This window comes from Mucilaginibacter arboris, assembly GCF_009754915.1.
In the GTDB taxonomy this organism is placed as follows: domain Bacteria; phylum Bacteroidota; class Bacteroidia; order Sphingobacteriales; family Sphingobacteriaceae; genus Mucilaginibacter_A; species Mucilaginibacter_A arboris.
The window spans coordinates 115,343-167,617 of record NZ_WPIK01000011.1; the positions used below are offsets into that span (position 1 = coordinate 115,343).

General features: G+C 39.9%; 44 protein-coding genes and 1 pseudogene (1 of these 45 running past the window's edge). 33 read left to right on the forward strand and 12 right to left on the reverse strand.

Going from position 1 to position 52,275, the window contains the following annotated elements; genetic code table 11:
• Together GO621_RS13225 and GO621_RS13230 are read left to right on the forward strand one after the other, a co-directional pair.
• Window positions 1-60, forward strand: the end of a protein-coding gene (locus GO621_RS13225; protein WP_157567797.1) for a (Fe-S)-binding protein. It extends 669 nt beyond the left edge of the window; the window shows 60 of its 729 coding nt (coding positions 670-729); the start codon falls outside the window, past its left edge; the stop codon is at window positions 58-60.
• A gap of 96 nt (window positions 61-156) precedes the next feature.
• Entirely contained in the window at window positions 157-1,095 is a 939-nt protein-coding gene (locus GO621_RS13230) for an RpnC/YadD family protein (RefSeq protein ID WP_157567799.1), read from the forward strand.
• A gap of 211 nt (window positions 1,096-1,306) precedes the next feature.
• Here GO621_RS13230 and GO621_RS18870 read toward each other — a convergent pair whose 3' ends face one another.
• From GO621_RS18870 to GO621_RS13240, 3 genes are read right to left on the reverse strand one after another with little or no spacing between them, the layout of a single operon-like run.
• Complete coding sequence (locus tag GO621_RS18870) at window positions 1,307-1,516, reverse strand: hypothetical protein (RefSeq protein WP_198170239.1); 210 nt, start codon at window positions 1,514-1,516, stop codon at window positions 1,307-1,309.
• A gap of 7 nt (window positions 1,517-1,523) precedes the next feature.
• Window positions 1,524-1,787 (reverse strand): hypothetical protein, encoded by a 264-nt coding sequence (locus tag GO621_RS18875; protein WP_198170240.1) that lies wholly within the window; start codon window positions 1,785-1,787, stop codon window positions 1,524-1,526.
• A gap of 4 nt (window positions 1,788-1,791) precedes the next feature.
• Window positions 1,792-1,959: a hypothetical protein gene (locus tag GO621_RS13240; protein ID WP_157567801.1), complete on the reverse strand. Its 168-nt coding sequence runs from the start codon at window positions 1,957-1,959 to the stop codon at window positions 1,792-1,794.
• A gap of 151 nt (window positions 1,960-2,110) precedes the next feature.
• On the opposite strand from GO621_RS13240, the gene thrS reads away from it, so the two are divergent.
• From thrS to GO621_RS13280, 8 genes are all read left to right on the forward strand, one after another.
• Window positions 2,111-4,036 (forward strand): threonine--tRNA ligase, encoded by a 1,926-nt coding sequence (gene thrS / locus GO621_RS13245; protein WP_157567803.1) that lies wholly within the window; start codon window positions 2,111-2,113, stop codon window positions 4,034-4,036.
• A 1-nt stretch (window position 4,037) separates the two neighbouring features.
• The gene (gene infC, locus GO621_RS13250; protein WP_157567805.1) at window positions 4,038-4,607 is read left to right on the forward strand and encodes a translation initiation factor IF-3; all 570 of its coding nucleotides are present in this window, start codon (window positions 4,038-4,040) and stop codon (window positions 4,605-4,607) included.
• A gap of 18 nt (window positions 4,608-4,625) precedes the next feature.
• Window positions 4,626-4,826, forward strand: coding sequence for a 50S ribosomal protein L35 (gene rpmI / locus GO621_RS13255; protein ID WP_157567807.1), 201 nt, complete (start codon window positions 4,626-4,628; stop codon window positions 4,824-4,826).
• Between the two features lie 73 nt (window positions 4,827-4,899).
• Entirely contained in the window at window positions 4,900-5,244 is a 345-nt protein-coding gene (rplT, locus tag GO621_RS13260) for a 50S ribosomal protein L20 (protein WP_157567809.1), read from the forward strand.
• Window positions 5,245-5,369: 125 nt separating this feature from the next.
• Window positions 5,370-6,005 (forward strand): peroxiredoxin, encoded by a 636-nt coding sequence (locus GO621_RS13265; RefSeq protein WP_157567811.1) that lies wholly within the window; start codon window positions 5,370-5,372, stop codon window positions 6,003-6,005.
• 127 nt (window positions 6,006-6,132) lie between these two features.
• Window positions 6,133-6,330, forward strand: a complete 198-nt coding sequence (locus GO621_RS13270; protein WP_157567813.1) for a cold-shock protein — start codon at window positions 6,133-6,135, stop codon at window positions 6,328-6,330.
• Between the two features lie 129 nt (window positions 6,331-6,459).
• Window positions 6,460-7,443: a 3-dehydro-L-gulonate 2-dehydrogenase gene (gene yiaK / locus GO621_RS13275; RefSeq protein ID WP_157567815.1), complete on the forward strand. Its 984-nt coding sequence runs from the start codon at window positions 6,460-6,462 to the stop codon at window positions 7,441-7,443.
• Window positions 7,444-7,507: 64 nt separating this feature from the next.
• Complete coding sequence (locus GO621_RS13280; RefSeq protein ID WP_157567817.1) at window positions 7,508-8,077, forward strand: CAP domain-containing protein; 570 nt, start codon at window positions 7,508-7,510, stop codon at window positions 8,075-8,077.
• Window positions 8,078-8,111: 34 nt separating this feature from the next.
• Here GO621_RS13280 and GO621_RS13285 read toward each other — a convergent pair whose 3' ends face one another.
• Window positions 8,112-9,266: an iron-containing alcohol dehydrogenase gene (locus tag GO621_RS13285; protein ID WP_157567819.1), complete on the reverse strand. Its 1,155-nt coding sequence runs from the start codon at window positions 9,264-9,266 to the stop codon at window positions 8,112-8,114.
• A gap of 161 nt (window positions 9,267-9,427) precedes the next feature.
• On the opposite strand from GO621_RS13285, the gene GO621_RS13290 reads away from it, so the two are divergent.
• The 5 genes from GO621_RS13290 to GO621_RS13310 all read left to right on the forward strand — a co-directional run bounded on the left by GO621_RS13290 (window position 9,428) and on the right by GO621_RS13310 (window position 16,802).
• Entirely contained in the window at window positions 9,428-10,696 is a 1,269-nt protein-coding gene (locus tag GO621_RS13290; protein ID WP_157567821.1) for an MFS transporter, read from the forward strand.
• 45 nt (window positions 10,697-10,741) lie between these two features.
• Window positions 10,742-11,656 carry an oxygen-dependent coproporphyrinogen oxidase gene (hemF, locus tag GO621_RS13295; RefSeq protein ID WP_157567823.1) on the forward strand — a complete coding sequence of 305 codons (915 nt, stop codon included), beginning with the start codon at window positions 10,742-10,744 and terminating at the stop codon, window positions 11,654-11,656.
• A 183-nt stretch (window positions 11,657-11,839) separates the two neighbouring features.
• Window positions 11,840-14,506, forward strand: coding sequence for a DNA gyrase subunit A (gyrA, locus tag GO621_RS13300; protein ID WP_157567825.1), 2,667 nt, complete (start codon window positions 11,840-11,842; stop codon window positions 14,504-14,506).
• Complete coding sequence (locus tag GO621_RS13305; RefSeq protein ID WP_157567827.1) at window positions 14,507-15,625, forward strand: tetratricopeptide repeat protein; 1,119 nt, start codon at window positions 14,507-14,509, stop codon at window positions 15,623-15,625.
• 7 nt (window positions 15,626-15,632) lie between these two features.
• A complete protein-coding gene (locus GO621_RS13310; protein WP_157567829.1) occupies window positions 15,633-16,802 on the forward strand; it encodes a tetratricopeptide repeat protein in 1,170 nt (389 codons plus the stop codon).
• Window positions 16,803-17,546: 744 nt separating this feature from the next.
• Here GO621_RS13310 and GO621_RS13315 read toward each other — a convergent pair.
• Both GO621_RS13315 and GO621_RS19420 read right to left on the reverse strand, forming a co-directional pair.
• Entirely contained in the window at window positions 17,547-18,107 is a 561-nt protein-coding gene (locus GO621_RS13315; RefSeq protein WP_198170241.1) for an IS5 family transposase, read from the reverse strand.
• A complete protein-coding gene (locus GO621_RS19420) occupies window positions 18,077-18,301 on the reverse strand; it encodes a transposase (RefSeq protein WP_198170242.1) in 225 nt (74 codons plus the stop codon). The genes GO621_RS13315 and GO621_RS19420 overlap by 31 nt, the downstream gene beginning before the upstream one ends.
• 382 nt (window positions 18,302-18,683) lie before the next feature.
• On the opposite strand from GO621_RS19420, the gene coxB reads away from it, so the two are divergent.
• The 11 genes from coxB to GO621_RS13370 all read left to right on the forward strand — a co-directional run bounded on the left by coxB (window position 18,684) and on the right by GO621_RS13370 (window position 29,426).
• A complete protein-coding gene (gene coxB / locus GO621_RS13320; protein ID WP_157567831.1) occupies window positions 18,684-19,637 on the forward strand; it encodes a cytochrome c oxidase subunit II in 954 nt (317 codons plus the stop codon).
• Window positions 19,637-21,316, forward strand: a complete 1,680-nt coding sequence (gene ctaD, locus GO621_RS13325; RefSeq protein WP_157567833.1) for a cytochrome c oxidase subunit I — start codon at window positions 19,637-19,639, stop codon at window positions 21,314-21,316. The genes coxB and ctaD overlap by 1 nt, the downstream gene beginning before the upstream one ends.
• Window positions 21,306-21,857 (forward strand): cytochrome c oxidase subunit 3, encoded by a 552-nt coding sequence (locus tag GO621_RS13330; RefSeq protein WP_157567835.1) that lies wholly within the window; start codon window positions 21,306-21,308, stop codon window positions 21,855-21,857. Before ctaD ends, GO621_RS13330 begins: the two co-directional genes overlap by 11 nt.
• 8 nt (window positions 21,858-21,865) lie before the next feature.
• Window positions 21,866-22,687, forward strand: a complete 822-nt coding sequence (locus tag GO621_RS13335; RefSeq protein ID WP_198170243.1) for a cytochrome c oxidase assembly protein — start codon at window positions 21,866-21,868, stop codon at window positions 22,685-22,687.
• Window positions 22,680-22,904 (forward strand): hypothetical protein, encoded by a 225-nt coding sequence (locus GO621_RS13340; protein ID WP_157567850.1) that lies wholly within the window; start codon window positions 22,680-22,682, stop codon window positions 22,902-22,904. Before GO621_RS13335 ends, GO621_RS13340 begins: the two co-directional genes overlap by 8 nt.
• The gene (locus GO621_RS13345) at window positions 22,897-23,403 is read left to right on the forward strand and encodes a QcrA and Rieske domain-containing protein (protein WP_157567852.1); all 507 of its coding nucleotides are present in this window, start codon (window positions 22,897-22,899) and stop codon (window positions 23,401-23,403) included. Before GO621_RS13340 ends, GO621_RS13345 begins: the two co-directional genes overlap by 8 nt.
• A 9-nt stretch (window positions 23,404-23,412) precedes the next feature.
• The gene (locus tag GO621_RS13350; RefSeq protein ID WP_157567854.1) at window positions 23,413-24,804 is read left to right on the forward strand and encodes a cytochrome b N-terminal domain-containing protein; all 1,392 of its coding nucleotides are present in this window, start codon (window positions 23,413-23,415) and stop codon (window positions 24,802-24,804) included.
• Window positions 24,805-24,984: 180 nt separating this feature from the next.
• Window positions 24,985-25,713, forward strand: coding sequence for an SDR family NAD(P)-dependent oxidoreductase (locus tag GO621_RS13355; RefSeq protein ID WP_157567856.1), 729 nt, complete (start codon window positions 24,985-24,987; stop codon window positions 25,711-25,713).
• A gap of 19 nt (window positions 25,714-25,732) precedes the next feature.
• Window positions 25,733-26,932 (forward strand): family 1 glycosylhydrolase, encoded by a 1,200-nt coding sequence (locus GO621_RS13360; protein ID WP_157567858.1) that lies wholly within the window; start codon window positions 25,733-25,735, stop codon window positions 26,930-26,932.
• 303 nt (window positions 26,933-27,235) lie between these two features.
• Window positions 27,236-28,849, forward strand: a complete 1,614-nt coding sequence (locus GO621_RS13365) for a catalase (protein WP_157567860.1) — start codon at window positions 27,236-27,238, stop codon at window positions 28,847-28,849.
• Window positions 28,850-28,952: 103 nt separating this feature from the next.
• Entirely contained in the window at window positions 28,953-29,426 is a 474-nt protein-coding gene (locus GO621_RS13370; protein WP_157567862.1) for an ankyrin repeat domain-containing protein, read from the forward strand.
• Between the two features lie 236 nt (window positions 29,427-29,662).
• On the opposite strand, the gene GO621_RS13375 is transcribed toward GO621_RS13370, so the two are convergent.
• From GO621_RS13375 to GO621_RS13400, 6 genes are all read right to left on the reverse strand, one after another.
• Window positions 29,663-31,069, reverse strand: a complete 1,407-nt coding sequence (locus GO621_RS13375) for an efflux transporter outer membrane subunit (protein WP_157567864.1) — start codon at window positions 31,067-31,069, stop codon at window positions 29,663-29,665.
• A 42-nt stretch (window positions 31,070-31,111) separates the two neighbouring features.
• Entirely contained in the window at window positions 31,112-34,270 is a 3,159-nt protein-coding gene (locus tag GO621_RS13380) for an efflux RND transporter permease subunit (protein ID WP_157567866.1), read from the reverse strand.
• 18 nt (window positions 34,271-34,288) lie between these two features.
• Entirely contained in the window at window positions 34,289-35,476 is a 1,188-nt protein-coding gene (locus GO621_RS13385) for an efflux RND transporter periplasmic adaptor subunit (protein WP_157567868.1), read from the reverse strand.
• Between the two features lie 60 nt (window positions 35,477-35,536).
• The gene (locus GO621_RS13390) at window positions 35,537-36,124 is read right to left on the reverse strand and encodes a TetR/AcrR family transcriptional regulator (protein ID WP_157567870.1); all 588 of its coding nucleotides are present in this window, start codon (window positions 36,122-36,124) and stop codon (window positions 35,537-35,539) included.
• A 152-nt stretch (window positions 36,125-36,276) separates the two neighbouring features.
• Window positions 36,277-38,910, reverse strand: coding sequence for a glycosyl hydrolase 115 family protein (locus GO621_RS13395; protein WP_157567872.1), 2,634 nt, complete (start codon window positions 38,908-38,910; stop codon window positions 36,277-36,279).
• Window positions 38,911-38,934: 24 nt separating this feature from the next.
• Window positions 38,935-40,026 carry an endo-1,4-beta-xylanase gene (locus GO621_RS13400; RefSeq protein WP_157567874.1) on the reverse strand — a complete coding sequence of 364 codons (1,092 nt, stop codon included), beginning with the start codon at window positions 40,024-40,026 and terminating at the stop codon, window positions 38,935-38,937.
• Window positions 40,027-40,619: 593 nt separating this feature from the next.
• Between GO621_RS13400 and GO621_RS13405 the strand changes: the two genes are divergently transcribed.
• The 7 genes and pseudogenes from GO621_RS13405 to GO621_RS13435 all read left to right on the forward strand — a co-directional run bounded on the left by GO621_RS13405 (window position 40,620) and on the right by GO621_RS13435 (window position 52,115).
• Window positions 40,620-40,814 (forward strand): hypothetical protein, encoded by a 195-nt coding sequence (locus GO621_RS13405; protein ID WP_157567876.1) that lies wholly within the window; start codon window positions 40,620-40,622, stop codon window positions 40,812-40,814.
• A gap of 38 nt (window positions 40,815-40,852) precedes the next feature.
• A pseudogene (locus GO621_RS13410) lies at window positions 40,853-43,780 on the forward strand (SusC/RagA family TonB-linked outer membrane protein); the annotation flags it as partial.
• Window positions 43,781-43,802: 22 nt separating this feature from the next.
• Window positions 43,803-45,614 (forward strand): RagB/SusD family nutrient uptake outer membrane protein, encoded by a 1,812-nt coding sequence (locus tag GO621_RS13415; RefSeq protein ID WP_157567880.1) that lies wholly within the window; start codon window positions 43,803-43,805, stop codon window positions 45,612-45,614.
• A 73-nt stretch (window positions 45,615-45,687) separates the two neighbouring features.
• Complete coding sequence (locus GO621_RS13420) at window positions 45,688-47,346, forward strand: endo-1,4-beta-xylanase (RefSeq protein WP_157567882.1); 1,659 nt, start codon at window positions 45,688-45,690, stop codon at window positions 47,344-47,346.
• Window positions 47,347-47,607: 261 nt separating this feature from the next.
• Complete coding sequence (locus tag GO621_RS13425) at window positions 47,608-48,993, forward strand: glucuronyl esterase domain-containing protein (protein WP_198170244.1); 1,386 nt, start codon at window positions 47,608-47,610, stop codon at window positions 48,991-48,993.
• Window positions 48,994-49,299: 306 nt separating this feature from the next.
• Window positions 49,300-51,261 (forward strand): sialate O-acetylesterase, encoded by a 1,962-nt coding sequence (locus tag GO621_RS13430; protein WP_157567884.1) that lies wholly within the window; start codon window positions 49,300-49,302, stop codon window positions 51,259-51,261.
• A gap of 38 nt (window positions 51,262-51,299) precedes the next feature.
• The gene (locus GO621_RS13435) at window positions 51,300-52,115 is read left to right on the forward strand and encodes a polysaccharide deacetylase family protein (protein ID WP_157567886.1); all 816 of its coding nucleotides are present in this window, start codon (window positions 51,300-51,302) and stop codon (window positions 52,113-52,115) included.
• Window positions 52,116-52,275 lie beyond the last annotated feature (160 nt).

Below are 52,275 nucleotides of genomic sequence, written 5' to 3' on the forward strand. Positions count from 1 at the left end.
TTACCGCTCAAAACAGTACACCTGGCTGATGTTCTGGCTGGTGGCTGGGGGAATGTTTGAGGTAGATTTTTAGGTGATAAAAGAAGTATGGGCATAAATTAAGGTATAGCAATTCACCAATAATCCGGGTACATTAGAAGCTTTTAAATTTTTAGCATGAACCGTAATGATATCCTTTGGAAAGCTGCCTTAGAAGATTTATTTGATGATTTTTTAAAATTCTTTTATCGTGATGCAGAACAAATATTCGACCTCGAAAAAGGGTTTGAATACCTCGACAAAGAGCTTGAACAGTTGTTTCCGCCAGAACAAAACCAATATGCCCCGCGCTATGTGGATAAACTGGTTAAAGTATTTACGCAGAACGGGAAGGAAGAATGGATACTGATACACGTGGAGGTACAGGGCTATACCGATCAGGATTTTGCAAAGAGGATGTTCCAGTATTATTACCGCATTCTGGACAGGTATGATAAACCAATTACCGCATTTGCTATTTTTGCCGATACCACCAAAAAGTTCCATCCTCGTTTCTATGAAAGGGAATACCTTGGGACAAAGGTACATTACAGCTATAATACTTATAAAATCCTCGACCAGGACGAAGCGGCACTGGAGGCAAGCAATAACCCTTTTGCCCTGGCTGTACTCTCGGCAAAATTGGTGCTCACCAGCAAGAAACAGGAAGATCAGCAACTATTTGATCAGGCATACGCTTTGGCCAAACGACTGCTTATTAAACAAATGCCAAAGTACAAAATACGGCAAGTGATGAATTTTTTGCGTTATTACCTGCATTTTGAAAACAAGGAGATGTTTACTAAATTTGAACAAGAGATCAGTAATTTAACAGACAAAAGCATCACAATGGGCATCGAAGAATTTTTATTGGACAGGGCTGAAAAGATAGGCATCGAAAAAGGTATCGAAAAGGGCATCGAAACAGGCATCGAAAAAGGCATTGAAAAAGGCATCGAAAAAGGTAAACAGCAAGAAGCCATTGCTATTGCCCGCGAATTAAAAAAAGAGGGATTAGCTATTGAGTTTATTGCAAAAATCACCAAACTTCCTGTAAATGAAATTGAAAAGATTTAAGCATTATAAAAGTTAAAAAAATAGGGCATCGAAGAATTTTTATTGGACAGAGGAGCAGAAACAGGAAAATCTGTATCGTGAAATAGAGTACAACTCTGAACGAATGAAAATGCACTCTTTGTAAGAAGTAAAAGCTTGTTTAAATTTTAGGGATTAGGGATAAAGTTTAGTTGATAAAAGAAGTATTAAATTGATAATTTACCTTTAAAAATTAAAAATCTTCCCGCAACTTTTTAATTTCCTCCAATGCTAAAACATCTATTTGATCTTTTGGCCGGTTAACTGTTTTTTTATTTTCAATTAACTGATTAAGATGAAGAAATGGAACTTTTACTTCATCAATATCAGCAATCGAAGCCATTTCCAAACATTCATCGAAACTGTAGCCTTCCAAACCTTTCATATCAGTCAAAATATCCAAGATTAAATTATTGTTTAAACAAAAACTCCGTCCAACCGGGTACAAACTGCATATACTCCAGTATTGGATAATCACCCATTTTGCAGCTTATAAACGCATTACGTAATTGTTTTCTATTTTCCGGAGTGTCCTTTAGCCAAATGTCCATGTCGCCTGTAAATCTTTGATAACCGTGCATATTAATAGCGAAACCACCAATCATAATGTATTTTACATCATAATCTTGCAAAGCTTTCCAAAAATTTAATATTTCTTCATCAAAAATGTCCACAGGTTTACTTGTTGTTAATAAATGGTTTATGAACGATAGAAGCCCGGTCCATAGTTTGCTGGATTTTGTATAAACGGGTCAGCATTTCAAAACGTTCTTTATAACTCAATTTTAAATTTGCTTTTAAACGTTCCAATTCCACGGAATCCAATTCTTGTTTAGGTTTTTCCATACCATCAAATATAAGTTTTACTATCAATACTTCTTTTACCGGCATAATTTCTTCTTACCAAAATCTCCTCCAAAATCCTACTTTTGCAAAAATCACTTTGTAGGTGATGGATACTGTTTTTATCACATAAAAATTTAAATCATAGTTGTAGATGATTAACTTAACACTTCCCGACGGCTCTGTCCGCCAGTACGACAAAGGCATTACGGCCATGCAGGTTGCCCGTTCCATTTCAGAAGGTTTGACCCGAAATGTTTTAGCTGCCGAAATTGACGGCAAAGTTTGGGATGCTAGCCGCCCGATTGAAGAAGATGCAAAAATTAGATTATTAACCTGGAACGATGCAGAAGGAAAAGCTACCTTCTGGCATTCCTCAGCGCATTTAATGGCCGAAGCTTTAGAAGCTTTGTATCCGGGCGTTAAACTTGGGATCGGCCCGGCTATAGAAACTGGTTTTTATTATGATGTTGATTTTGGCGATCAGCCGTTTTCTTCTGATGATTTTAAAAAGATCGAAGATAAAATGGCAGAACTGGCCAAAACCAAATCAGAATATATCCGCAAACCGGTTTCAAAAGCAGATGCTATTGAATATTTTACCGAAAAAGGTGACGAATACAAGCTGGATTTAATCAAAGATTTGCCGGATGGTTCCATTACCTTTTATTCGCAGGGAAATTTTACGGATTTATGCCGCGGCCCACATATACCCAATACTTCTTTTATCAAGGCAATTAAGTTAATGAGCGTTGCCGGCGCTTACTGGCGCGGCGATGAAACACGTAAACAACTGACACGCATTTATGGTGTTACCTATCCGAAACAAAGCGAGCTGACAGATTATTTGCACTTTTTAGAAGAAGCCAAAAAACGCGACCACCGCAAGTTGGGCAAAGAGCTGGAACTGTTTGCATTTTCAGAAAAAGTAGGAATGGGTTTGCCTTTGTGGTTGCCAAAAGGTGCAGCCTTGCGCGAAAAATTAGTAAGGTTTTTACAAAAAGCACAGGAAGAAGCCGGTTATGATCAAGTAGTTACACCGCATATCGGACATAAAAACTTATATGTAACATCCGGCCATTACGAAAAATATGGCGCTGATTCTTTTCAGCCGATAAAAACACCACAGGAAGGAGAGGAGTTTTTTCTGAAGCCAATGAACTGTCCGCACCACTGCGAAATTTACAAAACGAAACCCCGTTCTTATAAAGATCTTCCGGTCCGTTTTGCAGAATTTGGCACCGTTTACCGGTACGAACAAAGCGGCGAATTGCATGGTTTAACCCGCGTTCGTGGCTTTACGCAGGATGACGCGCATTTATTTTGTCGCCCGGACCAGGTAAAAGAAGAGTTTAAAAAGGTAATTGATATAGTACTTTATGTGTTTAAATCATTAGGTTTTGCTGATTATACGGCTCAAATTTCTTTGCGCGATCCGGAAAACAAAACCAAATATATCGGCTCGGAAGAAAACTGGTTGTTAGCAGAAGCAGCCATTATTGAAGCAGCGCACGAAAAAGGTTTGCCAACAGTAACCGTATTTGGCGAAGCGGCTTTTTACGGTCCTAAACTCGACTTTATGGTAAAAGATGCCTTGGGCAGAAAATGGCAGCTGGGAACCATCCAGGTAGATTACAATTTACCGGAACGTTTTGAGCTGGAATATACCGGAAGTGATAATCAGAAGCATCGCCCGGTGATGATCCACCGTGCGCCTTTTGGTTCGTTAGAAAGGTTTGTGGCTGTGTTAATTGAGCATTGCGCGGGTAATTTTCCGCTGTGGCTTACCCCTGAACAATATTCTATTTTACCCATATCGGAAAAATATGAAGAATATGCAAAAAAACTTTCAGAAACATTAAAAAAACACGATATTCGCGGTCTTATTGACCTGAGGGACGAAAAGATCGGAAGAAAAATTCGGGACGCTGAAGTAAAAAAGATACCATACATGCTTATCGTTGGGGAAAAGGAAGCAGCAGAAGGAACAGTTTCGGTAAGAAAACACGGTGAAGGCGATTTAGGCAGTATGACTACAGAAGAATTTAAATCATTAATAGAAAAAGAAATAACCATATAACTTGGCATTAAACAAACCAAATTTCAGCAGGGGCCCACGGCCTCCTTTTAAAAAGAAAGAAGCTGAACATAGTATCAATCAGTTCATCAGAGTTCCTGAAATTCGTTTAGTTGGAGATAACGTAGAACCCGGAATTTACAATACCAAAGTTGCTTTGGCAATGGCCGAAGAACAGGAGTTGGACCTGGTAGAAATTTCTCCGAACGCAACGCCTCCTGTTTGTAAAATTATAGACTATAACAAGTTTATTTACGAACAGAAGAAAAAGCTGAAAGAGATTAAGAGCAATGCCAAGCAAACTGTTATTAAAGAAATCCGTTTTGGCCCGAACACTGACGACCATGATTTTGAATTTAAGCTAAAACACGCTCAGAAATTCTTAGAAGCTGGCGAAAAAGTGAGGGCGTACGTACACTTTAAAGGAAGGGCAATTGTTTATAAAGAACAGGGCGAGATTTTATTGCTCCGTTTTGCCCAAGCCGTAGAAGAAGTTGGAAAAGTGGAACAGTTACCAAAATTAGAAGGGAAACGGATGTTCCTTACATTAGCACCTAAAGCAGCAAAAAAATAAATAGTTTAAAAAAAGATTATGCCAAAAATGAAAACCAATTCCAGTGCTAAAAAGCGTTTTAAGCTTACTGGAACCGGTAAAATTGCCAGAAAAAATGCTTTCAAAAGCCACATCTTAACCAAGATGTCAACCAAACGCAAACGTGTACTTGGTCACACCAGTTTAGTTTCTGCTGCGGACATGGGCAACGTTAAACGTATGTTAGCAATAGGAAAATAACTCATTATTTAACCAGGTATTCGGGTTTACAAGTTTTCTTTACTGAAACACCCACTACCAAAAACTCAAAAAAATGCCACGTTCAGTAAACGCAGTAGCGTCCCGCAGACGCAGAAAAAAAATAATGAACCTCGCCAAAGGTTATTGGGGTTCACGCAGCAAGGTTTATACCGTTGCTAAAAATACAGTTGAAAAAGGTTTACAGTATGCTTACCGCGACCGTAAAACCAAAAAAAGAGAGTTCAGAGGATTGTGGATCCAGCGTATCAACGCGGGTGTACGTCAGCACGGCATATCTTATTCTCAATTAATGGGGAAATTAAACAGTGCAAAAATCACTTTAAACCGTAAGGTTTTAGCTGATTTAGCCATGAACCATCCGGAAGCTTTTAAAGCTGTTGTTGATTCTGTAAAATAAAAAATGCTGCTTTAGCTTGAAAAGGGAACCTGAACAGGTTCCCTTTTTTTATTGACAATAATTTGCAGAACAAACATTTCTCTACTAACTTAGTATAGTATTTATAAACATTAAAATTTAAATTTATGAGTTTAAGACTGGGCGATAAAGCACCAAATTTCAAGGCAAAAACATCTGTCGGAGAAATTGATTTTTATACCTATTTAGGCGATAGCTGGGGAGTTTTATTTTCGCACCCTGGAGATTATACACCGGTTTGTACGACAGAGTTAGGAAAAACAGCATCTTTAAAAGATGAGTTTGAAAAACGCAATGTAAAAGTAATTGCATTAAGCGTTGACTCTGTAGAACAGCATAAAGGCTGGATCAATGATATTAACGAAACACAGGACGTGGAAGTTACTTTTCCGATCATTGCTGATGAAAACAGAGAAATATCAGAAGCTTATGATATGATCCATCCGAATGCTTCTGTTAATGCAACCATCCGTTCGCTTTTTATCATCGACCCAAACAAAATTGTAAAACTGATTATCAGTTATCCTGCATCCACCGGAAGAAATTTTCAGGAAATATTAAGAGTGATTGATTCGCTGCAATTAACGGCTTACCACAGCGTTGCTACACCCGCTGATTGGAAAGAAGGCGAAGATGTAGTGGTTTTACCAGCTATCAAAACAGAAGATATTCCTGATAAATTTCCTAAAGGTTTTACAGAAGTGAAACCTTATTTGAGAATGACGCCGCAACCCAATAAGTAGTAGGTTATTGTTTTTTGAGATGCTGTTTTTATGGGCATAAAAACAGCATCTTTTTTTGTTTTAATTATTTTTATTTTTCAGTATAGTTTTTTTAAATTAAACCACTAATTTAATTCTAATAAATGTTATGAAAACTGGAAAAGTAAAGTGGTTTAACACTCAAAAAGGTTATGGTTTTATCGTTACCGATGATGGTAAAGATCTGTTTGTACACTTCAAAGACGTTCAGGGAGGTGTAAATGCCATAAAAGATAACGACAACGTACAATATGATGTTGAAGAAGGAAGAAAAGGATTACAGGCAGTAAACGTAAAAAAAATCTGATATAAAACATATACTCATCGAAATTTAAAGCCTTTCATCATTTGAAGGGCTTTTTTTATGTCCTGAATTTTCATTTTTTCTTTGCTGATTTCTTTTTGAACAATCTATTTGCAAGAACGTTAAAAACAGATGCGTGTATTTTACAACGATTTACAACAGCAGTTTGAAAGGATACTGTTAAAACATTCTTTTTCTGCAACAAAAGCAGCTTTATGTTCAAAAATTTTTGCGGCTAATAGTTTAGACGGTGTTTATTCGCATGGCCTCAACCGTTTTCCTGTTTTTGTTGACCTGGTAAAAAATGGTTTAGTTAAACCGGAAGCAGAACCCGAAGTTTTAAGCGAAACCGGAACTTTGGCGCATTTGGACGGACATTTAGCGCCAGGGATGTACAATGCTTCTTTTGCAATGGAAAAAGCAGTGGACCTGGCAAAAACTAACGGAATAGGCTGTGTCAGCATCAAAAATACAAACCATTGGATGCGTGGCGGCACTTATGGCTGGCAGGCAGCAGATGCTGGTTGTATCGGTATTTGTTTTACCAACACCATTGCCAATGTTCCGCCCTGGGGAGGAAAAGAACCTCGTTTAGGCAACAATCCGATTGTAATTGCGGTGCCAAAAGCAGCAGGACATATGGTCCTGGATATGGCAGTTTCCCAATATTCGTACGGCAAGTTACAGGAACACGAACTGAATAAACAACCGCTTCCGTTTCCCGGAGGTTATGATGAGGAAGGAAATTTAACAACCGATGCAGCAGCCATCCGTAAAACTGAAAGGGCTTTACCCATTGGCTTATGGAAAGGTTCCGGATTATCATTGATGCTGGACATCGTACTTACGGCTTTAACCGGAGGAAAATCAACCAAAGAAATTACGGCTGCCGGAAAAGAATCTGGCGTATCACAAACTTTTATTGCTATTTATCAGCCTGACCTTCACCAAAATCTCATCGAACAAATTATTTCTTTTACTAAATCCAGCGAAGCGGATGAAAACGGAGGAAAAATTTGGTATCCGGGAGAAAAAACACTGATCACCAGAAATAAAAATACAGCAGAAGGTATTCCGGTAAATGAAGAAATTTGGCGAGCTGTCTGTCAACTTTAATTAGCCTGTACCTTTAAACTTTCTTTTGCGTTTACTATCCAATAATTCAAAAAACTGGATTAAAATGCGCTTAAAAATAAACCACTTAAAATTCCTGCTTGTTGTTCCTTTATTTTTAAGTGTATCTTTTATAAAAGAAGATGCTTCTTTTACCAGCAAAGATTTTAGTTTTAAAGCTGAGGTCCTCAGCCAGATCAATCAAATCCGTGCCCGTGGTTGCAATTGCGGTACAACTTACATGCCTCCGGTAGCGCCTGTTGTTTGGAACGATCGTTTGGCAACTGCCGCTGCTGCCCATGCAATGGATATGGCCAATCACAATTACTTTAGTCATGAAAGCCAGAATGGCGATCATATTCGCGACCGGTTTGAGAAAGCAGGTTACGGAACTGCCGGTTTTCAGCGTTACATAATAGGCGAAAATATTGCCGCCGGACAACAATCCATCGAACAAGTGAACCAGGAATTATTTAAAAGCGAGAAGCATTGTAAAAACCTGATGAACCCGGCATTTAAAGAAATAGGCGCTTATGTTTACAATTACTATTGGGTAGAAGATTTTGGCGGAAGGTATCCTTTTGGTACAAAAGACCTTGCTTTGGTTAAACAGCAGGATAACCATACCAATTTTTAGGCGATAAAAACAGCATCACCAAAATCTCTAACCTTTACCACATGAGTTCCAAAAGCGCTTCGTAGTCTTTATCGGCCATTTTATAATTGTTCACCGTTATTTTATTTAACTGAAAGCTTTGTAAAATTTGCTGTTTTTCTGTTGGACCGATACCTGCCTGAGAAAGCCTTACCGGAACCCCGATATACTGGTAAAAATCCTCCAGCTTTTTTACAAATCCGTTTGCAGTAGCATCGTAATCAAAACTTTCGGAAGCAAAAATATGCTTCGCCAAAAACCTGATCCGGTTTAAATATCGGTATTGATGATACTTCAGCCAGGCACATAAAACAATAGCTAAAGATGCGCCGTGCCCAATCTCGTAACGCATATCCAAAGCAAAAGCAATACTCGAAATACTTTTATCCGTATAATTTCTTCCATTGCTCAATGTATCATTCAAGGCCAAAGTTGCCATCCACATCAAGTTGGCCCGTAACTGGTAATCCTGCAAATTCTGCATCACTTCTTTACCGTTTTGGATAGCCAGGCGCACCAAATCAGCCGTAAAATAATCGGTTAAAGGCGCATCACCTTCGTTCAGAAACTGCTGAATGGCATAAGCAATCATGGTAGAAACGCCAAAAGCAGTTTGCCTGGCCGGAACGGTAACAGAATAATAAGGGTCGAGAAAGGCAGCTTTTGGATAAAATAAAGGCGAGCTGAACTCTTTTTTGATTCCGGTTTCCGGATCGCTCAAAACAGAATTATTGTTCATGGCCGAACCGGTAGAAGCAATGGTTAAAATATTTAAAACCGGAAGTGCTTTTTGCGGCGGTGCTTCTTTTAGCATATAAAAATCCCAAACGGAATGGTTGCTGTAATAACCAATAGCCGCAGCTTTGGCCACATCAATGGCCGAACAGCCGCCAATAGCAATAATTACTTCTGCCAGGTAAGCCTTTGCTTTTTTAACAGCTTCATCGGCATCCAGGTAACTGGCGCTTGCTTTTACACCTTCATGGGTAATATGTTCCAGGCCGGCCATATTCATTAAAGAAACTACGCGGGCGTATAAACCGTTTTTTTTAGCAGAACTTTCCCCGATAACCACTAAAGCTTTTTTCCAGGAAATTTCTCCGGGAAGCTGGTCTGCAACTTCCCGTCCGAAAATTACTTTTGTAGGATTATACTGAACAAAATTTTCCATCAGGCTAAGATAATCCGAATTTTGAATAATTACAGATTGCTTTTACAGCGCAAATTACAAATGCTTCTTTTATCATACTTTTAATTGTAAAGGCTTTTGCTTTTCATCCTTTGAAATTAAATATATTTACAACCTTTATAATTCCACAAATCATAATTTAAATGACTGCTTTAGATTCTGCAAACAAAAAGAACATCGTTTTTTTAGTCATTGTTGCTGCCTTAGGTTATTTTGTTGATATCTATGACCTGGTGATTTTTTCTATCGTCAGGCTGCAAAGTTTTAAAGATATAGGCGTAAAGCCGGAAAACATGCGGCTAAACGGAGAATTTGTACTGAACATGCAAATGGGTGGCTTATTATTAGGTGGGATTTTATGGGGGATTATTGGCGATAAATTTGGCCGGATTAAAGTGTTGTTTGGTTCGATTTTACTGTATTCGATAGCTAATTTTCTTAACGGATTAGTGCATTCTATTGAAATGTACGGTTTGGTGCGTTTTGCTGCCGGTATTGGCCTGGCTGGAGAGTTAGGCGCAGGGATTACTTTAGTAAGCGAAACCATCAGCAAAAAAAATCGTGGTTATGGTACCATGATGGTAGCGGTAGTTGGTTTATTTGGTGCAGCAGTTGCAGCAACAGTAGCCAAACATTATACCTGGCAAATGGCTTATTTTGTTGGTGGCGGATTAGGCTTTTTATTGTTGTTGCTGAGAGCGGGAACATTTGAAAGCGGTATGTTTAAAGAAGCAAAACATGCAAATGTAAGCAGAGGAAACATGCTGATGCTTTTTACCAGCCGCAAAAGGTTTTTTAAATACTTGTATTGCATTTTAATTGGTGCACCGCTTTGGTACGTGGTTGGTATTTTAGTTACGCAAGCGCCTGAAATAGGAAAAGCACTGCATGCAACCACTGTTTTAAGCGCTGGTACAGGCATTTTATATACTTATTTTGGTATTGCTGCCGGCGATTTGGTAGCAGGATTATTAGCCCAATTTACAAAATCACGAAAGCTAACGATGATGGTTTTTCATGTTCTTTCGCTTATCAGTGTTTTTGTTTATCTGCAAAGTACAAATATCAGTGCACAGCAATTTATTTGGCTTTGCTTGTTTATGGGTTTTAGCTGCGGTTACTGGGCAACGTTTGTAACTATTGCTTCCGAACAATTTGGCACCAATATCAGGGCAACGGTTACTACTACGGTACCCAACTTTGTAAGAGGCGCATTAATACCAATTACTTATGGTTTTGAAAAATTAGTGGCAAATTACGGGATTATCACCAGCGCCCGGGCCATGATGGTTTTGCTTGTTGTAATTGCATTTTTCTCTATCAATCAGCTAAAAGAAAGCTTTGGGAAAGACCTGGATTATATGGAAGATGACCAGCATGAGCCAAACTCAACTACTGCCATAAACGTATAAACAGGATTAAAGAATAAGATATTTAACCTCAAAAATAGTGTTGTGATGATTACGAAAGAACAGATTGCAGAAGAATATCAATCGATCCAGGACGAGATTTGCGAGGCATTAACACAATTGGATGGCAAAGCACATTTTGAGCAGGAAATATGGCAGCGGGAAGGCGGCGGCGGTGGCCGTACCAGAATTATCCAGAACGGAAACCTGATTGAGAAAGGCGGCGTAAATTTTTCTGCAGTGCATGGCCAGCTTTCAGATGGTTTAAAAAAGGTATTGAATGTAGATCAGGATGATTTTTTTGCAACGGGTGTTTCTATCGTAATCCATCCAAACCATCCCTGGGTCCCCATCATCCACATGAATATCCGTTATTTTGAAATGCCTTCTTCTGTTTTTGGCGATAAACCAGTTCGTTGGTTTGGCGGCGGAATTGATTTAACGCCTCATTATGTGATAGAAGAAGATGCACGGTTTTTCCACCGGCAGCTTAAAAACTGCTGCGATACTTATCACCGCGAATTTTATCCCCGTTTTAAAACCTGGGCCGATGAATACTTCTTTATTAAACACCGGCACGAAACACGTGGCATCGGTGGTATTTTTTATGATCGGCTGGCAGCTAATGATGAACTGAGCTGGGTTGATATTTTTGAGTTTTCTAAAAGTGTTGGCCGTACTTTTATTCCGGTTTATTCTGAACTGGTTAACCGCAACCGAAATAAAACCTACAACGAGGAGGAGCAAAACTGGCAGTACCAGCGCCGCGGCCGTTATGCAGAATTTAATTTAGTTTACGATGCCGGTACTAAATTCGGACTGGAAACGAATGGCCGTGTAGAATCGATCCTGATGAGCCTGCCGCCGCAAGCACGCTGGATGTATAACCACCAACCAGCCCCGGGCAGTAAAGAGGAGAAAACCCTGGACTTTTTGCATAAAGGTATTGATTGGGCAAGTTAGAACAATGCTTCTTTTACCGGCATAAAAAAAGGTGTGGTAAAAGAAGCATTTATCGTACAAATCCTGGGATCATTATCCGTATTTTTCGCTCTTTTTACGGTTTAAATTCTTAATTTCGCGTGTTAAATCGCGGTAATGGCAGGGCTTGCCTATTACCATTTTTTAAGAACCTAAAATGTAACAATGGCCGAAGAAACAGGTAATGAACAGCAACATCCGGAAGACAGGATAATTCCGATTAATATTGAAGATGAAATGAGATCAGCCTACATCGATTATTCGATGTCGGTTATTGTTTCCAGGGCTTTGCCCGATGTTCGGGACGGTTTAAAGCCCGTACACCGCCGTGTACTTTTTGGCATGCTCGATCTGGGTTTAAATGCCACCAAACCTTATAAAAAATCAGCCCGTATTGTTGGTGAAGTAATGGGAAAGTATCATCCGCATGGTGACTCTTCTGTTTATGATACTATGGTACGTATGGCGCAGGACTGGAGTTTACGTTATCCGTTAGTAGACGGACAAGGAAATTACGGTTCTGTTGATGGCGATAGCCCGGCAGCAATGCGTTATACAGAAGCGCGCCTTCGACGTATTGCCGAAGAAATGCTGGCCGATATTAACAAAGACACCATCGATTACCAGCTTAACTTTGATGATTCGATAGAAGAACCTACTGTTCTACCGGCGCGCATACCAAATTTACTGGTAAACGGGGCATCTGGTATTGCGGTAGGAATGGCTACGAATATGGCACCCCACAATTTAAGGGAGGTAATAGATGCCACAGTAGCTTATATTGATAACCGCGACATCGAGATCAGCGAGTTGATGCAGCACGTTAAAGCGCCTGATTTTCCTACAGGCGGTATTATTTACGGTGTAGAAGGTATCCGCGAAGCGTTAGAAACAGGCCGTGGCCGTGTAGTTTTAAGGGCGAGAGCTGAAATTGAAACGCATGGGCATGACCGCGAAAGGATTATTGTAAGCGAAATACCTTATCAGGTTAACAAATCGATCATGATCAAAGCCACGGCTGATCTGATCAATGATAAAAAAATTGAAGGGATTTCTGATATCCGCGATGAATCTAACCGCGAAGGCATTCGCATTGTTTACGAGATCAAAAAAGATGCTAATGCAGCTATCGTACTAAACAACCTTTATAAATACACTTCCCTGCAAACTTCTTTTAGCGTTAATAATATTGCACTGGTAAAAGGAAGGCCAATGCAGTTGAACCTGAAAGACCTGATACATTATTTTGTGGAGCACAGGCATGAAGTTGTAATTCGCCGTACCCGTTTTGAATTGGCAGATGCACAAAAACGTGCACATATTTTAGAAGGTTTACTGATTGCATTAGACCATTTGGATGAAGTAATCCGGTTAATCAGAAATTCTGGAACACCAGATGAAGCCCGCGAAGGTTTGATCACTCAGTTTGAATTGAGCGACATACAGGCACGTGCAATTCTGGATATGACGCTACGCCGTTTAACCGGACTGGAGCGCGATAAAATTAAGGCGGAATATGCGGAATTAATGAAGCAGATTGATTACCTGAAATCGATTTTGGCAGATGAAAGTTTACGGATGCAGATCATTAAAGATGAACTGGCTGAAGTAAAAGAAAAATACGGTGATAAACGGAAAACCGAGATCATGCATTCTTCCGCAGAAATGATGACGGAAGATTTCATCGAAAACGAAGACGTAGTTATTACTATTTCCCGCGAAGGTTATATTAAACGTACACCATTAACAGAATATCGTACACAGGGCAGAGGCGGAAAAGGTTCTATCGGCAGCAACAGTCGCGATGCTGATTTTATCGAACATTTATTAATTGCTTCTAACCATAACTACATGTTGTTTTTTACAGAAGCAGGCCGCTGTTTCTGGCTGCGTGTTTTTGAAATTCCGGAAGGGACACGGACTTCCAAAGGCCGTGCCATTCAGAACATTATCAATATTCCGAAGGAAGAAAACATCAAAGCATATATTAAAATCATCAACCTGAAAGACAAGGAATACTTAGAGAACAATTTTATAATTATGTGTACCAAAAAAGGTATCATTAAAAAAACTTCTCTCGAAGCTTATTCCCGTGTTCGTTCAAATGGTATCAATGCCATCAACATTAATGATGGCGACCAGTTATTAGAAGCAAGGTTAACTACCGGAAGCAGTGAAATTTTAATGGCTTTGCGTTCCGGCCGTGCGATAAGGTTTAACGAAAAAACAGTTAGGCCGATGGGTAGGACAGCAACTGGTGTAAGAGGGATTTCGCTGGATACCGACAATGATGAAGTAGTTGGCATGATTGCCATTAACAGCTCTGAAACCACCGTTCTGGTTGTTTCTGAAAATGGATATGGCAAACGGACGGATATTGAAGATTACCGTGTTACCAACAGGGGAGGAAAAGGTGTCAGGACATTGAACATTACAGAAAAAACAGGCTTACTGGTAGCCATAAAAGATGTTACGGATAAAGATGACCTGATGATTATCAACCGTTCGGGCATTATCATCCGGATTGCTGTAAGTGGTTTACGTTCAATGGGAAGGGCAACACAAGGCGTTCGGCTAATTTCTTTAAAAGAAGGAGATGCCATTGCATCTGTTGCAACAATTGAAAAGGAAGAAGAAGTTGCTGCCGAAATTGAAGAAGCCGTTGAACATCTTTTAGATGCTGAAAACCCAATGACAAACCAGGAACATCCGATCGACAATGAAGATGACGAAGATGAACCGGACATTGAACCGGAAGAAGATGAAGATGGTTTGGATGACGGCGCTGATTTGGACGACGACGAAACGGAAGAAAATCAACCCGAAAAGTAAATGTTGAAGATGGCGCGAAAGCTTCTTTTATCAATACTTTTTTTAGTTAAAGCCACATCCTTCGCTTTTTCGCAATCCGAAGAACTGAAGGATGTGTTTAATAACCTGGCTTTCTATGATCAGAAACACGATTTAAAATACCTCGGCGAAGCTAAAAAAGCAATTGATAAAACGATACAAACGCGGGCAGACTCGGCAAAAATGTACAAAAGCGTTTACAAAGCAGTAGTTTATTCGACTATTGCTTATGCAGATTCGCTAAATACTTTGAAAATGCCGGATAACTTCCTCAGCACTACTAACATTTATGCTGATACTCTTTTTAAGAAGAAAAAAGTTTACAACTACTCGCCGGAGATTACTTACATCAAAAGAAACTTAGCCAACGCGTATATCAGAAGAGGTTTTAATGATCTGCAGCGCAATAATTATCGTTCTGCAGTAGATAATTTTGAAAAAGCCCAGGCTATTTTCCCCACAGCCGAACATCTTGAAGTTTATATGGCTTACGCCGTAAACCGGATGGGAGAGCTGAACAAAGCTGCTGCCTATTATGATAATTTGTTACAAAACGGTAAAGCAGGGGCAGAGGTTGTTTTAACAGCAGAAAAAATTTATAAAATACTTGGCGATACTACAAAAGCATTAAACGCCATAAAAACAGCCAGGGCAATTTATCCTGACAATAAAAAACTGCTCTTTGAAGAGGCCAATATTTATAATAACAAAAAGGATTACGTTGCGTTAAGAGGCTTAATTGAGGGTTTGGTTAAAGCAGAACCTGAAAATTATGATATTAATTTTCTTGCTGCTGTTTGTTATGACCATTTAAACCAAACAAATAAGGCAGAAATTTTTTATAAAAAAGCAATTCAGTTAAACCGGAAAAGCTATGACCCTTTTTTTAATTTAGGTGTTCTATATATGAAAAGGGGGGCGGCAGAACCGGCTAAATCTGCAGAAGATTTTGACCTTGCCCGTAACTATCTCGAAAAAGCGAATGAAATGAACCCCAATGACCCGCAGTTTTTACAAACCTTAAAGTTACTTTACGATAAAACTGGTAATTTGGCCCAAGCTAACAGAATAAGCACTCAACTAAATCAGATTATAAATTAATTTAACCATGAAAACAAAGTATGTAATAGCAAGTGTATTTACACTTGTAGTTTCTACAACTGCCATGGCGCAGAAATCAGAACTTGCAACAGCAAAAACCGAATACGACAAATACACAGTTGTTAGGACCGGTAAAATTGCACAAACAAGTTTAGGCACAGCAAAAGAATCTATAGACAAAGCTGCTGCAAACGACAAAACAGCACAATTACCACAAACTTATGCCTTAAAAGCAGCTATTTATGGCTCTTTGGCTAATGATACTACGCAGCAATCAAGAGAGAATTTAATAACTACTGCCCAAGATGCTTATAAAAAAGCACAGGATGCAGACACAAAAGGCGAAAACAAAAAACTGATCGATGATGCTAAAATACAAATTGCCAATTATCAGTTAAATAAAGGGGTGAAGGATTACCAGAGCGGAAAATATGACTTAGCTTATACTGCTTTTGACAATTACCGCCAGTCTTTTCCCGAAGATACCAACGCTATTTTATATACTGGTTTAGCAGCAGCTAATGCTAAGAACAATGATGCAGCCATCAGCAATTACAAAAAATTGGTTACTACCAAATATTCTAAAAGTTTAGGGGTTTACCAGGATTTAGTTACGCTATACCTGCAGAAAAAAGATACGGCTTCTGCCATTAAAGTGATGGATGAAGCAACTAAAAAGTATCCTAAAAATGCAGAATTGGCAAAACGCGAAATTGAATTAAATATCCAGGCAGGAAACAAAAAAGAAGTAACCCAAAAGCTTGAAACAGCTATTGCAAATGATCCGAAAAACAAAGCTTTGTATTATTATGCTGGTTTAACTTATTCTTCAGCAAAAGATTATGCTAAAGCCCAAGAGTATTACCAAAAAGCCTTAGATATTGATCCTAATTATTTTGAAGCAAACCTGAATATGGGTTTTGTGATTATGAGCCCGGCAATTGATATTTTTAATAGCGCCAATAAACTTCCGGCTAACAAACAAAAAGAATATCTGGCAGCAATTGCAAAATCAAATGCAATGTTTACAAAGGCTGAACCGTATATTTTAAAAGCAACAGAAGTTAACCCAACATCAGTTGATGCATTAAACAATTTGAAAACAGTTTATATCGGCAAAAAAGAAGATGCCAAAGCAGCAGCTGTTCAAAAAAGGATTGATGCACTTAAAAAATAACGGTTGAGATAATTTTTTTTTGACAACAAAAGAGCTGGCTGATAAAGCCGGCCCTTGTTGTTTACGATCGAAATCTAAAATGTGAAAATTTACTTAAAAGCTGTTTAAACTATATTCTAATTATTAGCGATGCTTCTTTTATCGCCTAAAAATCATCAAGGCTTGTGTGAATGATAAATTCATCTCCCAGCTTCATCTAATGGATGCCATGCTTCTTTGATGCGTGTAAATTTTATTTTTTATATTCTGTATCCAAAAAAGGATAGAAATTGCCTGAATTTCAAGTGAAAAATTTTAAAGCAGGTTGCATACTCTTATATCGCCTGCGCCATAAACTGAAATTTGAAGAAAAAGAATAGGGATAAAATTAAAACTCAAATAAGTATAACTATTGAGAATATCCTTACTTTTATATAAAGAAGTTGTTTAAACTTTTTTTTCTGGCCCTCTTTTTTTGGGGTTCGATGCTTCTTTTATCGCCTATAAATGTTGGTCGTCAGGTTTTGTTTTTAGAGGCCGGTGCTTTTTTTATCACCTAAAAATGTTAACCATTGTTTTTTTGATCGATTAAATACAAACACCAGTTTTTACCCGGTTAATCACTAAAGACCTATAAGGTTTTGAAAACATTATAGGTCTTTAGTGATTAAATGTAAACACCAATTTTACCCGGTAAAAGAAGCATGGGCACCAAACCTGAGTATGCCTAAGGATCAAATTTAAATTGCAACCATTAGAAACTGTTTAAATTTTGTTGAGTAATAATTTTATGGAGGCCAAATAAATCATTGCCTGGCTGGACTGGAGCAGGAACTCGAAGTCTTTGCTTAGCCGTCTAAAGTTTTCCAGCCAGGAAAAAGTCCTTTCCACAACCCATCGTTTCGGGCTTACCTTTCCTTTGGCTTCGTCTTTTATTTTAGGTGATATAATTATTTCATAACCGAATTCCTTCTTCGTGTTACCGATCAGTTCTCCTTTATAGCCACCATCTGCATAGATGACTTTTATTCCATGTTGGTTTTCCCTCAAGTCTTTAATAACTAAGTACGCAGCCTTACTGTCATGAAAGTTTGCAGGATGGACGATATTATTTACAATGTTCCCCATTGTATCTACTGTTATATGGCGCTTGCGCCCTTTGATCTTCTTGTTTCCGTCAGTGCCACTAAAACCACCTTTGCGCGTTGTTTTAACAGACTGGCTATCTATAATTACGGCCGAGCACTGGCTATTGCGCTTATCCTTTCTGCGGACATCTTCCCTTAACATATCGTTTATGTGCAATAAATCATCGTTGTCCGCCATTTTGAAAAATAGTAATAGACCAGTTCCCATTTAGGATAGCAGGAAGGTAACAGCCTCCACTGACAGCCGGTCTTTAAAACATAAAACACAGCGTCAATATCCTCCCGCAAGGTATGTTTCCTAATCCGCTTTGTACCTGTTAAATATTTTTCTATCTTTTGCCACTGGGCATCACTTAAATTTTGAGATTTCATGGTTTGTTGTCGTAACTCAAACCAAGGATTTTTATCAGACTTTTCGTAATGCCCTTTATAGCTTTTTTAACATCACATTTTTAAACAGTTTCTTACTTTTATATAAAATAAATATCGTTAGTATAAAAACTATTTTCCCTAAATGATTGTTTTTTTTAAATATATCTGTACTTCTGTTAAGTTTTCAAGCCGATGCTACATTATAATTTTTACTTCCCTGCAAGCCTGTTTAAATTTTGTTCAGGATGATTGACATGCTTCTTTTATCACCTAAAAATTTGCATTTGCCATTTGTTTTTTATACCGAACAGTGTCAAATTCAAATTTTATAGTGCTAAAAGAAGCATCAGTTTTTTTGATACGAATTTAAACAGGTCCTGAAATGGCAAAAGATCTTCTTTTATTCACAGCACAATCCATATTTGATGCTGCTTCTCCTCAAGCGGAAAAAATCCGTTCATTAACCATAGGTTTTATTTGGGCATCTTCAGCTATGATGTTACTGGTGGCATTGCTTGCCATATATATTCCTATAAAATATCGTGCTAAAAACAGTATATCTGAACCCAAACAAATTACTGGCAATCGCAGGCTTGAAATATTAATGGTTGGTGTGCCGATGGTATTAGTGATTGTATTTTTTTTCTGGTCTTTAACTACTATGAGTGCTGTATTACCTGCAAGAGGCACAGCAATTCCTGATTTAACCATTACGGGACATCAGTGGTGGTGGGAAGCACGTTACTCAAAATCAAAAGTTATTGCTGCAAACGAAATTCACTTACCGGTTGGAAGAAGGTTGCTACTACAGTTGAATTCTACAGATGTAATACACGATTGGTGGGTTCCTGCTTTAGGTGGAAAGATGGACATGATACCCGGAATAAATAATTATTTGTGGGTAACCATAAATAAACCGGGAATTTACGAAGGCGCATGCAGTGAATTCTGCGGGCAGCAGCATGCCTGGATGCGTATCCGGGTAGTAGCGCAACTACCAACTGATTATCAGCACTGGCTGGATGCAAACCAGGCAGATGAAAAGCAGCCAAATGATTCTTTGGTTACAGCAGGCCAGGCATTGTTTACTTACGCTTCTTGTAGTAGTTGCCATAGCATAAACGGTACCGGGGCTGCCGGTTTGCAAGGCCCAAACCTTACCCATTTTGGCAGCCGGAAAACAATGCTTGCAGGAATGTTAGACAATACGCCTGAAAATTTATACAGGTGGCTGACTGATCCCCAAAAAGTAAAACCAGGGGCACATATGCCACGTTTTATTTTCGGGCAGGACAGTATCCGTGCACTTACTGCTTACCTTGCACAACTAAAGTAATGGAAGAGAATTACTTACAAGTACCCGAACCCGAGCAAGCTTTGCCTGATTTAAGTATTAGCAGTAGTCAGGGCGTTTTGCAATGGATATCTTCTGTGGATCATAAACAGATCGGCATCATGTACCTGTGGTTATCCGTATTGTTTCTTGTTATCGGCGGACTTGAAGTTTTAGTGGTACGCCTACAGTTAGCTGTTCCTAACAACCACTTACTTTCGCCTGAAGCGTATAATCAACTGTTTACAATGCACGGCACAACCATGATATTTTTTGTGCTTACACCTGCAATATTTGGTTTTGCTACCTACCTGCTGCCATTAATGATCGGGGCTAATGATATGGCTTTTCCAAGGCTGAACGCCTTTAGCTTTTGGGCTACTTTTTTTGGAGGAATATTACTTTATTTTAGTTTTTTGGCAGGAGGAGCGCCCGATGCAGGGTGGTTTAATTATGCGCCGCTCAATCAATACAATTATTCATCTTCTCCGGGTATTGATTACTACTGCTTCGGTTTGTTGCTTTCAGGAATCGGAACAGTTTCGGCTTCTGTAAACTTTGTTGTTACCATTTTGAAATTCAGGATTGGATCGATGAGCCTCAAACAAATGCCTCTTTTTGTTTGGATGATCCTGATTAATTCTTTTTTAGTGCTTGCTGCTTTTCCTTCACTCAATGCTGCGCTGATTATGCTTTTGCTCGACAGGCAGCTTCACGCGCACTTTTTCAGTTCAGCCAGCGGTGGATCTGCCATTTTATGGCAGCATCTGTTCTGGCTTTTTGGCCACCCTGAGGTATATATCCTTATCCTGCCCATCTTCGGGATCTTCTCGGAGGTATTTCCGGTATATAGCCGCAAACCTATATTTGGTTATGCATTTGTAATAGGGTCTGGAGTGGCCATTGCTTTACTGGCATTTGGCGTTTGGGTGCATCACATGTTTGCCACTGGTTTAGGCAATACAGTCAATAATTTTTTTGCCGCCAGCAGTTTGTTAATCGGCGTTCCTACAGGTGTCAAGATATTTAACTGGCTTGCTACCATGTACGGAGGTGCCATTCGTTTCAAAGTTTCGATGCTTTTTGCTATTGCTTTTCTGGTCGAGTTTACCATCGGTGGTTTAAGCGGTGTGTCTTTTGCCATCGTACCTATTGATTGGCAGCTCACAGATACTTACTATGTAGTAGCGCATTTACATTATGTTTTTATAGGAGGAAGCCTTTTCGGGCTGTTTTCAGGCTTGTTCTACTGGTTTCCAAAAATCAGCGGAAAAATGCTTGATGAACAGTTGAGCCGCTGGTTTTTCTGGCTGTTTGTAGCCGGATTTAACCTTACCTTTCTGGTACAGCATGCACTTGGCGCAATGGGAATGCCACGGCGAGTATACACTTACCCAAACCTACCGGGCTGGGCAATTCTAAACCTCATTTCAACAGTCGGTGGTTTTTTAATGGCTATCGCGGTTGGCTTGTTAATTTATATTATAGTAAAAGGAATCAGAAGTGGGGATAAAGCTGCTGCTGATCCATGGGATGCAAATACGCTGGAGTGGATGACTTCTTCACCCCCTGAATTAAAAAATTTCGATCGAGTTATGCCTGTAAAAAGTACAAGGCCTTACCGTGATTATAAAAGGCCGGAAGACGCTGACTGGAAAAAGCCAAATAAATATGGGAAATAAATTAATGATGAAGCTGGTAATCGGCACAGAAGCGATGTTTTTTGTATCGCTGATCATGGCTTTCGTTTATTTTTCTTTTGGAACTGGTTTTAAAACCCAGTTGTTGCATCATCTGGATATTAAAACTACAGGTGTATTTAGTATCATGCTTTTTTCAAGCAGTTTTACTTACTGGAGGGCCGAAGTGAATTACAGAAAAAATGATATCAAACGTTTAAAGTTCTGGTTAATATTTACTTTAATCTTAGGTATTATTTTTCTATTAGGACAAGCCAGGGAATATAGCAAGCTACTGCACGAAAACGTCAGCATCAGCAGTAGTTCTTTTGGCACTAGTTTTTTTACCCTTACTGGTTTTCATGGCTTACATGTTTTTATAGGCCTGATTGTTATCGGTATCATTACTTGCCTGGCTTTTGCGGGTGATTATAACAATTCAGCATCTTCAATAATCAGTACCGTAGGCATGTACTGGCATTTTGTGGATATCGTTTGGGCTTTTGTATTTCTTTTGGTTTATGTTACACCTCATTTTATATAGCTATGGAGATGAAACCGATTATTTACCAATGGCACTTCAACCTTTTTGTTGTACTGTTTTTAGCGGGTTTAATATTATTATATTATAGAATTTCCGGTTTCAAACGAACAAATAATAACCTTTGCTTCACTTTAGCCATTCTTCTGTTCCTGCTTGCCGAGTGCTCACCTTTGCATTTTTTAGGCATGCACTATTATTTCTTTGCACACATGATATCGCATATTGTACTTCTGCTGATGTGCGGCCCGCTATTAGTTCTCAGCATACCTGATAAATGTCTTGATCCTTTTGAAAATGGGATATCTGCATTCTCAAAAATATTAAGTAAATATAGCTGGATAGCTTGGTTGACCGGCGTTCTGGTCATGTGGTTTTGGCACATTCCTGCCATTTTTGATGCTTCGTTTGTTGCTATGAACAAAGTAACAAGTATAGTTCCGCTTATACATGCTGGCAGTATGCTTTTTGCCGGTGCTGTTTTTAGCTGGCCAATTTTGGGCCCAGACAAAAAGCTGCACGTTCACCCGCTTGCTGGTATTGTCTATCTTTTCACTGCCTGCGTAAGCTGTTCTTTACTTGGGCTGCTTATTACTTTCGCACCTCTTACTACCTATCATCATTATGATAATGGATTGTCGGGAATGGCTGGGAGCAATCCCTGGAACATTTCCCAAATTACCGATCAACAGGCAGCCGGACTAATTATGTGGGTTCCCTGCTGCTTTGTCTATCTAACTGGTTGTATTTATTTGTTACAGCGATGGTTTGCCAATACCAGTTATTCAAATGAAAAAAGTATTGATCTTAAAACCACTGTACATCATGAATGAAATAGCGAATCAGCAAACCAAAATAACACCCGAAGCAGATTGGGAAAAGGCAAAACCAGAAGTGTTGCCAAAACCTACTTACTGGCCGTTTTTTCTGGTAATGGGGCTTACGTTTATGTTTTGGGGAATGCTTACTACATGGGTAATCCTGACAGCCGGTATCTTGATTTTTATAACGGCATTGGCAGGCTGGATAAATATATTAAGACATGAATAAAGAATCAACAGACGAAAAGCGGAGGGGCTTTTTAGTCAAACTTAGTCTTGGTTTAGGTGCTTTGGCCGCGGTAATAGCCGGAGTGCCGGTTTTTAGTGCTTTGTTTGCACCTTTGATCGAAAAAACCCCAAAGTTTTGGCGTAAAGTTGGCGAACTGGATGGCTTTGATATCGGTGCCACAAAACTCGTTACCTTCGAAAACGCAGATGCAGAAAAATGGTCTGGCATTACTTCGCATACGGCGGCCTGGCTCAGGCGCGATGCAGTAGATAAGTTTACTGCATTTTCGGCTAATTGCACCCATTTAGGTTGCCCGGTAAGGTGGGAGGCAGAAGCAAGTTTGTTTATGTGCCCTTGCCACGGCGGTGTTTATTATAAAGATGGCTCGGTTGCAGCAGGCCCTCCGCCAAAAGCTTTAGTGCAGTATCCAACAAGAATTTCTAACAATACTGTTGAAATACAAACTTCTCCCATACCTATTACCAGCATCAGCGCTTAACAGTTCGGTATGAAAACATTAAAAAAGATTTGGTATTGGATTGATGACCGCAGCGGCTTTACAGAAATATTTTCGCCGCTTTTAAAGCATCTGGTACCGCCAGGCGCTAAATGGAGCTATGTATTTGGCAGTGCCACGTTGTTTTGCCTGGTGTTACAAGTCGTAACCGGGGTTGCCTTGTCCTTACTTTATCAACCATCATCGGCTGAGGCTTATCAATCTTTACAGTTTATTACCCACCGGGCAGCATTTGGAAATATATTGCGCGGGATGCATTATTTCGGTGCTTCGATGATGATTATTATGGTGAGTATCCACATGATCCGGGTATATCTTACTGCAGCCTACAAATATCCGCGCGAAATGGCATGGATCAGCGGTGTATTACTATTTTTCCTTACAATCGCCATGGGGTTTACAGGCCAGTTATTACGCTGGGATTCTAACGGCGTATGGTCTTCTGTCGTAGCAGCAGAACAATTAGGAAGATTGCCCTTCATCGGTAAATTTGCCGCACGCTTATTACTTGGCGGAAATACGATTAACGGACATAGTTTGAGCAGGTTTTACTCTTATCATGTATTCATTATTCCGGCAATCATTTTCTTATTTGTTGGATATCATCTCATGCTGGTTATCCGGAACGGGATTTCAGAACCGCCAAAAGTGGGAAGGTTAGTTGATCCAAAAACTTATCGCAAATGGTACCAGGATATGCTGAAGGACAAAGGCATTCCTTTTTGGCCTTATGCCGCCTGGCGTGATGTTGTTTTTGGGGTCGGAACCATTATTACAATTATAATTCTTGCAATTGTTTTTGGTCCGCCTGAATTAACCACGCCACCAAATCCGGCGCACTTGAATACTACGCCCACACCGGATTGGTACATGCTTTCCATTTTTTCTTTGTTTGCCTTGATGCCTGCCAGGATTGAATCCTACATGATCATTATCGGGCCAATGCTTACAATCCTGATTTTGCTGGCATTGCCTTTTGTAAGCAACAAAGGCGAACGTCATCCCATCAGGCGGCCTTGGGCGGTTTTTGGCTCAGCATGCGTGATCATATTTGTTTTTACACTGTTTCTACTTGGAGAAAAAGCACCCTGGTCGCCACGCTTTGAAGCCAAACCATTAACAACAGCAAATATACAATCCTCCGATACCGAAATTAATGCGGGTGCGGCCTTGTTCTATAACAAAGGATGTTTATACTGTCATAAGATCAATAATCAGGGCGGAATAAAAGGGCCAGACCTTTCTCAAATAGCGCAGCGGCTGTCTAAAGGGGATATGATTATCCGGATTGTAAATGGCGGGGGCAACATGCCTGCTTACGGCGGGATACTTAATAAAAAAGAACTAACGGAGGTAGTTGTATTTTTACAAAGCAGAAAATAGAACCCAGTGGCGAGAGTAGGTTAAGAATATCACAATTGCATCAGCATAAAGCCAATGCTTCTTTTACCTTATAAAAATTGGTATTTGTTCCTATTAATCAATTAAGATCAAACACTTACATTTTTTTACTGATAAAAGAAGCATCGAAACTATATCAAAAACACTTAAAAATAAACAACAATGAGATTTAGTAATAAAATTTGCCTGGTAACCGGCGGAGGTTCCGGAATTGGCCGTGCCACCTGTATCCAAATGGGAAAAGAGGGTGGGACCGTAATTGTAATCGACCGCGACAGCAAAAGCGGGAACGATACCGTAGGTACCATCACCAAGAATGGTGGCTCGGCCATGTTTGTTATGGTAGATGTTGGCGTGCCCGAACAAATTGAAAAATGTGTACAAACGGTGGTAGATAAATACAATAGGGTAGATGTAGTTGTTAACGACGCTGCAATGATGACCTTTAAAAAAATTGTTGACTTATCTATCGAAGACTGGGACAAGGTGCAGGGTGTGAACCTCCGTTCGGTGTTTGTATTCTGCAAATTCTGCCTTCCGCACATGAAAAACGGTGCCGTGGTAAATGTAAGCTCGGTTCATGCTTTTCAAACAAAGCCAACCGTTTTGCCTTATGCTGCCAGTAAAGGAGGAATAGAAGCATTTACCAGGGGGTTAAGCCGCGAGTATAAAGCAGAACAGGCACGCTTTAATTGCGTTGCGCCTGGCGCTGTCAACACGCCGATGTTATGGGCAAACCCGGAAGTTAAAGACGGGGATGAAAAAATTACAGGTGAAGTTGGCCAGCCCGAAGACCTTGCCGCAGCTATTTGTTTTATGGCATCAGACGAAGCAAAATTTATTAACGGCACTACTTTGGTAGCCGATGGTGGCCGGCTTGACATTTTATAAATTTTAGAAACATTACCCCATGAACAAATTTATTTTTGCCACTGGCATCGAAAACAGCTATCCAACCATAATAGTAAACGGGAAAAAAGTACGCATAGATGAAATGAAAAAAACCGGTCATTACGGTCGCTGGAAGGAAGATTTTGGCCTGGTAAAAGAGATGGGGATTGAGTTTTTGCGTTATGGGCCTCCGTATTATTCCACTCACTTAGGTGCCGGAAAATATGATTGGAGTATTGCAGATGAAACTTTAAAAGAACTAAATAACCTATCCATAAAACCTATTATTGATCTTTGTCATTTTGGCGTGCCGGATTGGATCGGTGATTTTCAAAATACCGACTGGCCTGTCCACTTCGGCGAATACGCCAAAGCATTTGCGCAACGTTATCCAGACCATTTATTTTATACGCCAATTAACGAAATTTTTGTTTGTGCCATGTTCTCCGCTCAGTATGGCTGGTGGAATGAGTGTTTAAGCAGCGACAAAGCTTTTGTAACTGCATTGAAAAACCTATGCAAAGCAAATGTACTGGCTATGAACGCTATTTCAGAGGTTCAGCCTAAAGCTACTTTTATTCAGAGCGAATCATCAGAATATTTTCACGTGGAAGAACCGGATTGCCGTGAAACAGCTGATTTTCTGAATCAGAAACGCTTCCTTTCATTAGATCTTTCTTACGGCCATTCGGTAAGTGTTGATATGTACTTGTACCTTTTGGCTAACGGAATGACTGCCAAGGAATACAAGTGGTTTATGGACAATAAGGTAATCAGGACCAAGTGTATTATGGGGAATGATTATTATGCAAGTAACGAACACATGGTACATGCAGACGGTAGCACTTCTGCTTCCGGAGAAATCTTTGGATATTATGTGATTACTCAACAGTATTATGACCGTTACCGGCTTCCGGTCATGCATACCGAAACCAACATTAGCAAACCCGGCTCAGTGGATTGGTTAAAAAAGGAATGGGCAAACATTTACCGTTTTAAACAGGATGGTTTTCCAATCGTGGGTTTTACCTGGTTTAGCCTGCTTGATCAGGTGGATTGGGATTCTGCACTGCGTAACGATGCCGGTAACGTTAATCCGTTGGGCTTGTATGACCTTGACCGAAATATCCGGCCGGTAGGAAAAGCTTACAAACATTTAATTGCACTATGGAGGCCTGTACTGAAAAAAGAAAATTTTGGTTTGAAAATGTATTTATAGAAGGTACTTTCTATCTTGATCCGGCCCTTAGTTTTATTATACATCAAAATATTTCTTGCCCGCAAGCTTAGATTATACCTTTAAATTCAAACTGATAATATATTTAGATAATATTATACTTAACATAATAATTATTATAAGACGCTTAATATGTGTTAAAAGTATAGGAATTACTGATTAAGGATGATTAATAATTATAGGTTTTATCTATACTGGATAGATAATAAATATCAGTATAAGAGCTTATTGAATAGTTTTTTAAACTACAGTGTAATAAATTTGTAGTAACTAAAAAACTAAGCTATGATTGATCCGAAAAAAAATCCGTTGGCAAGCGCTGCTGCCACAGATTCCTCCGAAGAAAACAATCTTCTGACTACCAGGCAAGGTCATCCGGTTTATGATAACCAGAACTTACGGACCATTGGTAACCGCGGTCCGGCAACTTTAGAAAATTATCATTTTCTGGAAAAAATTTCTCATTTCGACCGAGAGCGTATTCCAGAACGTGTTGTACATGCACGCGGTGCCGGTGCCCATGGCATTTTTGAAGCTTATGGAACAGTTGGAAATGAACCAATTGCAAAATATACCCGCGCTAAATTTTTGCAGGAAAAAGGCAAAGAAACGCCTTTATTTGTCCGCTTTTCCAGTGTGATCCATGGTGGGCATTCGCCGGAAACCTTGCGCGACCCACGTGGTTTTGCCGTAAAAATGTACACCGAAGAAGGCAATTGGGATTTGGTTGGAAACAACTTAAAAGTATTTTTTATACGTGATGCCATGAAATTCCCTGATCTGGTACATGCTTTTAAACCAGATCCTGTTACTAACCGCCAGGATGGAGAACGTATTTTTGATTTTATCAGCAATACGCCTGAAGCCATGCAAATGATTACTTTCCTGTTTTCCCCTTGGGGGATCCCGGCAAATTACCGGCAGATGCAAGGTTCTGGTGTAAATACCTATAAATGGGTTAATGAAGCTGGCGTAGCAGTTTTGGTAAAATACCATTGGGAACCATTGCAGGGCATCAAAAATTTAACGCAGGAAATGGCGGAAGAAATCCAGGGCAAAAACTTTAACCATGCTACCCAGGATTTGTACGATGCCATTGAAAAAGGTGAATTTCCGCAATGGGAACTAAATGTTCAGATTTTAAGTGACGACGAACACCCGGAACTGGATTTCGATCCTTTGGATGATACTAAGATCTGGCCGAAAGAACAGTTTCCATGGTTGCCGGTTGGCAAAATGACCTTGAACCGTAATCCTGTAAATTATTTTGCTGAAGTAGAGCAAGCTGCATTTGGAACAGGTGTTCTGGTTGACGGACTGGAGTTTTCTGACGATAAAATGCTGCAAGGCCGAACCTTTTCTTATTCTGATACACAACGTTACCGGGTTGGAACAAACTATCTGCAATTGCCAATTAATGCGCCCCGACAAAAAGCAGTGACCAACCAACGCGACGGACAAATGGCTTACCATCAGGATTTATCAACTGGTATTAATGCCCATGTTAATTACGAACCATCAACTTTAGGTGGCGTAAAAGAAGCACCAAAATCTGGTAAAGACTATACGCCACTGTACAATGCGAAATTGGTAAGGGAAAAAATCAGCCGGCAGAATAACTTTAGCCAGGCGGGAGAAACGTACCGGAATTTTGAAGATTGGGAAAGAGAAGACCTGATTAAAAACCTGGTGAGTACCCTCGCTCCTGTTAAACAACATATTCAGGATAAAATGATCGAACTTTTCACGCAATGTGACGCCGATTATGGACAACGTGTTGCAGCAGGTTTAAAGCAATTTAAAGGTACTGATCATGCCGGAAGCCCTATTGGTTCTGCGCACACAGACGAAGCTGTAAAACAGGCCGAAGAAGAATCTACAGAAGCCAGGCCCTATTAATAGGGTTGGTCCTTTTGATAACGATACTGTTTTTAGCACACTAAAAACAGTATCGTTTTTTTATAACCAGTTTATATTTACCCTAAACCCTATTTTTTTATTCATGAATATCAACACGCAACTTCTTGATGCTGCCCGTACCGGAAATATTGCCGTGCTAAAAGATTTAATCCGGCAAGATGCAGACGTAAATTTTCAGGACGAAAGAGGCTACACACCTTTAATCATCGCCTGTTACAATGAGCAGTTAGAAGCAGCAAAGGTTTTGCTGGAAGCTAAAGCTGATGTAAACGCCCAGGATTTTGGCGGAAATACAGCCTTAATGGGCGTGTGTTTTAAAGGTTACCCCGAAATAGCCGAATTATTGATTGCAAACGGGGCAGATTTGAATTTACAGCACGGAAACGGTGGTACAGCTTTGATGTTCGCTACTATGTTTGGCAGAAATAAACTGGTAAAAATAGTATTGGAACATGGCGCAGACAAAGAAATTAGGGAAAGCCGCGGGTTAACAGCAGCAGACCTGGCCGTACAGCAAGGCAATGTGGAGGCTTTAGAAATTTTTGAGCAGTATTGATTTATACAAAATATTGGTAAGCGTTTAGAGGCAATGCTTCTTTTATCACCCAAAAATTGGTGTTTGGTAAAACTGTTAACCATTTTTAGGTGATAAAAGAAGTATCAGAATTATTGACAATATGTTTTTTCAAACCGGTTTTTAAATTTAACCTCATCCGGCCAAGCTCTGTTTCAACATAAAATTTAGTATGTAAAAACAGTATTATTTCCTGTAAAACCCTAATTTAATCCTGCTTATTTCCAGCCTCCGCCCAAAGCACGGTATAAATTTACGCCTGCCTGCAACTGCTGCAACCGGTCATTAATTGAACTTAATTGTGCCGCTAATAAACTTTGCTCAGAGGTTAAAACATCTGTATAATTGGTGGCAGAGCTGTAACGCAATAACTCTTCTGTATAATCCACTGCTTTTTGCAAAGCGTCCAGCTGTTTGCTGCGTGTTTCCTGTTTTTCTACTGCTGTTTGATAAGCATATAAAGCATTTGAAACCTCCTGCCCTGCCGTTAACAATTGCAGCTGAAAATTATTTAAAGCTTCCTGCTGCTGTGCCTTCGCTGTAATCAATCGTGCTTTATTGATGCCCTGATTAAAGATAGGTTGCGTTAAGCCACCGGCTAAATTGTAAAAAATAGAATTATCAAAAAAGTTTTTCAGTTGTAAGGAAGATAAACCGCCAGAAGCCGTAACCGTTAAAGCCGGATAAAAATAAGTCCGGGCCAGATTGGTATTTTCAAAAGCGCTCCGAAAATTATATTCTGCCTGCTGCACATCCGGCCGGTTTACCAATAATTGCAACGGAACCCCGGTTTGCAAGTCAGCAATTGGCCGCTGGTCGGCCAGCTTTTCCCTGCGTATCGGCCCTGGTGCCCTGGCCAGCAAAATGTTTAAAGCGTTTTCTGCTTCGCGGATACTTTGCTTCAAATCCGGAATAGAAACTTCGGCCGCATAACGGTTTGCTTCGCTTTGTACCACAGCCGCTCCGGTAACCACGGCGCCTTCTTTCAGCACCTTCATCGTTTCTACATCTTTAATCCGGATTTGTAACGTTTGCTCGGTAATTTCAAGCTGCCTGTCTAAAGCCAGTAAATTGAAATAACTGTTGGCAATATCAGCGATCAGTTGCGTTTGAACGGCTCTTTTTGCAGCATCAGTACTTAAATAACCGGCCAATGCAGCACGCTTTGCACTTCGCAGTTTCCCCCAAATATCTGCTTCCCAGGAAGTGTTTAATGCTGCCTGATAGCTGGTTGTTAAGGTGTTAATGGAAATGCCCGCTGGATAATTTAAGCTTGCCAGGGATGATTTGCTTCTGGTAACACCGGCAGAAGCATCTAAAGTTGGCAAAAAAGCAGCTTTGCTTTGTCGTAAAGTGGCTTCCGCTGCAACCATTTGCTGAATGGCCGTCTGCAGGTTCAGGTTTCTGTTCAACCCCTCCTCTATCAATCCGGTTAAAATAGTATCAGCAAATAACGACTGCCATTTTTTGTTTGCTAAAGTTGCAGTATCTGTTGTGAGCTGATCGCGGAACAGGTTTTTGGTATTGAGATCTGGCGCTTTGTAAGACTTTGTGATCTTGCAGGATGCCAGTACACTTATCAATCCGAAAAAGAAAACAAGCTGTTTTTTATATAGGAAATTCATTTTATACTTTTTGAAAATTGTTGATCTGTTCTTTGCTGTTGATCAGTATTTAGCCGCTTCTTCTAATTGTTCATCTGTTTCTTCAGGTTCTGGCCGAGGTACACCGCTGATTTTTTCCTGCAAATGCTGAAAAATAATGAACAGTACCGGGATAAAAAACACGCCAAAAACAGTACCGACAAGCATACCGCCAACCGCACCGGTCCCGATAGATTTATTACCCAAAGCACCGGCGCCGGTAGAAAAAATCAATGGCATCAAGCCAAAAACAAAGGCGAAGGAAGTCATCAAAATTGGGCGTAAACGAGCTTCTGCACCTTCAATGGCAGCTTGCAACAAATCCATACCAGCCCGTCTTCTTTCCAAAGCAAACTCCACAATCAGGATAGCATTTTTAGCAAGCAAACCAATCAGCATGATCAGGGAGATCTGTAAATAAATATTACTGTCGATGCCCATCAGCGTGGCAAAAAAGTAAGTCCCGAACAAACCGATCGGCAGTGAAAGCAACACGGCAAAAGGTAAAATATAGCTTTCGTACTGCGCACTCAATAAAAAATAAACGAACACCAGACATAAAATAAAGATGTAGGATGATTGGCTTCCGGAAGTTAGTTCTTCCCGGGTTAAACCCGAAAACTCGTAACCGTAACCCGAAGGAAGTTTTTCGGCTGCTACTTTTTGAATGGCTGCAATAGCATCGCCAGAACTAAAATTAGCATTGGGCGCACCGGTAACAGAAATGGAAGAAAAAAGGTTAAACCTGGAAATAGATTCTGGCCCGAATACTCTTTTTAGCGTTATAAATTCGGTGATCGGTGCCATCGCCCCGGCTGCATTACGCACAAAGATTTTGTTTAAGCCCTGTTCGTTTGCCCGGTACTGATAATCTGCCTGCACCATTACACGGTATTGCTTACCAAACTGGTTAAAGTTGGAGGCGTATAAACCGCCGTAATAACCTTGCATGGTACTTAAAACAGAACTAACCGAAACGCCTGCTTCCTTACATTTGGCTACGTTTACATTGATTTGATACTGCGGAAAATTAGGGTTAAAAGAAGTAGTGGCATATTGGATGGCTGGTTGTTTGCCTAATTCTGCTAAAAAATCTGTACTGACTTTATAAAATTCATCCGTGGTATGCCCGCCTTTATCCTGCAACTGAAATTCAAAGCCACTACTTGCACCAAAACCCTGAATGGTTGGCGGAGAGATAAAGAAAATACTTGCCGTACGTATGCCACTGGTTTTAATAAATAGTTTTTTGATTACGCTTTGGATATCTTCATCCGGGCGCTCGTCCCAGGGTTTCAATTTCATGATAACCATGGCATAAGCACTGCCAGAACCGGCAACAAAATTCTGGCCGACAATACGTAAAGTATGGGCAACGGAAGGAATAGTATGTGCAATACTGTCTATTTGTTTAGCTACTACAGTTGTACGTTCCATAGAAGAAGCCGGTGGCAAACTGATATTTGCAAAAACAGTTCCCTGATCTTCACTGGGTACAAAGCTGGATGGCGTGGTTTTCATCAGGTAAAATAACCCGCCTGCAAACAGCGCAATACCTAATAGTGCAAGCCATTTTTTACCAGCCAAAAAGTTGACCGAACGCTTATATTTGTGCGTTACAGTATCAAAAGCTGTATTAAAACTGGTATAGAAACGGTTTAAAAGTCCTGTTTTTTCATGTTCCTGATCATGCGGTTTCAACAATAAAGCACATAAAGCCGGACTAAGCGTTAATGCGTTGATAGCTGATAAAATAATGGCAACTGCCAGCGTTACACCAAATTGCTTGTAAAAAACACCGGTAGAACCGCTGATAAAAGTTACCGGGATAAAAACAGCGGCCATTACCAGGGTGATTGAAACAATTGCCCCTGATATTTCACTCATGGCATCAATACTGGCTTTTCTGGCAGATTTATAGCCTTTATCCAGCTTGGCGTGTACGGCTTCTACCACCACAATGGCATCATCCACCACTATTCCGATAGCCAGCACCAAAGCAAAAAGTGTAAGTAAATTGATGGTGAAGCCGAACAGGTTTAAAAAGAAGAACGTACCTACAATGGCAACCGGAACTGCAATTGCCGGAATTAAAGTGGAACGAAAATCCTGTAAGAAAATAAAAACTACAATAAAAACCAGAATAAAAGCTTCGATCAACGTATGGACAACCTTTTCAATAGAAGCACTTAGAAACTGGTTTGCATCCACCAAATAGGTATATTTTACACCTTCCGGAAATGTTTTGGAAGCTGCTTCAATAATTTTTTTAGATTCTGCAATCACATCCCGTGCATTAGAACCTGCTGTTTGACTTATTGCTACACCAACTGCCGGTAAACCATCCGTTTGGATATTGTTGGAATAATTTAATGCACCCAATTCTACACGGGCTACATCTTTTAGCCGTAAAATTTGCGATTTACCTGCAGATTTAATCACGATGTTTTCAAACTGCGTAACGGTAACCAGTTTACCCGTGTATTTGATCACATATTGGAAAGACTGATCGCTGTTTTCTCCGAATTTACCCGGTGCTGCTTCAATATTTTGTTCGGCCAAGGCATCACTGATATCGCTGGGAACTAAGCTATATTGTTCCATTAAATCCGGTTTTAGCCAGATGCGCATGGAGTAATCTTTAGAACCAAAAACATTCGCATTTCCTACGCCGGTAACGCGTTGTATCTGCGGAACAAGATTAATCTTAGCGTAATTCTGTAAGAAAGTCTGGTCGTAAGCTTTGTTATCACTGTATAAAGAGAAAATCAGTAAATTACTGCTTTGGCTTTTAGATACCGTAACACCTGCTGTTGTAACTTCTGCAGGTAAAAGGCTGGTTGCACGCGACACCCGGTTTTGTACGTTTACAGAGGCAAGATCGGGATTGGTCCCTACTTTGAAAAAAATATTGATACTGGCACCTCCGTCATTGGTTGCGGTAGATGTCATGTAAGTCATGTTTTCCACACCGTTAATCTGTTCCTCCAATGGAATGATCACACTTTTAAGCACTACATCTGCATTGGCACCGTTATAACTGGCAGAAACTTGTACTGTAGGCGGTGCAATATCGGGATATTGCGAAATCGGCAGGGCAAGCAATCCCAATAAACCCAGAATAACCAGGAGAATGGAAATTACGGTAGAAAGTACCGGCCGTTCTATAAATCGTTTAAGCATTTTTTGAGTTTTGTAGGATTATTTTAAATCCTGATAGATACTATTTTCATCAGCTTCTTTTGGCTTGACCTGTGTGCCTTCTTTTAAAGTTCCGGCACCTTCAAGTATAATTTTATCACCTTTAGATAAACCGGTTTGTACTACATAAAACTGTCCGGGTGTGTTCTGCATCACTTCAATGGCCACACTTTTAACCTTGTTGCCTTTATCCAGCACATTTACAAATCGCTTGTCCTGTAATTCATAAGTTGCACTTTGCGGAACCAAAATGGCAGAATCGAGCGTTAAGGGAATACGTACCGTTGCACTGCTTCCACTACGGATCAGGCCTTTTGGGTTGATAAAAACAGCACGTGTATCAGCAGAACCTGTTGCCGAATTAATTAATCCGTTTACTGTTTCTATTTTCCCTTCGTAAGCATATTTGCTCCCGTCTGATAGTAGCAAAGATACTTTTGGCATACTTTGAATTTTTTCTTCAAACGTATTGCCCTTGCTGTTCCGGGTAAAGTTGAGCAGCTGTTTCTCGTTCACAGAAAAATAAGCAAATACGTTACCTGTATTGTAAACCGTGGTAAGCGGATCTGTGGTGGTGCCGCTAACCAAACTTCCTAATTTATAAGGAAGAGAACCAATTATGCCGGAAACCGGACTGCTGATACGCGTATAACCTAAATTGATGCGCGCATTAGATAAAGTTGCTTTTGCCTGTGACAGCAAAGCTTGTTTGGATTGTAAAGTATATTGTGCCGATTCCAATTCATAATGACTGATGATATTTTTATCTACCAATGGCTTTACTTTCTCAACCTCCATTTTTGCCGAACTTACATCAGCTTGTGCGGTTAAAATCCCGGCCTCGGCGGTGCGTACATCCTCTTCATATTGTGGTGCGCTGATGCTGAAAAGCAACTGCCCTTTTTTAACAATTGAACCTTCATCAACATAAATCTTTTCTACATAACCATCAATTTTAGGCCTGATCTCTATGTTTTGCTGTCCCTGGATACTGGCCGGAAAATCAGTATTTAAAACAGCCTTTCGCGGACTTAATTCCAATACTGTATAATCTTTTGGCTGATCTGCAGCGGCGGCCATACTGTTTTTATCGCCCTTATTTTTGCAGGAAGCGGCCAGCAGGAAAACAGCAACCAGAAAAATGAATTGTTTATGGAATACCAACTGGTATAGCTTTGGGTTTTTCATGTAATTTTATTGGTGGAAATTTGGAATTCGTTTGTAAATGCTTCTTTTATCGGGTAAAAATCAAGAGTAAATGGTTTGCAGGATAACTGCCTTGCGTTCGTGCATCAACGCTAAATAGTCATCATTATTTAAATTAAAAATGTTTTTGTTGAGCGAAGCAGCTATAAGCGGATAAGCCATTAAAGCAAATAAGTTCATCACAAAATGCCTCGGGTCCATTTTTTTTATGTTTCCAGCCTTCATTTCTTCTTCTATCTGGTTCAAAAAAAACTGCATTTTTTGTTGTTCGCTAACCATAGGCACAGCTTTGCTGTTGCTGTTCAGTTCTGTAATTACAAATATTTCGCGGTATGGGTACAGAATGGCTTCCTGCAAAAAAACAGCTATCAGCTTTTCAATTTTTTCTTTAAAAAGTTCTCCCGATTCAAAGATCTCATCCATTCGCGCCCGTATAGTTAGCATCGCTTCTTCAAAAACCTGTTTAAATAAAATATCTCGCGAACGGAAATAATAATGCAGTAATGTTCTGTTGATCCCGGCAGCATCCGCAATTTCCTGCGTGGTAGCATGTAGCTTACCTTCCGCAAAAAAAATACGTTTAGCGGTATCTTTAATTAATTGCTCAGTTTTATTATCGCGCACACTCATTTTTAGTGTTTAACATTTTTGTTAAACAAAAGTATTAATAAAAGTTTTAAACCGGGCTTAAATCTGATTTTTATGATTCAGGTATTACAAAAAAGGCTTCTGCACTCAATACTGTGCAGAAGCCTTGCTTCTTTTATCGGTTAAAAATTGAGCTATTTTACCCTCCAATTTTCCGGCGGGCCTAAATAGCTTGGTTTTACTCCGCCAAAATCTAAAACTAATTTTTGTACAACAACTGCCGGGTCCACCATCCAGTATTTAAGCACATGCTTACCCGGCTGTGAAATATGGTGTTTGGTAACCAGCTTCCGCACATTATCACTTACAGCAGCTGCCCACTCCCGGCTATCTACTTTAGTAGCAATATTAACCAATTGTGGCTGTTCATTATCAATAGATACTGCATAATACAAGCCATCTTTGTTACGAAAGTCTAATGTAGGCGATACAAAAGTAGTAACTGCTACAGTGCCGGTATCTTTTAAACTGACATCGTACTCTAAACATGGCATATTTGATCCAGGTTTAACCCGCAGAGCGGTAACAGGCCATGGCGTTACTCCTGACAACGTGTTTCCATAATCAGGTATTACCTTCCATCCAATATTAGCCCCATTTTTGGCCCTGCTAAAATGCTCTGCTTCAATAGCTATATAGCCATCTTTGTCAGAAGAAGTCCCGTTTACCTTTTCCGTGTGCCCGTTGCTCGTTGCAGGCAATAAAGTGGTGTTTTTTGCACTATCGGGATTAAGCCTGGTAACAGAAGGCATTTTGTTTATCCGCGGTTCCTGCCAGTAAGTATAACCAATATGCGTTTGGTCCATCATGTGGCTCCATTTACCGTTGGCAAGCGTATCGTTATAATAATTCGATATCTGCTGATCTTTATCAAACAGTGCTTTAACCTTATCGGCTGCTGCATTAGCGGCAGTAGCATTATGAATTGTTGCATAATACTTATTCTTGGCAGCTTCTAAATACATTTCGTTTAAGTTGGCACACGCTAAAACAGGATGTAAAACCAGTTCGTAATAAGCATCTTTATAAGCAGCAGGGATTTTTTTGTCCAGCTGTTCTGCCTGATCTTTCAGCTTATTATAATCAGCAACAACAGTTTCAAATTCATGATAGTTAGTTAAGCTGTACGTGTTTTGATCTAACAATTCCGGCTTCCTCCGACCATTATATTTGCTGTATTTCGAAATAATAGCTGCTATTTCTGTTGCATACTGCGGCCCGAATTGTTTTGCCGCCCAGTCTTTTGTGTATTCCTGCAATTGGTCTGCCCCTATTTTTTTAGGGTTCCAGGCGTAATCCAGGAAAAAAGAAATCGGGAATTCCATTGGTTTTAAATCGCCCACATTTACAATCCAAACCTGGTTGGCACCGTATTCGTTTGCCAGGTGCATCTGCTCCCAAGTTTTGCTGATCGGGTTGGTGTTGAGCCATTTATAATTTCTCGGTCCGCCAACATAATCAAAGTGATAATAAATGCCATAACCTCCGCTCCTTTTGGCTTCGCCGGGTTTTGGTAATTTCCTGATATTTCCCCAATTATCATCGCATAAAAGAAGCGTTACATCGTCCGGAACGCGCATGCCTTTATCGTAATAATCCTGCACTTCTTTGTACAAAGCCCACATTTGCGGCGTTTGCTCCGGTTTTTTGCCGGTAACATCAGCAATAATTTTGCGTTGGTCGGCAACAATTTGTTCCAACAGTTTAATGTTGCTGCCTTCTTCCATCGGCATATCGCCATCGCCGCGCATACCAACGGTAACTATCGTTTCTGCATTTCCCATGTTCTGGATCCCTTTTTTCCAGAAATCACGCAAGACTTCGCCGTTATGCTGGTAGTTCCACTCCCCTTTTCCGTAACGCTTCCACTCCGTTTGCGCACGGTCCATCGGTTCGTGGTGCGAGGTTCCCATCACCACGCCATAATCATCAGCCGTTTTACGGTTAAGCGGATCATCATCATTAAAAGCATTTCCCCACATGGCCGGCCACAAATAATTGCCTTTTAAACGAAGTATCAGCTCGAACATGTGCGCATACATTTCGTGGTTCACGCCGCCAAACTTTGCTTTCGTCCAACCGGAAAAAGCAGGCGCTTCATCGTTAATAAAAATACCGCGATATTTTACAGCAGGCGTTCCTTGTGTGTGCCGTCCGGCAATGACGTACAATTCTTTCTGTTTTTTTACCGGAACATCGGCCCAATAATACCAGGGCGAAACACCGATCTGGCCGGAAACATCATAAATGCCGAAAATAGTCCCGCGTTTATCGCTTCCTGCAATTACCAAAGCATGGTCAACGCCCGGCATTGGTTTTTCTACCACTTGTATTAAAAAAGTTTCCCATTTACCTTTTATTCCGGCTACATTCAGTTTTTTCTGCTGGATTAAACCATCAATTACCGGGCTTTTTCCGATCGTCCCAATCAGTACTACTTCTTTTACCGATGGTTTTTTAGTGGAGAAATCAGGTTGAGCACCTGTTACGGCAGCAACATCTTTTTGCAGGTCTTTTGCTGCGCGGATGACACCTGGAAAATCAGTTTCACTAACGTTAATAGCGGCGGATTTTCCTGCTGCGGAAAGCGTAAAAGAACCGGTTACTTTTTTAGAGGAAACATAAAGGTCATCACCGATATTGGCATAAGCATTTTGATTGATGATAAAAAACAGCAACACTAAAAATATGCCGGTAAAAGAAGCATGGCTTATAAAAGCTACGCGCTTTTGGTTTGCAGGAGAATGTTGTTGAAAAGATTTTTTCATGAAAAAGATTTTATGAGAAGTGGCTTATTTAAAATTGACAACGCTCCAGTAAGCTTTTTTAGGCTGCTCATTCTGGTCGAACAATAAAGGATAGTTTTTTCTTCCGGCAACCGGGTATTCGTCCAGCCAGGTGTATTTGTCAGAAACATTCCAGAAAGTAACGCCTGTAATTACACTTTTATAATCCCGAAAAATTTTAAAAACCTCCGCATATTTGTTTATCTGCTTTTGTTCAGCTTCAGGAGTGTAAGCATCTGATTCTCCCGGCCTTAAACTGCGTTTATCTTTTTCCCAGGGATAGATGGAAACATCCAGTTCTGTGATCTGGACTTTCAAGCCTAAAGAAGAAAACTTTTTAATGGTTTCGATCAATTCCTGCCCGGTCGGTTCATAAACAGACCAGTGTGCCTGTAAACCAACTGCATTGATTGGTACTTTTGCATCAACCAATCTTTTTAAAAGCTTATAAACCCTTTCCCTTTTTTCCGGACGTTCGGTGTTGTAATCGTTGTAAAATAAAATGGCTTTCGGGTCTGCTTCGTGTGCATACTCAAAAGCTTTAAAAATGAAATCTTCCCCGCAGATCTTATACCACATTGAATTGCGCAAAAATTTAGACGGGTCATCATCAATTGCTTCATTTACCACATCCCAGGCATAAATTTTACCTTTGTAACGGTTAACAACGGTGGTGATATGGTCTTTCAAGCGTTTCAGCAATACTTCTTTTACCACCTCTTTTCCTTCGGCATCCTTAAAAATCCAGTTGGGCGTTTGTTCGTGCCAGCACAAATTATGTCCGCGCACCTTTAAACCATGTTTTTGGGCGAAACTGACGATAGAATCTGCGTCCCGCCAGTTATACCGGTTTTCTTCAGGATGGATCGGTCCCATTTTCATCGCATTTTCCGGTGTCAGGCTGTTAAACTGTGATAAGATAAATTCGCCTTCTTTGCCCTGAACTGATCTGGCCGATACGGCAACCCCGATTGGGAAATAATTTTTGTAGTAATCCTTTAAGCCTTTCTGCTGGTTTTGGGCATGGCAAAAAACAGTGCTGCCGAGCAACAGAGTACCTAACATTAAGGGTTTTGGTAGAAATAATCGTATACTCATGTTATAAATTGGTTTTGATGGTCAGGATAAACGTCTTTTATTTTTTAGTGATAAAAGAAGCATTGGCGAAATAAATGCTTTATGCAACCGATTACGTTTGATATAGATTAAATTACCATTGCATTAGTATTGTAAAAAATAAGAAACCCTTTTTAATTACTGTCCACTTTGCAAAAAAATTAGGTTTATATAACTGATTTTCAATAGTATAATTGATTAAGAATAGCTTTTAAAAAGAGGCTTAAGTTAAATTTCAACAAATTTAATTTTTTTTTTGCAATCGATTGCAATTAAAAAATCTTTTCATACTTTTAGCCAACCAATATTAATAACCGTATAAGTACATTTTAAAGCAGTATTTTTTGTGATTGTGTTTCTTTTATAAGTAACATCAATTATATTAAAGCCTAAATAAACATAAATTGAATGAAGAAAATCTTACTCAATTCAAGTGGCGCCAGTCCGCCTTTGGTAAAGCCTTTCAATATCTTAGCATATATTGTAGAAAATCAGCATCAATCCAATTATTATACATACTATTTGTAAATGTTGTAAGGTATTAAAGCCTTGTAACTATTATTTAACTTACTATTATGAAAAAAACAAATACTAAAACGCTTCTGTCGTTCCATCGCCAGGGAAGTATTTTAAGTAAAAAAGCAGTCCTTGCCCTGCTTTTAATCCTGCAAACTTTTTTATGGCAAACAGCAGTTTTCGCCCAAAACAGAACCATCAGAGGTAAAATAACCGACGAAAAAGGTTTAGGCCTGCCCGGTGTGCTTCAGTAACTGTAAGAGGCACTACTTCCGGTGTATCAACAGATGCAGAAGGTAATTATACCATATCTGCCGCTCCTGGTAATACGCTGGTGATTTCTTTTATCGGCTATATTAGTAAAAATGTTGTTGTTGGAAACAACACAACTTTAAATGTACAGTTAGGCCCTGGCAGCAATGCTTTAACTGAAGTTGTGGTAGTTGGTTACGGTACACAGAAACGATCTGATGTAACGGGCGCAATATCTTCTATAAGTGGTGCAGACCTTGCACAAGTACCAGCATCACCTAACGTGATCGACCAGTTGAAAGGCCGTATAGCGGGCTTGGACATCACCTCAAACAGTACCACTCCAGGTGCAACCGGTCAAATCCGTTTACGCGGTGAACGTTCGTTTGCTTCTACGCAGGGCAATGCCGACAGTCAGAACCAGCCTTTATTTGTAATAGATGGCGTGCCTTTTATCGGTGGCAGCTTTAATGATATTAATCAAGATGATATTGCCAGCATTGATGTATTAAAGGATGCTTCAGCCACAGCAATTTATGGTTCAAGGGCATCTGGCGGTGTAATTATCATTACCACTAAAAGAGGTAAAGCGGGGCGTACTCAAGTAACTTACAGTGCTAATTATGGTACAAGTAAAATTACTACCGAGTATCCATTTATGAACGGCACCCAGTATGCTGCTTTAAAAGAGCAATCTATTGTAGGTAATCCATCTCAAACAACAGCTTATCCGTTTACAAGTGCAGAACTTGCCGGCTTGGCAAATGGTACAAGTACTGACTGGCAAAAATTTCTCTACAGAAGAGGATTTATTACGGACAACCAGTTAAGTATTTCCGGCGGTGATGAAAAAACACAATTTGCAATCAGTGGCGGTTATCATTATGAAAAAGGTATTCAATATACCCAGAATTTCGACCGTGGTTCTTTGCGTGCAAACTTAGACCATACCATTAGTAAAACTTTTAAAGTAGGTTTATCTTCTTTCCAAAGTTTAGAACATACTAATGGTGTAAGCGGATTGCTGTATAATGCCGCTTCTTTAAGCCCGCTTACCTCTGCGTATAATGCTGATGGCAGTGTAAATTTATTGCCAATGGTTGGTTCTGTAGATGCAACCAAAGTGAATCCTTTAACTTTACAGAATAATCAATATATTCAAGCACTTAACAGAAGAATATATTCTAATAACCTGATATATGGTGAGGCAAATATTTTTGATGGATTCAAATATCATTTAAATGCTAGTTTGGCTTATGGTCAAAACCAAGGCAATAACTACTCTCCGGTAGGTACTATTCAAAACACTAATACTTCAAATGCTGCTACAAGTGAATCTGTAAGCAATAGTGAAAACTATACCTGGTTGTTGGAAAATATTATCACTTATGATAAAACTTTTAATCAAAAGCACCATATCACTTTCACTGGTTTATATAGTACTGAGAAAGACCATAGCCAAAATACTGGAATTAGCGGCTTGGGCTTACCTGCTGATTACCTGCAAAGCTATAATCTATTCTATGCTAATTCTGTATCCGTTAGTAACAGTCAGTTTGGTTACTCCGAAAGAGGTCTGATATCTTACATGGCTCGTGCGTTTTACGGCTTTAATGATAAATATTTATTAACAGCTACAGTCCGCCGAGATGGTTCATCTGTACTTGCAGCAGGACATCAGTACCTAACTTATCCTGCATTTGCATTAGGCTGGAATATTGCCCACGAAGATTTCATGAAAAAACTGACCTTTGTTAACAATTTAAAATTAAGGGCCGGTTACGGTACAACGGCTGATCAAAACGTAGCCCCTTATACAATTTTGGGTAATTTAAGTTCAAATGCGTATAACTTTGGTACAAGCGGCCAAAATGGTTATTTAGTAACCAACCTGCCTAACCCCAATCTTAAATTTGAGCATACCAATAACATTGATTTAGGGCTTGATTTCGGTGTACTAAATAACCGTATAACCGGTACTGTTGATGTGTATAGTCAAAGAACTTATGATGTATTACAGTCAGAAGCTTTACCAGCAAGTAACGGTGCACAGGTAACAACCGTTAACGCCGGTAGTTCAAAAGGCAAGGGTTTGGAAATAGCATTGTCTAGTGTTAACATCAAAGGCACAAATGGAGGCTTTAACTGGACGACTAATTTTAATATCGCTTTTAACCGTAACGCTATTACAGCATTGCATGACAATTTACAACAAGATATTAGTAACGGATGGTTTGTAGGCCAGCCATTTAACGTAATTTATGATTATAAAAAGATCGGTATTTGGCAACAAAACGAAGCTGTATTAGCTGCTTCTTATGGATCAAGACCTGGTCAAATCAAAATCCAGGATGTAAATAACGATGGCAAGATTGATGCTAATGATCGCCAGATTTTAGGTACTTATCAGCCCCAGTTTACTTCAGGATTAACCAATACATTTAGCTTCAAGGGCGTTGACTTATCATTTGTGGCTTTTGCCCGTATGGGTCAAAAAGTAGCGGTTACAGGTATAACTGCTGATGCTACGGGCTCTGCTTATCCTTTCTTTAACCAGGGCCGCGTAAATCAGATTAATGTTAATTACTGGACACCTACCAACCCAACCAATGATTATCCGCAACCAGATGCAAGTTCAAGCAGTGTTGTCAATGGTTCAACCTTGCAATACCGTGATGGTTCATTCATCAAAATGCGCAGTATCAACTTAGGCTATACCATTCCTACTAAATACATTAAAGGAGCTTTCAGTTCATTACGAATTTATGCAACTTGTAACAATCCATTTATCGTTTACTCTCCTTTAGTTAAAAGTGGCTTAGGTATCGACCCTGAAGGTAATGGTTATGGTAATCAGCTTGCAGGAGCTTCCGGTTTCTCGGCCAATGCTTTAGGCCGTGCCATTACTGTTGGCTTAGCTAACCCACCGGCACGTACTTATTCCATTGGTGTAAATGCAAGGTTCTAATTATATAAAAATAATAACAGATATGAAATCATATAAAAAAATAGCGATTTTACTTACAGCAGCAATAGGCATACTTGGCGCATCGAGCTGTAAAAAACTACTGGAACAAGACCCTAAAGCCAGTATTACGCCTCAGTTCTTTACTACATCAGGTGGTGTACTTGGTGGTATTACTGGTGTGTATTCTGATATGCGCAATTTATGGGGTACAGAAGGTTTTCTTTATTATACAAATTCAGGCGTAGATGAAACATTGGTAGGTGGCGGATCCAGTACTGGAGGTTTAGCTTTTGGTACTTATTCAAACTATGTAAACAATATTGGTGATGTTTATAATGGCTTATATGGCATCTTTGGTATTGCTTATCAGGATATCAATACGTTAAACGGGGTGTTGCAATATGGGCCTACTGCTTTTGCTGACGTGCCAACCAGAACAGCATATTTAGCACAGGCCAAATTTTTAAGAGGGTTTTATTACTTCCATTTGTTGGAAACTTTTGGCTCTATTCCGTTACATACCAACTTTATCACTACACCTACTCTGTCTGATACGAGGGCACCGCTGGCTGATATTTATGCACAAATCATTAAAGATTTAACCGAGGCATCAACAGAGCTACAAAATAAACCAGGTGAAACTATTGCATCAACTGGTGCAGCTTCGCCTTTTGGAGGACACTCAGCTACTAAAGCATCAGCTTTATACTTACTGTCTAAAGTTTACTTAACACGAGGCTGGTCAGCCGCTGCCCAATCAACTGATTTTCAGATGGCGCTAACAACTGCTCAAACTTTGATTACAAATAAGGGAACTTATGGTGTCGGTTTATACGCTAGTTATGCAGATGCTTATTTAGAGGCTAATGATGCGACTAATACCGAAGACTTGTTTGCAATTGAACATAGTACTGATCCTAAATATGGGAATTATACTGCTTCACCTTCCAGCGGCGCAGTTAATGGATGGGCTTGGTTTTACCGCCCTAATTATCCAACTGTAAATCCCAGCTATCCTTCAGGCAGTACTGGCGGTTCAGTAATGACTCGTGATTTAGCTAACGGACGGCCTTTTTTTCGTGTTCGGCCAAATGCTGACTATATAGAAAATGTAGCTTTTGCTGATAAAACTAATGATTATCGTTACTGGAATACTTTCCAGACTACATGGATATCCAATACTGCAAACATTACCACGCCAAGAGGAACACTTACAGTTGGTGCAGATACAGCTATCTGGATGCCGCCTTACGATCCGGGTGCAACTAAGAGAGCTGCCTTTAAAGGTATAGTGTTTTTACGTCCGAGCCTTATTGCCACAGCAACCGGTACTAATGCTAATCCTTATACCACTTCGTTCTTTCCTTCCTGTAAAAAGTTTGATGATCCGCTACGTCCTAACGTAAATGATGCTTCTCAACGGCCTAATGTGTTATTCCGTTTTTCTGAAGTTTATTTGATTGCTGCCGAAGCTGCTTTTAAAATGGGCGATAACACTACTGCTGCTGCCATGCTTAACGTGTTAAGAACACGTGCTGCAGCCCGTCCATCAACTGCACCAGCCGCTCCAACTAATGCTGTTACTAATATGCAGATCACGGCGGCACAGGTTACGCTTGATTTTATACTAGATGAACGTACACGTGAATTATATGGCGAATCATTGAGATGGTGGGATTTAACCCGTACCCAATCGTTGGTACGCCGTGTGCAACAGTATAATGCTGAAGCAGGGCCTAACATAAAGGATTTTGAAGTGCTTCGTCCAATACCACAAACAGAAATCGACTTGGTTACTGTAGGGCCAAAAATAACTCAAAATCCTGGTTTCTAAGTTGATTGATATATAAATCCAAACACGCTGTGCTTAATTATAGCACGGCTTGTTTAAAAAGATAAATAAAAAGATGAAAAAGCATTTACAAAAAGCAGGTTTAGCCATACTGGCTATTACTGCTCTGTTAAGCTCTTCGTGCAAGAAGAATGCAGAGATTAACACTCTATCTACGGGTAATTTTACAGATACGACTGGTACATTAAAAGCGTTAACCGCTTCCAGTTTTCCTAACATGGGTATGGCTGTTACTTACTCAAGCATGTCAACCATTCCGGCATATTTAGCAACCGTAAAAAGGGAATGTAACAATGTTACTTTTGGTAATGAATTGAAAGAAGGTTCTATTGTAAGCAGTACCGGTGTATATAATTATACAACAGCAGATGCTTTGTATGCTTTATGTACCAGTAATGGGTTGAGTGTTTTCGGCCATAACCTGGTTTGGCATTCGCAACAGAGCGCTACTTATTTAAATTCACTTATAGCGCCAACTACAACCGCACCTGTAACCACAAACCTAATCACCAATGGTGATTTTGAAGCAGGCCCGGATGCAACTACCGGCGATATCTTTACCGGATGGCAGGATTTAAACCACTCAGTAGGTACTTTTTCGGCTGCTACAGGATCGGCTGCCTATTCCGGAAACAGGGCTTTACAAGCTACTGTTACAACAGCCGGACAAAATTACAATATGCAAATTATTAACCGTATGCCTATACCTGTTACCAAAGGAAACGTTTATACTGTTTCTTTTTGGATCAAAGGCAGTACTGCAACTACTATACAATTTGAAATCCGTAGTTCCGACGGAACAGTTAACTATCAAGGCGGCAAAGCAGTTACTACTGGTTGGACCCAAATCACTTATTCTTATACAGCCACAGGTACTACTATGCAGCTTGCGTTTGATTTAGGTGCCACAGCAGCTACCTATTATATTGATCTGGCAAGTATAGTAGGTGCTACCACAACAACTACAACACTAACGCCTACACAGCAAACAGCTGCTATTACTACAGAAATGACCCGTTATATTACTACAACTTTGCAACGTTACCCTAATATTAAAGCATGGGATGTAGTAAATGAACCATTACTTGATAATGGCCAGGTTCGTACAAATACTAATTTTACCATTTCTGCCCCTACCAGTCAGTTTTTATATGCACAATATTTAGGTAATAAATACAGTAGCAGCTACATTACAACAGCATTTAAAGCAGCCAGGGCAGCAGCTCCAAACGATGTTTTATTTATTAATGATTACAACTTGGAATATGCTACTGTAAAAGTTGACTCAATGGTAGCTATGGTAACTGCGTTAAACAAATATGGAGCTACTATAGATGGCATCGGTACGCAAATGCACATTAGCTTAGGGCAAAATCTTAATAACATTGATTATATGTTTAAAAAACTTGCTTCCACAGGTTTAAAGGTCAGGATTTCTGAACTTGACATTGTAATTAATGGCGCAAAAGCAAATCCTTTTACACCTACACCTACCTTATTAGCTTATCAGGCAAATATGTATCAGTATGTAATAAACTCTTATATTAAAAATGTTCCGGCTGCTCAGCGTTACGGTGTAACTGTTTGGGGAGTTTCTGATACGGACAGTTGGTTAAATACTGCTTCTTCTCCTGATGCACCTTTATTATTTGATGCAAAATATGCTAAAAAACCTGCTTATGCTGGTTTTAAAGCTGGCTTATCAGGTATGTAATAATTTAATTATGATAAGATTAGTTAAAGTATAAAAGTAAAGGCTGCCAAATCGGTAGCCTTTACTTTTTAATCAAACGTTATCAATTTATATAACATTATATAACAGTTCAAATCTTAAAGAAGTACTTGCATGCTTCTTTTATCGACAAAAAATTGAGCTATCTATACTTTTCTAAACATAGGATTGCTCCTTATAGATTTGGAAGATAAAAGAAGCATTACATGTTATATAACAACTTAAGAGCTTAAAGATAAAATCATGAAAAAAATAACTTGTGCTTTTTTTATCCCTGCTTTAACATTAGGCCTTGCTTTGGGCCAGGGTGTACCGAAAAAACAAAACAACCCCACCCCTCCCCAAAACCTAACCGCCGAGCAAGACCACCAGTTGATGATGGATAAACTAAATATCAAAGCATTAAGGCCGGGAGCAGACGGAAACAATCCTAATGCACCAAATGCAGCGAACTATGATGAGGCCAAGGCAAACCCTTATCCAAACCTTCCGGAAGCATTGGTGCTCAAAGACGGGAAGAAAGTTACCACAGCAAAAGAATGGTGGAATAAAAGACGGCCAGAAATAAAAGAAGATTTTGACCGCGAAATTTACGGACGTGTCCCAAAAAATGTTCCGAAAGTAACCTGGGAAGTTGCCAGCGTAACCGATACAACCAATGGCGGTGTACCCGTAATCGTTAAAAAGCTGATCGGGCATGTTGATAATTCTTCTTATCCGCAGGATACCGTAAACATACAATTAACCTTAACTACACCAGCTAAGGCTTCCGGTCCTGTTCCCGTAATCATGCAGTTTGGTTTTGTTTTTCCACGTGGGTTTCGTTTCCCTCCCCGTCCGGCCGCTGCAACCGGAACACCGCCGCCACCTCCCGCACCAACCGGGCCAACCTGGCAGCAGCAGGTTTTAGCGCAAGGCTGGGGCTATGCTATTATCGTTCCAAATAGTATTCAGGCGGATAATGGCGCCGGGTTAACCAAAGGCATTATCGGTTTAGTAAACAAAGGCCAGCCACGAAAACCAGACGATTGGGGCGCATTACGTGCCTGGGCCTGGGGCGCAAGCAGGGCTTTAGATTATTTTGAAACAGATAAGGCTGTTAATGCAAAAGAAGTTGGACTGGAAGGACATTCCCGTTATGGTAAAGCTACCTTAGTAACCATGGCTTACGATCCGCGTTTTGCCATTGCTTATGTAAGTTCTTCGGGAGAAGGCGGTGCTAAATTACATCGCAGGAACGCCGGCGAACTGGTAGAAAATGTTGCCAGTACAGGCGAATATCATTGGATGGCAGGCAACTTCCTAAAATATGCAGGACCATTGCAATGGAGCGATTTACCTGTTGATTCGCATGAACTGATTGCAATGTGTGCACCAAGGCCTGTTTTTATAGGAGGTGGAAAAAATGGTGATGGTTGGGTTGATACCAGAGGCATGTTTATGGCTGCCGTTACTGCCGGCCCTGTTTACAAATTGTTGGGTAAAAAAGATTTGGGAACAACAGAATTTCCTCCGGTGGAAACAGCTTTAATTACTGGTGACATTGCTTTCCGCCAGCATAGCGGCGGACATACGGATGTACCAAACTGGCCAACATTTATAGAATTCGCAAAAAAGTATTTCAAGTAAAAAAAATCCCGGAAATTTCCGGGATTTATAGAAACCCTTGAAGCTTACACTGTTTAAATTTCCACAGTGAAATCCTTAATGCTTCTTTTAGCACATCAAATCTGGTACTTGCTTCTTGCAACTATACAAAAAGACATAGAAGCAAAATGTATTTTAAGGCATAAAAGAAGTATCAAAAACATCAGGAAGACAATTAAACTGCCCTTAATATCATTTTGTCTTTCAGCAAAAACATAAATATTAGTGCTAAAAGAAGCATCAAACAAAAAAAGACAGCTAATCGCTTTTAATTATTTTTTCATCAATATGAAGTTAAATAAATATTTTTCAACAACGATAGCTTGTCTGCTTGTCCTGGTCATCTTCAAAAGTTCTGCCCAAGTTCGTTTGCCCCAATTGGTAAGTGATGGTATGGTGCTGCAACGAAATGCAAAAGCAAATATCTGGGGTTGGGCAGCTACCGGAGAAAAAGTGAGGGTGAATTTTAACGGTAAAAGCTATCGCACCACTACACCGGCTAATGGTAAATGGAAGATAGCATTAAATGCAATGAAAGCTGGCGGCCCTTATACAATGGATATTACAGCAAGCAATCATATTGTTTTGAAGGATATTTTAATTGGCGATGTGTGGTTTTGCTGGGGACAATCAAATATGGTGCTTCCAATGGAACGGGTGAAGGAGAAATATCCTGATGAAATTGCCAATGCTAATTATCCGCAAATCCGCAATTTTTTTGTTCCGACTGCGTCCGATGTAATCAAAGTCCATGATAATTTACAACCGGGAAAATGGATGGCAGCCACCCCGCAAAATGTAATGAACTTTGGGGCGGTTTCTTATTTCTTCGCAAAGAAAATCTTTACTAAATACCATGTTCCAATTGGTTTGATCAATTCCAGTGTTGGCGGCACACCTATTCAGGCTTGGATAAGCGAAGATGGGATTAAACCTATTCCAACTTATGCCGCAAGGCTTGCACAAATTAGGGATACTGCTTTTATCAACCAAAATTTACGGAACTTTGCTAAAAACGAGGCCAATAGAAAACCTTTTAAACAACTGGATAAAGGATTAACAGGACCTAAAACCTGGTATGATGAATCTTATGTTCCCCAAGGCTGGCATCCTTTCTGGCTGCCTGGTTATTGGGCCGATCAAGGTATAAGTGGTTTAAACGGTGTAGTTTGGTTTAGAAAAGAAATTGATTTACCTGCTAATTTGGCTGGCAAACCAGCTCAATTAATGATGGGCCGTATGGTAGATGCAGATCAAACTTATGTTAATGGCAAACAGGTTGGCAATATTACTTACCAGTATCCGCCCAGAAGATATGTTGTGCCTGCAGGCTTACTTAAACCTGGCAAAAACTTGATTGTAGTACGATTAACCAACACTCTTGGCAAAGGCGGATTTGTACCTGATAAACCTTATCATATGTTGGTAGATGGACAAAAAATAGATTTGCGCGGCGACTGGCAGTATAAAGTTGGTCAGGTGTTTTCTCCTGTTCAAAGCATAGGAAACGGCATTAGTTTTTCTGCCCAAAATGAACCTGCCGGATTGTACAATACCATGGTTGCACCTGCAATTGATTATACAATTGAAGGAATATTATGGTACCAGGGCGAGGCCAATACGGATAAACCCAAAGAGTATGAACAATTATTGCCAGCTCTGATTGCAGACTGGCGGAACAAGTGGCAAGAAGGCAATCTGCCCTTTATTTATGCCCAGTTACCTAACTTTATGGAGGTTCAATATTCTCCTTCTGAAAGCAAATGGGCCGAACTGCGCGAAGCCCAGTTAAAAACACTTGCTGTACCTAATACTGCTATGGCAGTTGCTATTGATGCCGGAGAATGGAATGATATTCATCCCTTAAATAAAAAAGATGTAGGCGAAAGGCTTGCCCTTGCCGCAGAAAAGTTAGCTTATGGCAATACGAAAGTTGTATCATCAGGCCCAATTTACCAAACAGCAAAAATTGAAGGCAATAAAATTGTGGTTAATTTTAGTAATACAGGAAGCGGTTTAGTGGCCAAAGATGGTGCTGAACTCGAGCAGTTTGCCATTGCCGGAGCAGATAAAAAGTTTGTTTGGGCAAACGCTACTATTAAAGGTAATCAGGTTATTGTTTCAAGTGATGAAGTCCCGGATCCTGTTTACGTACGATATGCCTGGGCAGATAACCCGGAAGGCGCTAATTTGTATAACAAAGAAGGCTTGCCTGCACCGCCTTTTGAAACTGGTGATCTTAATAAGTAGAAATAGCCGCCTCAAAATTAATCGTAATAAAAGAAGCTATGAAAAATATCAAAGTAAACATTCTAACTTTTGTACTAATTTTAATTTATCTGTCGCAAGTAAAAGCTCAAAACAATCAGGTTTGGAACAATAAGCAGTGCGCCGTTGTACTTACTTATGATGATGCCATAGATGTGGACCTGGATAATGTTGTTCCTGCATTGGATTCATTAAAACTAAAAGGAACTTTCTATCTGATCGGTTCCTCCCCAGTAATAAATAAACGGTTAAATGAGTGGCGATTGGCAGCAAAACACGGACATGAATTAGGCAACCATGCGCTTTTTCATCCTTGCGACGGCAGTTTGCCTGGCCGTAGCTTTGTTTCTCCCGATCACGATTTGAGTAAATACTCAGTAAACCGGGCAGTGGATGAGATCCGAATCAACAACACTTTGCTGAAAGCAATTGACGGAAAAGATAAGCGCACATTTGCTTACCCTTGCGGCGACCTTAAAATTGGTGATGTTTATTTTTATAATCAGTTGAAAAATGATTTTGTTGGTGCAAGAGGAGTTAGTCCGGGATTGCAAACTGCTGCACAAGTAAACCTGGATAATATTGATTGTTATATGATTAATGGGCAATCAGCAGGTTATATGATTGACCTCGTAAAAAAAGCGCAGCAATCGCATACTTTATTGGTATTCCTTTTTCATGGCGTTGGCGGCGGACATACTATCAATGTTGATTTGAAAGAGCACAGCAAATTGCTGCATTACCTGAAAAAAAATGAAAAAGATATTTGGATAGCGCCAATGGTTGATGTGGCAGAAAAGATCAAAGCTTACCAAGCTGGTGGAAAAGCGAAATGAGCGAAAAATCAGGTAATCCAATATCTCAGTCGGAACAAACTGAAATTGATAAACGAAAGATAGTATTTACTTTTTGAATAACTGAATTACTTTTATAATCAAAAGTATCTATGAAAGTTGTTGAAGAAGCATTTGATGCTTATAGAATATCCTTTGAGTT

Excerpts from the sequence above, each read along its gene's own strand:
- GO621_RS13265 (WP_157567811.1), top strand. The coding sequence starts at position 5,370 with ATGAGTTTAAGACTGGGCGATAAAGCACCAAATTTCAAGGCAAAAACA.
- GO621_RS13345 (WP_157567852.1), top strand. The coding sequence starts at position 22,897 with ATGAATAAAGAATCAACAGACGAAAAGCGGAGGGGCTTTTTAGTCAAA.
- GO621_RS13395 (WP_157567872.1), bottom strand. The coding sequence starts at position 38,910 with ATGAAAAAATCTTTTCAACAACATTCTCCTGCAAACCAAAAGCGCGTA.
- GO621_RS13350 (WP_157567854.1), top strand. The coding sequence starts at position 23,413 with ATGAAAACATTAAAAAAGATTTGGTATTGGATTGATGACCGCAGCGGC.
- thrS (WP_157567803.1), top strand. The coding sequence starts at position 2,111 with ATGATTAACTTAACACTTCCCGACGGCTCTGTCCGCCAGTACGACAAA.
- ctaD (WP_157567833.1), top strand. The coding sequence starts at position 19,637 with ATGGAAGAGAATTACTTACAAGTACCCGAACCCGAGCAAGCTTTGCCT.
- GO621_RS13405 (WP_157567876.1), top strand. The coding sequence starts at position 40,620 with ATGAAAAAAACAAATACTAAAACGCTTCTGTCGTTCCATCGCCAGGGA.
- GO621_RS13355 (WP_157567856.1), top strand. The coding sequence starts at position 24,985 with ATGAGATTTAGTAATAAAATTTGCCTGGTAACCGGCGGAGGTTCCGGA.
- yiaK (WP_157567815.1), top strand. The coding sequence starts at position 6,460 with ATGCGTGTATTTTACAACGATTTACAACAGCAGTTTGAAAGGATACTG.
- GO621_RS13375 (WP_157567864.1), bottom strand. The coding sequence starts at position 31,069 with ATGAATTTCCTATATAAAAAACAGCTTGTTTTCTTTTTCGGATTGATA.
- GO621_RS13335 (WP_198170243.1), top strand. The coding sequence starts at position 21,866 with ATGAAACCGATTATTTACCAATGGCACTTCAACCTTTTTGTTGTACTG.
- GO621_RS13230 (WP_157567799.1), top strand. The coding sequence starts at position 157 with ATGAACCGTAATGATATCCTTTGGAAAGCTGCCTTAGAAGATTTATTT.
- GO621_RS13340 (WP_157567850.1), top strand. The coding sequence starts at position 22,680 with ATGAATGAAATAGCGAATCAGCAAACCAAAATAACACCCGAAGCAGAT.
- GO621_RS13285 (WP_157567819.1), bottom strand. The coding sequence starts at position 9,266 with ATGGAAAATTTTGTTCAGTATAATCCTACAAAAGTAATTTTCGGACGG.
- GO621_RS13310 (WP_157567829.1), top strand. The coding sequence starts at position 15,633 with ATGAAAACAAAGTATGTAATAGCAAGTGTATTTACACTTGTAGTTTCT.
- GO621_RS13380 (WP_157567866.1), bottom strand. The coding sequence starts at position 34,270 with ATGCTTAAACGATTTATAGAACGGCCGGTACTTTCTACCGTAATTTCC.
- GO621_RS13365 (WP_157567860.1), top strand. The coding sequence starts at position 27,236 with ATGATTGATCCGAAAAAAAATCCGTTGGCAAGCGCTGCTGCCACAGAT.
- hemF (WP_157567823.1), top strand. The coding sequence starts at position 10,742 with ATGATTACGAAAGAACAGATTGCAGAAGAATATCAATCGATCCAGGAC.
- GO621_RS13415 (WP_157567880.1), top strand. The coding sequence starts at position 43,803 with ATGAAATCATATAAAAAAATAGCGATTTTACTTACAGCAGCAATAGGC.
- GO621_RS13330 (WP_157567835.1), top strand. The coding sequence starts at position 21,306 with ATGGGAAATAAATTAATGATGAAGCTGGTAATCGGCACAGAAGCGATG.
- GO621_RS13385 (WP_157567868.1), bottom strand. The coding sequence starts at position 35,476 with ATGAAAAACCCAAAGCTATACCAGTTGGTATTCCATAAACAATTCATT.
- rplT (WP_157567809.1), top strand. The coding sequence starts at position 4,900 with ATGCCACGTTCAGTAAACGCAGTAGCGTCCCGCAGACGCAGAAAAAAA.
- GO621_RS13315 (WP_198170241.1), bottom strand. The coding sequence starts at position 18,107 with ATGGCGGACAACGATGATTTATTGCACATAAACGATATGTTAAGGGAA.
- GO621_RS13425 (WP_198170244.1), top strand. The coding sequence starts at position 47,608 with ATGAAAAAAATAACTTGTGCTTTTTTTATCCCTGCTTTAACATTAGGC.
- GO621_RS13270 (WP_157567813.1), top strand. The coding sequence starts at position 6,133 with ATGAAAACTGGAAAAGTAAAGTGGTTTAACACTCAAAAAGGTTATGGT.
- GO621_RS19420 (WP_198170242.1), bottom strand. The coding sequence starts at position 18,301 with ATGAAATCTCAAAATTTAAGTGATGCCCAGTGGCAAAAGATAGAAAAA.
- GO621_RS13390 (WP_157567870.1), bottom strand. The coding sequence starts at position 36,124 with ATGAGTGTGCGCGATAATAAAACTGAGCAATTAATTAAAGATACCGCT.
- GO621_RS13240 (WP_157567801.1), bottom strand. The coding sequence starts at position 1,959 with ATGGAAAAACCTAAACAAGAATTGGATTCCGTGGAATTGGAACGTTTA.
- rpmI (WP_157567807.1), top strand. The coding sequence starts at position 4,626 with ATGCCAAAAATGAAAACCAATTCCAGTGCTAAAAAGCGTTTTAAGCTT.
- GO621_RS13370 (WP_157567862.1), top strand. The coding sequence starts at position 28,953 with ATGAATATCAACACGCAACTTCTTGATGCTGCCCGTACCGGAAATATT.
- GO621_RS13430 (WP_157567884.1), top strand. The coding sequence starts at position 49,300 with ATGAAGTTAAATAAATATTTTTCAACAACGATAGCTTGTCTGCTTGTC.
- GO621_RS13400 (WP_157567874.1), bottom strand. The coding sequence starts at position 40,026 with ATGAGTATACGATTATTTCTACCAAAACCCTTAATGTTAGGTACTCTG.
- GO621_RS13305 (WP_157567827.1), top strand. The coding sequence starts at position 14,507 with ATGTTGAAGATGGCGCGAAAGCTTCTTTTATCAATACTTTTTTTAGTT.
- GO621_RS13290 (WP_157567821.1), top strand. The coding sequence starts at position 9,428 with ATGACTGCTTTAGATTCTGCAAACAAAAAGAACATCGTTTTTTTAGTC.
- GO621_RS13360 (WP_157567858.1), top strand. The coding sequence starts at position 25,733 with ATGAACAAATTTATTTTTGCCACTGGCATCGAAAACAGCTATCCAACC.
- GO621_RS13435 (WP_157567886.1), top strand. The coding sequence starts at position 51,300 with ATGAAAAATATCAAAGTAAACATTCTAACTTTTGTACTAATTTTAATT.
- coxB (WP_157567831.1), top strand. The coding sequence starts at position 18,684 with ATGGCAAAAGATCTTCTTTTATTCACAGCACAATCCATATTTGATGCT.
- GO621_RS13420 (WP_157567882.1), top strand. The coding sequence starts at position 45,688 with ATGAAAAAGCATTTACAAAAAGCAGGTTTAGCCATACTGGCTATTACT.
- gyrA (WP_157567825.1), top strand. The coding sequence starts at position 11,840 with ATGGCCGAAGAAACAGGTAATGAACAGCAACATCCGGAAGACAGGATA.
- GO621_RS13280 (WP_157567817.1), top strand. The coding sequence starts at position 7,508 with ATGCGCTTAAAAATAAACCACTTAAAATTCCTGCTTGTTGTTCCTTTA.